Source organism: Spongiimicrobium salis (assembly GCF_043678055.1).
GTDB classification, from domain to species: Bacteria; Bacteroidota; Bacteroidia; order Flavobacteriales; family Flavobacteriaceae; genus Spongiimicrobium; species Spongiimicrobium salis.
In genome coordinates this window covers 1-57,671 of record NZ_JBHEQA010000004.1, presented here as the reverse complement: position 1 = coordinate 57,671, position 57,671 = coordinate 1, and the positions used below count along the sequence as shown (strand labels likewise).

Annotated in this window: 37 protein-coding genes (1 of these 37 running past the window's edge); 12 read left to right on the top strand and 25 right to left on the bottom strand. The window is 39.9% G+C overall.

Going from position 1 to position 57,671, the window contains the following annotated elements; genetic code table 11:
• On the top strand, positions 1 to 101 hold the final stretch of the coding sequence (gene hemL, locus ACEXOE_RS17480; RefSeq protein ID WP_394750137.1) for a glutamate-1-semialdehyde 2,1-aminomutase. Its footprint begins 1,177 nt before the window's first position; only the last 101 of its 1,278 coding nucleotides appear in the window; the start codon falls outside the window, past its left edge; it ends in the stop codon at positions 99 to 101.
• Positions 102 to 165: 64 nt separating this feature from the next.
• On the opposite strand, the gene ACEXOE_RS17475 is transcribed toward hemL, so the two are convergent.
• Complete coding sequence (locus ACEXOE_RS17475; RefSeq protein ID WP_394750136.1) at positions 166 to 3,927, bottom strand: thrombospondin type 3 repeat-containing protein; 3,762 nt, start codon at positions 3,925 to 3,927, stop codon at positions 166 to 168.
• Between the two features lie 364 nt (positions 3,928 to 4,291).
• On the opposite strand from ACEXOE_RS17475, the gene ACEXOE_RS17470 reads away from it, so the two are divergent.
• On the top strand, positions 4,292 to 6,034 hold the full coding sequence (locus tag ACEXOE_RS17470; RefSeq protein ID WP_394750135.1) for an alkaline phosphatase D family protein: 1,743 nt from the start codon (positions 4,292 to 4,294) through the stop codon (positions 6,032 to 6,034).
• A gap of 70 nt (positions 6,035 to 6,104) precedes the next feature.
• On the opposite strand, the gene ACEXOE_RS17465 is transcribed toward ACEXOE_RS17470, so the two are convergent.
• The 7 genes from ACEXOE_RS17465 to ACEXOE_RS17435 all read right to left on the bottom strand — a co-directional run bounded on the left by ACEXOE_RS17465 (position 6,105) and on the right by ACEXOE_RS17435 (position 16,603).
• Positions 6,105 to 6,473, bottom strand: coding sequence for a hypothetical protein (locus tag ACEXOE_RS17465; RefSeq protein ID WP_394750134.1), 369 nt, complete (start codon positions 6,471 to 6,473; stop codon positions 6,105 to 6,107).
• A gap of 89 nt (positions 6,474 to 6,562) precedes the next feature.
• Positions 6,563 to 7,003 (bottom strand): hypothetical protein, encoded by a 441-nt coding sequence (locus ACEXOE_RS17460; RefSeq protein WP_394750133.1) that lies wholly within the window; start codon positions 7,001 to 7,003, stop codon positions 6,563 to 6,565.
• A 107-nt stretch (positions 7,004 to 7,110) separates the two neighbouring features.
• Positions 7,111 to 7,299 (bottom strand): hypothetical protein, encoded by a 189-nt coding sequence (locus ACEXOE_RS17455; protein ID WP_394750132.1) that lies wholly within the window; start codon positions 7,297 to 7,299, stop codon positions 7,111 to 7,113.
• A 230-nt stretch (positions 7,300 to 7,529) separates the two neighbouring features.
• On the bottom strand, positions 7,530 to 10,028 hold the full coding sequence (locus ACEXOE_RS17450) for a zinc-dependent metalloprotease (protein ID WP_394750131.1): 2,499 nt from the start codon (positions 10,026 to 10,028) through the stop codon (positions 7,530 to 7,532).
• Positions 10,029 to 10,553: 525 nt separating this feature from the next.
• Positions 10,554 to 11,984 carry an SLC13 family permease gene (locus ACEXOE_RS17445; protein ID WP_394750130.1) on the bottom strand — a complete coding sequence of 477 codons (1,431 nt, stop codon included), beginning with the start codon at positions 11,982 to 11,984 and terminating at the stop codon, positions 10,554 to 10,556.
• A 123-nt stretch (positions 11,985 to 12,107) separates the two neighbouring features.
• Entirely contained in the window at positions 12,108 to 15,365 is a 3,258-nt protein-coding gene (locus tag ACEXOE_RS17440; protein ID WP_394750129.1) for a TonB-dependent receptor domain-containing protein, read from the bottom strand.
• 80 nt (positions 15,366 to 15,445) lie between these two features.
• On the bottom strand, positions 15,446 to 16,603 hold the full coding sequence (locus tag ACEXOE_RS17435; protein ID WP_394750128.1) for a FecR family protein: 1,158 nt from the start codon (positions 16,601 to 16,603) through the stop codon (positions 15,446 to 15,448).
• A 94-nt stretch (positions 16,604 to 16,697) separates the two neighbouring features.
• On the opposite strand from ACEXOE_RS17435, the gene ACEXOE_RS17430 reads away from it, so the two are divergent.
• On the top strand, positions 16,698 to 17,234 hold the full coding sequence (locus ACEXOE_RS17430) for an RNA polymerase sigma factor (RefSeq protein WP_394750126.1): 537 nt from the start codon (positions 16,698 to 16,700) through the stop codon (positions 17,232 to 17,234).
• A gap of 15 nt (positions 17,235 to 17,249) precedes the next feature.
• Here ACEXOE_RS17430 and lysS read toward each other — a convergent pair whose 3' ends face one another.
• Positions 17,250 to 18,941 carry a lysine--tRNA ligase gene (lysS, locus tag ACEXOE_RS17425; protein WP_394750125.1) on the bottom strand — a complete coding sequence of 564 codons (1,692 nt, stop codon included), beginning with the start codon at positions 18,939 to 18,941 and terminating at the stop codon, positions 17,250 to 17,252.
• Between the two features lie 160 nt (positions 18,942 to 19,101).
• On the opposite strand from lysS, the gene ACEXOE_RS17420 reads away from it, so the two are divergent.
• The 3 genes from ACEXOE_RS17420 (at position 19,102) to lipB (ending at position 20,874) form a co-directional block, all read left to right on the top strand.
• On the top strand, positions 19,102 to 19,257 hold the full coding sequence (locus ACEXOE_RS17420) for a YqaE/Pmp3 family membrane protein (RefSeq protein WP_394750124.1): 156 nt from the start codon (positions 19,102 to 19,104) through the stop codon (positions 19,255 to 19,257).
• 110 nt (positions 19,258 to 19,367) lie between these two features.
• Entirely contained in the window at positions 19,368 to 20,123 is a 756-nt protein-coding gene (locus ACEXOE_RS17415; RefSeq protein ID WP_394750123.1) for a hypothetical protein, read from the top strand.
• A gap of 31 nt (positions 20,124 to 20,154) precedes the next feature.
• Positions 20,155 to 20,874 (top strand): lipoyl(octanoyl) transferase LipB, encoded by a 720-nt coding sequence (gene lipB, locus ACEXOE_RS17410; protein ID WP_394750121.1) that lies wholly within the window; start codon positions 20,155 to 20,157, stop codon positions 20,872 to 20,874.
• Positions 20,875 to 20,925: 51 nt separating this feature from the next.
• Here the strand turns inward: lipB and ACEXOE_RS17405 are convergent, their stop codons facing one another.
• The 10 genes from ACEXOE_RS17405 to ACEXOE_RS17360 form a co-directional block, all read right to left on the bottom strand.
• On the bottom strand, positions 20,926 to 21,615 hold the full coding sequence (locus ACEXOE_RS17405; RefSeq protein ID WP_394750119.1) for a TapB family protein: 690 nt from the start codon (positions 21,613 to 21,615) through the stop codon (positions 20,926 to 20,928).
• Between the two features lie 210 nt (positions 21,616 to 21,825).
• Positions 21,826 to 23,202 (bottom strand): hypothetical protein, encoded by a 1,377-nt coding sequence (locus tag ACEXOE_RS17400; protein ID WP_394750118.1) that lies wholly within the window; start codon positions 23,200 to 23,202, stop codon positions 21,826 to 21,828.
• A gap of 10 nt (positions 23,203 to 23,212) precedes the next feature.
• Positions 23,213 to 24,649 carry a hypothetical protein gene (locus ACEXOE_RS17395; protein ID WP_394750117.1) on the bottom strand — a complete coding sequence of 479 codons (1,437 nt, stop codon included), beginning with the start codon at positions 24,647 to 24,649 and terminating at the stop codon, positions 23,213 to 23,215.
• Between the two features lie 11 nt (positions 24,650 to 24,660).
• A complete protein-coding gene (locus tag ACEXOE_RS17390; protein ID WP_394750116.1) occupies positions 24,661 to 26,631 on the bottom strand; it encodes a hypothetical protein in 1,971 nt (656 codons plus the stop codon).
• Between the two features lie 11 nt (positions 26,632 to 26,642).
• Positions 26,643 to 28,556: a hypothetical protein gene (locus ACEXOE_RS17385; RefSeq protein WP_394750115.1), complete on the bottom strand. Its 1,914-nt coding sequence runs from the start codon at positions 28,554 to 28,556 to the stop codon at positions 26,643 to 26,645.
• Between the two features lie 30 nt (positions 28,557 to 28,586).
• Complete coding sequence (locus tag ACEXOE_RS17380; protein WP_394750114.1) at positions 28,587 to 30,329, bottom strand: hypothetical protein; 1,743 nt, start codon at positions 30,327 to 30,329, stop codon at positions 28,587 to 28,589.
• 12 nt (positions 30,330 to 30,341) lie between these two features.
• Positions 30,342 to 32,114 carry a hypothetical protein gene (locus tag ACEXOE_RS17375; protein ID WP_394750113.1) on the bottom strand — a complete coding sequence of 591 codons (1,773 nt, stop codon included), beginning with the start codon at positions 32,112 to 32,114 and terminating at the stop codon, positions 30,342 to 30,344.
• Positions 32,111 to 33,256 (bottom strand): hypothetical protein, encoded by a 1,146-nt coding sequence (locus ACEXOE_RS17370; protein WP_394750112.1) that lies wholly within the window; start codon positions 33,254 to 33,256, stop codon positions 32,111 to 32,113. The genes ACEXOE_RS17375 and ACEXOE_RS17370 overlap by 4 nt, the downstream gene beginning before the upstream one ends.
• Positions 33,257 to 33,280: 24 nt before the next feature.
• Positions 33,281 to 35,218 carry an RICIN domain-containing protein gene (locus ACEXOE_RS17365; protein WP_394750111.1) on the bottom strand — a complete coding sequence of 646 codons (1,938 nt, stop codon included), beginning with the start codon at positions 35,216 to 35,218 and terminating at the stop codon, positions 33,281 to 33,283.
• A 17-nt stretch (positions 35,219 to 35,235) separates the two neighbouring features.
• Positions 35,236 to 35,805, bottom strand: coding sequence for a hypothetical protein (locus tag ACEXOE_RS17360; protein ID WP_394750110.1), 570 nt, complete (start codon positions 35,803 to 35,805; stop codon positions 35,236 to 35,238).
• 111 nt (positions 35,806 to 35,916) lie between these two features.
• On the opposite strand from ACEXOE_RS17360, the gene ACEXOE_RS17355 reads away from it, so the two are divergent.
• Entirely contained in the window at positions 35,917 to 36,489 is a 573-nt protein-coding gene (locus ACEXOE_RS17355) for an RNA polymerase sigma factor (protein ID WP_394750109.1), read from the top strand.
• Entirely contained in the window at positions 36,486 to 37,217 is a 732-nt protein-coding gene (locus ACEXOE_RS17350) for a tetratricopeptide repeat protein (RefSeq protein WP_394750108.1), read from the top strand. The genes ACEXOE_RS17355 and ACEXOE_RS17350 overlap by 4 nt, the downstream gene beginning before the upstream one ends.
• Here ACEXOE_RS17350 and ACEXOE_RS17345 read toward each other — a convergent pair.
• The 4 genes from ACEXOE_RS17345 to ACEXOE_RS17330 all read right to left on the bottom strand — a co-directional run bounded on the left by ACEXOE_RS17345 (position 37,214) and on the right by ACEXOE_RS17330 (position 43,972).
• Positions 37,214 to 39,994: a CHAT domain-containing protein gene (locus ACEXOE_RS17345; protein ID WP_394750107.1), complete on the bottom strand. Its 2,781-nt coding sequence runs from the start codon at positions 39,992 to 39,994 to the stop codon at positions 37,214 to 37,216. The genes ACEXOE_RS17350 and ACEXOE_RS17345 overlap by 4 nt on opposite strands.
• A gap of 21 nt (positions 39,995 to 40,015) precedes the next feature.
• Positions 40,016 to 40,615 carry a hypothetical protein gene (locus tag ACEXOE_RS17340; protein WP_394750106.1) on the bottom strand — a complete coding sequence of 200 codons (600 nt, stop codon included), beginning with the start codon at positions 40,613 to 40,615 and terminating at the stop codon, positions 40,016 to 40,018.
• 286 nt (positions 40,616 to 40,901) lie between these two features.
• Positions 40,902 to 43,346 (bottom strand): ribonuclease HII, encoded by a 2,445-nt coding sequence (locus ACEXOE_RS17335; RefSeq protein WP_394750105.1) that lies wholly within the window; start codon positions 43,344 to 43,346, stop codon positions 40,902 to 40,904.
• 29 nt (positions 43,347 to 43,375) lie between these two features.
• Complete coding sequence (locus tag ACEXOE_RS17330; protein ID WP_394750104.1) at positions 43,376 to 43,972, bottom strand: ribonuclease HII; 597 nt, start codon at positions 43,970 to 43,972, stop codon at positions 43,376 to 43,378.
• 233 nt (positions 43,973 to 44,205) lie between these two features.
• On the opposite strand from ACEXOE_RS17330, the gene ACEXOE_RS17325 reads away from it, so the two are divergent.
• From ACEXOE_RS17325 to ACEXOE_RS17315, 3 genes are read left to right on the top strand one after another with little or no spacing between them, the layout of a single operon-like run.
• Positions 44,206 to 47,226, top strand: coding sequence for a SusC/RagA family TonB-linked outer membrane protein (locus ACEXOE_RS17325; protein WP_394750103.1), 3,021 nt, complete (start codon positions 44,206 to 44,208; stop codon positions 47,224 to 47,226).
• Positions 47,227 to 47,266: 40 nt separating this feature from the next.
• Positions 47,267 to 48,700, top strand: a complete 1,434-nt coding sequence (locus ACEXOE_RS17320; protein ID WP_394750102.1) for a RagB/SusD family nutrient uptake outer membrane protein — start codon at positions 47,267 to 47,269, stop codon at positions 48,698 to 48,700.
• Positions 48,701 to 48,751: 51 nt separating this feature from the next.
• Positions 48,752 to 49,549 carry a DUF1735 domain-containing protein gene (locus tag ACEXOE_RS17315; protein ID WP_394750101.1) on the top strand — a complete coding sequence of 266 codons (798 nt, stop codon included), beginning with the start codon at positions 48,752 to 48,754 and terminating at the stop codon, positions 49,547 to 49,549.
• Between the two features lie 662 nt (positions 49,550 to 50,211).
• On the opposite strand, the gene ACEXOE_RS17310 is transcribed toward ACEXOE_RS17315, so the two are convergent.
• On the bottom strand, positions 50,212 to 50,931 hold the full coding sequence (locus ACEXOE_RS17310; RefSeq protein WP_394750100.1) for a hypothetical protein: 720 nt from the start codon (positions 50,929 to 50,931) through the stop codon (positions 50,212 to 50,214).
• Positions 50,928 to 55,232 (bottom strand): thrombospondin type 3 repeat-containing protein, encoded by a 4,305-nt coding sequence (locus ACEXOE_RS17305; RefSeq protein ID WP_394750099.1) that lies wholly within the window; start codon positions 55,230 to 55,232, stop codon positions 50,928 to 50,930. The genes ACEXOE_RS17310 and ACEXOE_RS17305 overlap by 4 nt, the downstream gene beginning before the upstream one ends.
• Before the next feature lie 204 nt (positions 55,233 to 55,436).
• Between ACEXOE_RS17305 and ACEXOE_RS17300 the strand changes: the two genes are divergently transcribed.
• Positions 55,437 to 57,428: a putative porin gene (locus tag ACEXOE_RS17300; protein ID WP_394750098.1), complete on the top strand. Its 1,992-nt coding sequence runs from the start codon at positions 55,437 to 55,439 to the stop codon at positions 57,426 to 57,428.
• Positions 57,429 to 57,671: the final 243 nt, after the last annotated feature.

The window sequence follows — 57,671 nt, the reverse complement described above, 5'->3', positions numbered from 1 at the left end:
TATATCTCCCTCCAAGTGCTTTTGAAAGTTACTTTTTAAACGATGCCTTGTCTTATGCCGATTTGGATGAGACCATAGCAGCTGTAGATACTATTTTTTAGTGGTGCAAAAGCAAAAAAAAGCGCTGTAGATCATCTACAGCGCTTTTTTTGTTTTTCAAAGAAATTAGTTCCGTATAACTTTATACGTATTCAATTCGGTAGAGGTCTGTACATATAGGATATAGATACCTTGGGACAAATTGGCCATATCTACGGTCACTTGGCCATTGTTTATCTCGTAAACTTTAGCTTCCACTTGAATCCCGCTCAAGGTAAATATGGATACTTGTAAAGTGGTTTCCGCACCGCCATCCAAAGTAATGACCAATTCATTACGATCTGGATTTATAGGATTAGGTGAAATTTGCATGCCGGGTTTAAGAATAAAGCTTTCTTCATAGACTTCATCACATGCTCGTCCTGTAGTTACCATTAATGTATTGAGTGCTTGGGTCAAGGGAATGCTAAAGGTATTTTCCGTGGTCGTGAATACCTCCTCATTTAAGGTAATGGTATACGAAGTATTTCCGACCAAAGACAAATTCAACATATTTTCCGAAACTTGGATATCCGTATTTACACTAAAGGGTTCTGGAGTTGCGATCACCACCTCAAAGCAAGCTTCGTAATTGGGCAATTCCGCTGCGGTAAAACATAAAGCATACGTGCCTATTTCAAGATTTTCAAAAGAAGTCGTAGTATTAAAGTTTTTAGAGGTTGAAATTCCATCCGTCGTTAGAATTACGGTATAATTTCTATTTTCCAGTGCAGAGATATTGATGGTGCCTCCATCACAGAAGGAACTACTACTGATTTCATAGTTGGTGTCGGCAATGGTGTCTTCACAACCTGCTGCATCCACGTCGGTACCCAGCGGGGTAGCAGGGCATTGGTCTTCCGTATTGGAAACACCATCCCCATCGCTATCTGAATCACAAACATCTCCTATGCCATCATTATCAAAATCGGCTTGATCGGTATTGGCGGTTAAGGGGCAATTATCAATAGCATTCGGAACAGTATCCCCATCAATATCGGTATCACAAATATCACCAATCCCATCGCCATCGGCATCTGCCTGATCAGCATTAGCAACCATGGGACAGTTATCTACGGCATTGGCAATCCCATCATTATCATCATCGTCATCACATACATCCCCAATATTATCATTATCCCGGTCCTCCTGATTTGGATTTGCTGTAGTAGGACAATTATCCGTAGCATTTGGAATCCCATCGCCATCATCGTCATTGGGATCTTCACATACATCCCCAATACCGTCATTATCGCTATCTGCCTGGTTTGTATTTGGAGTCAAAGGGCAATTGTCATTAATATCCAAAATGGTATCATTATCGTCGTCATCGTCACATACATCGCCAATACCATCATTATCGGTATCCAATTGATCTACGTTGGCAATCAAGGGGCAGTTGTCATCAACATCGAGAATAGTATCATTGTCGTCGTCCTCGTCATCGATTAAAGAACCCTCAACCACTAAGTTGTCCAATACCACACCTTCTTGGTTGATAAAGGCGTCCGAATGAAATACAAAGCGAAAAAGAATATTGTTTGCCTGTCTTAGGTCGGTCTCCGTACCCGCATTGGCCGTAAAGTCATAAGCGTATTCCGTAAGTTGCGTTTGGGTACCTGTCCATTGCCCTCCCGGACAATTTTGGCAATCGTTGGAAACCCCGGAACTGGCATTGGTTCTATTGCTGTTGTACCAATTGGGTAAACTGTTGTTGGTGCCCAAAAGATTCCAACTTTCACCTTCATTCACGGAATATTGTACATAAACAATATCAAAATTCTGTTCAAGATCATAGGCCATGCTAAATTTTAACACGGGAGAAGCGATGCTGGATAGGTCATAACAATTTGTGGTTAAATACGCCAATTGATCTACCCCGTGCTGCCCGCTGAGAACAGTACCATAAACTTGAGTCCCTGATACAGCATCATTTAATCGGGTTCCGGAAGGAACACCTCTTTCCCAGGTTGGAGTTCCTCCATTGGCATTTGTTGCAATGAGTGCGTCATCTTCACTTTCAAAGGTATTCACTGTTCCTGGAATACCGGCTCTATTGGAAAAAAAGGCTTGGGTAATGGTATTGTTGTTTGGAAGGTCATCACTGGCAATCTCTGCAATGAACTCTATACTGGAATCTCCAATACTCTGTAATGAAACCGGAGGTAGACTTACGGTAATGGTTTCATCGGGAGCTATAGTGTTTGGAAAAGACTGTGTTTGCTGCGCCTCCTGATTTAACTTATATAAAATATCAAAGCCCGAAATGGGATTAACACCTCCATTTTTAACTTGAACTGTGGCATTGAGGGTACCGCATATCAAGCTTCCGGCTTCCGGACTTGCGCTGACCAATTGAATATCGTTATCGGGTGTTTGTACGGCAAATTGGCCCGAAATAGAGAATTGACCAATAGAAGCGTAATCGGAATATCCATTGTCTACATTGCCGCTGCCTACACCTTGAATTTCTATGTAATATAATCCTGCTGTTAAGTTTGTTGAGATTTCGGCCCCTAAACCTGTTGGATTGCTCAAGGCCACTTCAATGCCATTTTCATCTAAAATACGGGCTTGAATATCCAAATTGGGATGTTCCTCATGTGGACTAAAGGTTAAGGAAGCTGGTCCTGATAGGGAGAGAAAGGAAAATACATCAATATCGTTCCGATCGGCGATAATACCCGTATTCTGTTCTGGATCGATATTACCTCCTAGATCGGCAACAATAGGAGTTGAATTGTTGATGTCATTCCCGTGTTCATCGGAAACAAAACCAAAGTTATTTCGTCCTCCACCAATGATTTGGAGATCATCTTCATCATTGGAAGCATTGGCATATTCTCCAAGGCTCCATTGTGCTACAGGTCTGGATAAACTGAAGCCCATGATCGGGGCCCAATTTCCATGCCCTTGATAATATTCTGTGCTTCCACGGCCATCGTGATTTAATCCCATGGTATGTCCCACTTCATGGGAACCGGTATCTCCAGCGTCTTTGGCATTTCGGATATTGTACACCCAACATGGATTGTCCGCATTGGAGGAAAAAGAATTTAAGAAAGCTACGCCTCCAGAATCTGGGGCTGCCGTAGTGGTAGGTGTAAAAATACACATCATTCTTTGGTTTCTGGGAGTAGCTTCATAGATGGCGCGATCCGTAACGATGTTGACATCAAAAGGGCTGAAATCTTCAGCCATAATCTCCCATGTCTCTATAATTTCCTCATCTGAAAAGCCGGCCGAAGCTGCATTGATCGTATTTCCGTTGTCCCAGTTAGACCCTGTAACTACTTCTCCGTCAAAATCCAAATAGACCACAGCAGATGCACTGGGTCTACTTTGTAATTCGGATGCATTCATACGCTGGGTTAAAGTACTGCTGCGTTTTTTGGAAGGTTGAAAAGTACCTTCATGATGCTCAAAACCAATACAAAGTACATCGTGGATATTAATTTCTTTGGCATATACCCTTTGGTCTTCAGTAGTGAAGATTTCATAGGCCTTTTGGGAGTCACGTTCAATCAGTCGGCCATTAATGGTAGTATTGGTTCGCAAGAGGCTAAAAGAAGAGTTTCTATTCCCGTTCAAAGTTCCGATATAAGAAACTCCACGTCCCTCTTGACGCTCTAAGTTTACCTCTAATGTTAGGGTTTTGGTAGCACTTAATTTAATGGACATCTTGTCTGTGCCGGTATTGTTTTTTTGGGTAGTACCCAATTGATTTATAAAGGAGGTTGCATTTTCAGCAATCACTACAGGTCTGCTGTTTTGATTTTGTGCCTGAATACGGCTTGGATTAAAAAAAAATGCGAGTAGGGCAATAGGAATGAAACGAAGAATTTTCATAGCAGTAGGTTAGGGACTTGGGTTAACACTTTTCATCAAAACGAAGTACCATCTTGTATTGTTGATTTGGGATGATGGTGCTGCAGATTGATGGATCCGAAAAACATAACGGAATTCTCATCATTTTATTGGATATGGGAACGGTATTACAACGAAAGGATAATGTTGTATTATTTGAGTTGTGCTGCAATAAAGGGAAAAAATAGCATACGCTCTAGGGAGCGGGCCGTTAAGGGCAAGATTTTTTTTCCTTTTCTTAACATAACCCTTCATGAAATCTACGATTCTTAAACCTATTGTAATATAGCACTAACGCTAAAGGTACTTGGCTTTTCTAGTTTTAAATGTTTAAAACTAAAAACCAATGGAAGAAAGAAAAATATTAACAAGAAGGTCATTTTTGGCCAAATCCGTGATTGCCTCTGGTGGTATTATCTTAAGTTCGCATATAGTGGCTTGTGTTCGTGATTTTGAGGGTGATGCAGATGCACCAGATAGCGTCCCGAGATTTTTACACGGTGTAGGGAGTTTTGACCCAACGGCAAATGCTGTAATTATATGGACCCGATTTACTCCTATAGAAACGGAAGTGAGTGAATCTATACGAATTAGATGGCAGGTAGCCGAGGATGAAGGGTTTTCGGCCATAGTAAAGGAAGGCACTGAAATTGCATCTATGATCAATGATTTTACTATTGCCAAGGATGTTACCCGATTACCTTCCAAGGGGAAGTTCTATTATAGATTCCTTCAGGAAGAATTGAATGAGACTTCTGTAGTTGGCGAGACCATTACACTACCTAATTCGGGAGATGTAGTCGATAGCGTAAAATTGGCCGTATGTTCTTGCTCAAATTATCCAGCGGGCCTTTTTAATGTATACGATGCTATGGCCAATAGCGAAGCAGATGTCATTGTGCATTTAGGAGATTATATTTACGAATATGAAGAAGGGGGATTTGGAACTAATGAAAATACAGTTCCGCTGGGACGTGTTCATGATCCGAGTACTGAAATTTTGAGTTTGGAGGATTATCGTTTGCGATATCGACAGTATCGATCGGATGAAGCACTTCAATTGGCACACCAGAAAAAACCTTTCATTGCTGTTTGGGATGATCATGAATTGACGAACGATGCTTATATAGATGGAGCGGAGAATCATGATTCTTCGGAAGGATCCTTTCAGGCAAGGAGACAGCGTGCGGTTCAGGTGTACAATGAATACATGCCTTTTCGATCAAATAGTAGTGAAATTATCTACCGAAACTTTGAATTTGGAAACTTGGTCAATCTGGTCATGTTGGATACGAGGATTATTGCCAGAGATCAGCAGTTGAGTTTTAACGACTTTTTTACTGCCGCAGGTTTTGATTTTGCGGCCTTTGAGACGGCTCTATTAAATCCTGAAAGAAATTTATTGGGACCAACACAGCTATCCTGGGCAAGAAATGCTGTTGCGGGAAGCAGTGCTCAATGGCAGGTATTGGGACAACAAGTGCTTACGGGAAGAATGTTTGTTCCTGCGGAACTGTTGATTGCGATTGGAACGGTAGCTTCAGGAAATGCAACTGCGGAAACTTTTGCACAATTACAACAGACTATTATTGAACTTTCAACCTTAAAGGCACGAAGTTTACAAGGAGATCCTACATTGACCCCTACCGAATTGGCACGTATTAATACTGTTGTACCGTATAACTTAGATGCTTGGGATGGTTATCCTATTGAACGCGAACGCCTGTTTGCTACATTAAATGGCAAAAATGTAATTACTTTAGCAGGGGATACGCATAATGCCTGGAATACAGAACTTAAAGATGCTGCCGGCAATAGAATTGGAGAAGAATTTGCCTGTCCGTCTGTTTCTTCTCCTGGTTTCGAAGGATTATTTGGAAATGATCCAGCAACTATAGCAGGAATAGAACAAGCATTTGTATTGTTAATTGATGATCTTCAATATTTTGATGCTGCAAGAAGAGGTTATGTGCTGGCAGAATTTACTTCAGGTACCGCATCTGGATCATATCGTTTTGTAGATACTTTGGCTAGCACTTCATACTCGGTTACGGAGCAACACAATGCCGTAGTATCGGTTTCTGTTTAGTATAAGGGCCGAACTAAAAATGAAAAAAAGCCATGCATCAATGCATGGCTTTTTTTATAAAACAAAGTGTTTAATGTTTATCCAAGGTTGTGGTTTTTCCTCGGTGACGTTTCAATTCCTCTTTTTGTTGTGGCGTTAATAAAGCCAGTATCTTTTGGTCCAAAGCGGTTTCCATGGCAACAATCTTATTTTGTAAACCTTCTCCTTGTGGATTCTGGATAATAGCAAAAATGCTTTTTTCGTGTTCAAGATAAAGCTGCTCAATACTACGCTTTTGTTCTTTTTGAAGGGAAACAACTTTAGAAAGTGCTGTCATCTGTTCCTTCGTAGCTTCTTTTGCCTTGATATCGGTAACTTCCTGTATAGATGTTTGTGCCTGTAGCGGAAGTGTGCAAAGGAATACGAGTGCACCAATACATATAATACCTATTTTTCTCATGATTTACTTGAACTTAATATTTTGCTGTTATAACGTAGAATTATAGATAAAAGTATATAAGGCCAGAGAGAATTGATAGGCATTGTCCATTAGCCTTTGGATCTGTATTTTCCTCGATGCTGTCCCTTTTTTCCTTTAGCATGACGGGCCTTTCGAGCTTGCATTTTTTCCCATTTTTCATATTGATCTGCGGATAGGATTTCTTTCATCGCAGCCTTATGGGCAATGGCTCTATCCAATTTTTCCTCTGCCATTTCAAAACGCTCCTCTTTAGTGGGCCTTGCTTCCTCTTTCTCTCTTCTTTCTTTGCGTTCTTCCATCTTTGATTTTCGGTACTCCGCTTGTTCCAGATATAGTTTTTGGACAGCGTTCTGTTGCACTTCGGTAAGGTCTAGGGCCAAGGTCATTTTCTTGGTCTGTAGTGTAGCAACTTGTTCGGGATTCAAGTTTCTGTGTCCTCTACTATTTCCTCGCTGCGCCATTCCGACCGTACCGATCAGAAGTATGGCAATAAACATAACTTTTCTCATGTGTCTAATTTTAAGATTATACTTTTGAGACTATGAGATGTAGGTATGGTTTAAGGGGGAATTAATTTTGTGCCTTTTTTAACAATTTGAACGTGAGGAAAATAATGTTATTCAAGTCCATCAAAGGCGTTGGCTTGTTCTATTTTTGAGGTGTTGCTCTCTGTCATTTGATAATCTGCCTCGGCTATCTCAATCGCATTCTGTTCTTGCACCGAACCATGTTCCAAAATGTAATATGCAGTTGCAGTAATCAGAAAACAAACAAGGTAAATAAGGCTTTTTAATTTATATGACATGATAATGGGGATTAGGTTACACTCTAAGGTACATCATAGACGGTCCTTAAAAGAATCATTGTTGTGAAATGACCGCTTTTGCTAGTGAAGGGATTTAGAATTGTGGTTATACCTACGAGGATTGGCAGGAAATCGTTGAAAAACCTATAAAAGAACAAAGACATTGCCCCATATAGGGCAATGTCTTTGTTGAAAAACAACTTAAATGGTAGGAGTCACCAAATAAGGGTTTATTTGGGATCCAATATCATATCAATACGCTCTATAACGTCTTGTAAATGATAACGACTCATGTTGTCATTTGTTCTCCCTAAAGCAGCTCTTACACTTCTTTTAAGGATATTGAGTTCTGCACGTGCCACGGATCTGATATCAGATTGACTAGCATTGACATTAGTTCTGGAAGAGAACCTTCGGAACGCAGCAGGCAATGGTCTTTGCTCTCCAGTCATCAAGAATTCCATACGCTCTATATAAGCACGTTGTAAATTCCTTCTATAGGTATCTATTTTGCGGCCTGAATTCAATTCGGACCAGATTCCCCTTCTAAGATCGCGCATCATGTTTACCATAGTATAGGCATCGCTTCCGTTCAAGGCTTCGTTTTCGATCATACGTGCCAAGCGTCCAAAATCTAAAATGCCATTCAAGGTACGCTCTTGCGTTCTAAGCAATCGGTTTGTATTTCCGGCATTTTCAATTCTTCCAAGAATATCATTGTCGATCATCCACTTTGGCGTGGTAAACAATTGATCTTGAATGAATTTCAAACTCTTCTTTTGGTGTGCTTTATCTACATGTGTATATACTGCACCTTCTTGATCATAGGTTTTATAATATTCGTAAACACCCCCAATATTGCTGGAAACGTGGCCCATATACCGATTAAATTGTCCCAAGACCTGCCCGTACAATGTTTCTAAATCGTCATAGTTTTTACCGTCTTCGGCAGTCCACTTGATTAGGTTAGGAATAATACGTTTTAAGTTTTTAATACCGTATTCACTTGCTTTAACAGCATCGTCTCCCAAATCTTCGGTTTGTGAACTTGGATCAATAACACCAAATTGCTGTCTTCCAAAACGGTACATAGGATCTCCAGCATGTTCCAAGATCCAACTATCTAAAACAGGTTTTTCTTCAGCTCCTTTTTTGTCCAAGATAGGTCGGTACCCCCACATGATGGAATATTTGTCATAAGGTCCAATATCTGGCATCAAGGCTACTCCTTTATCTTCTGGCTGTGCCACATAGTTAAAACGGGCATAATCCATAATGGATGGTGCTGTTCCATATTTTTTAGTAAAGGAAGCTGAACGTAGGGAATCTACGGGATAAGCAACACTACTTCCCATATTATGGGGCAATCCTAGAGTATGACCTACTTCATGGGCAGAAACAAAACGGATCAAACGTCCCATCACTTCATCTTTAAACGCCACACCTTGGGCATCAGGATTTATAGCTGAAGTCTGAACGAAGAACCAGTTGCGTAACAAGGTCATTACATTGTGGTACCAGTTGATATCCGATTCTAAAATCTCACCACTTCTAGGATCACTTACGTGAGGCCCATTGGCATTTGGAATAGGGGAAGCTAAATAACGTACTACAGAATATCGTACATCCTCAGGTGACCATTCTGGATCTTCCTCAACTGTTGGAGGGTCTTTAGCAATAATGGCGTTCTTGAAACCTGCAGCTTCAAAAGCTTTTTGCCAATCTTCAATACCTTGCTTTAAGTAAGGAACCCATTGTTTAGGAGTAGCTCTATCTACGTAGTAGACAATAGGTTTTTTAGGTTCAACAAGTTCTCCTCTTTTGAATTTTTCAACATCTTCATCTTTTACTTCCAATCTCCAACGATCCAAGTATCGCACTGTTTTACTTTCCTGAGCGTCCAAACCGTAATCTACCTGCCCACGTGCGAACCAACCCACACGTTGATCAAAATAGCGGCGCTCCATAGGTACTTCTGGCAATAGGATCATAGAGTTATTGATCTCTACCGAAATGGTTCCTAAACTTCCATTGGAAGGAGGTCTACCTGCAATATAAGTCTTAACGTGTCTTGCTTCAATATTGAGTGGATAACTCTTTAAACTTTCAATATAGCCTTTGCTTTCGTCCAAACGGGTAATTCTATATTGTGTACGTCTACCTTGGGGCATACCTAGCGCTTTCACATCTTTTTTGAAGAGATTGTCTACTTCAATGACCGTGGCAGGACTAAGGGAATCTTTTTTGAACGCCTTGATATCGAAAGCGTACAATACAGGCTCAAAGTTTGAATTTACCACCGCTTCGTGAACTGGTAAAGAATCAGCAGCCACTACATTATGGGAAACTACGCGAACAAAAACTTTCTTGTTCTTTTTTTCCCAGCGCAAGACTTGTGTATTGATCTTTCCGCCACCAAAACCAATGTTGGATGCAGTTTTTGAGATACGACTCACCATTAACATTTCTCTATTGAAAAGAGAGTCTGGAATTTCGTAAAAGTGCTTGTCGTCTACAACGTGCACATCGAACAAACCTTTGTCTGTTTTTGCCTTTTTGGTGATTACCTTATTATAAGGTAAAATAGCACCTTTTTTGGGCCTTGGTTTTGCAGGCTGCGTTGTTGTCTTTGATTTTTTCTTTTTTCTTTTTTGAGCTTCAATGGTGCCAGTGCAACAAATTGCCAAAAAGATAAAAAGAAGGGTTCTAGGGAGTAAATTTTTAACCATTTCTTAATTAAATTTTTGATTTTTTTACAATTTTTCAAAGGACTGAAAAAAAAGCCTAAAGTATTGTTAATGAAATCATAAGCTAATACCTCAGGAATTTGTCATAAAACTCGTTTAAATCACTGATAGTCAATATGTTGAATTAGTTAACAAAAAAAGACAAAATGAATCAATTTTGTTAAATAAAAATGAGAGTGTAACATTTTGTTTTTTTTCTAGTCTTATTAATAGACATCATCAGTCAATCAATCAAAAAACGAGCAAAGTCGTGTAAGTCTTTGCCTTAGAAGTATAACTGCAGAAGAATAAGGTATATGACCAAAAGGATTTCGGCTACTCTTTTTTCATAGGAGTGCATTTTGCCCATTACTTTTTTGATTGCAAGAATTTAGAAATTAGGTGTAGTGATATACAAAGAATTTGATCCTTTTGTAGGGCAAAGCGGATAAAATAACTTCATTTTATCAAATTTTTTTTAGAATTAGTCAATTCAAATCCCTTGTTGAAGAACGAGGGATTTGTTTTTTAGAAAATTAATGGGATCACGTATTGAAAAAGAAGAATCAATAAGCCCACTGCGATAAGGTTAAGAACGACACCTACTTTTGCCATTTGATGAACCTTAATGTAACCACTTGCAAATACAATGGCGTTTGGGGGAGTGGCCATAGGCAGCATGAAAGCACAACTACTGGCCATGGTGACCGGAATCAATAAATACAGTATCGGGATTTCCAACCCAATGGCTATACCTGCCACTACTGGGGCCAAGACGGCTACCAAAGCCACATTGCTCATTAATTCGGTCATGAATAGCATCAACAAAATGAGTAGGGAAGCGGTAAACAAAATGCTGATATCACTGGTAGCAATGGCATTAGCAACCAAATCAACGATACCACTTACAGACATCCCCTTGGCCAAAGCCAATCCACCACCGAACAATAATAAGATGCCCCAGGCCAATTTTTGAGTATCCTTCCATTCCAGAATAAAGTCGCCCTGCTTCATATTATAGGGTAGGGCAAACATGGCGATGGCCGCAAAAATACTAATGATGGTATCGGACAATCCTAGGCTGGGAAAAATTTCATTGATCAAAGTTCTAAAAATCCATAAAGTAACCGTAATTCCGAAAATGACGAGCACCATTTTTTCTTTGCTCGAAGTAGGTCCCAATTTTTGTAATTCCTGTGAAATAACCTCCTTTGAGGCATTAAACTGTAGGTTTTTATTGGGAAACATCCATTTAACCAAAACAAAATAGCTAATGGCGATCATAATAATTGAAAAAGGGAGGCCTATGACCATCCATTTCAAAAAACTGATTTCAATCTGGTATTCGTTTTCAAGGAGACCAATGAGAATAGAATTTGGAGGTGTTCCTATCACCGTAGCAATACCTCCGGCATTGGCCGAAAAGGCAATCCCAAGCATCACACTGAGGGCAAAGTTACGATCCCCTTTGGTAAAACCGTCGGCGTCATTGATCAACAGACCAATAACAGACATCGCTATAGGAAGCATAACTACAGTACTTGCCGTATTACTGATCCACATACTTAAAGAAGCGGTGGCGATCATGAAGCCCAGTACTACTTTATTGGGCGTGGTACCGGTTATTTTAATGATGTTGAGGGCAATGCGTTTATGGAGATTCACTTTTTCCAGGGCCAGGGCCATGACAAATCCCCCAAAGAACAAAAATACAATGGGGCTTCCGTAGTTGGCACCAACATCGGCCATGGGCATTACTTCCATTAGCGGGAAAAGAATCAAAGGGAGTAATGCGGTAACGGAAATGGAGACACTTTCCGTAATCCACCAAAGTACCATCCATAGGGCAACAGCAATAACGGCATCTCCTTTTGGGGAAATTAATTCGAAGGGAAGGTTAATAATACTGAGAAACAAGATGGGGCCCAATACTAAGCCTATTTTTCTGCTTAATTCCATAGGAAAATTTAAAATCCCCCTAAACTATGTTTTTTCTATGAGCTATAAAAATTAATGCCAGCACGGGAAACGAAAAACCTCTCCGAAGAGAGGTCCATCGACTCAAAAATTAAACATACTTGATTATAAAGAGAAATTAACTCTCGCAAATAAGAACCTACCGGTATATCCAAATTGTGATGTACGTCTGGAGTATACAAACTGATCTCCGGAGGTGCCCCCGGCTCTATTTTCATCAGGATACACATCAAATAGGTTATTGGCTCCAAGGGTTAGTCGGAAGCGGTCGCTGAAGGTTTTGGAAAAGGAGAGGTCCGTAATCACTTTTCCACCATAAATGGCATCATCACTGACTTGGGTTCCTGCCACACGGGCGTCACCATTAAAATCGTCAGGATCAGTGACTTCTCCAAAAAAGACATTTTGTAACAGCACCTCCCAATTTTTATACGATAAGGTATTGGTAAGGTTTAACTTGGTACGGGGTTGTGCCAAGGTTAAAAAAGCTTCTTCCTGACCGTCAAAAAAGGCCCCGCTTAAACCCGCATTGGCAATTAATTCAGGAACAAAAACATCTTGTACCTCGGTTTCGGTAAAAGTAGCCGCAAAATTATTGCTGAGACGCATATCTTCGGTCAATTGGGCTTTATGGGATACTACAATATCCAGCCCTCTTGATCGGGTGTCGATCGCATTTACAAAGAAACGGGCGCTTGTGGCATTTGCAGCATCAAAGATTGCCGTTAATTCGGGGTTTCCTCCGTTGCCAAAACTACCACTATAAATAATTCGGTCATCAATATTGATCTGATAGGCATCTACGGTGATAGAAAAGTTCCCAAAAGTTCCGGTTAATCCTGCACTAAGGCTATTGGAAGTTTCTTCCTTTAAAGGATCGATACCTATTAGTGCTGCTGCCCTACTATCATTGGTGAAGGTACCTTGTTCAAAAGGTTGATTGTCCACAAAAACGGTACTGGTTCTGCTAAAAAACTGTTGGTGCAGAGAGGGGGCCCTAAAACCACTACTATTGGCTGCCCTTACCGCCAAATTTTCCGACAGTTCCAATCTTGTTGCTATTTTATAGTTGAAGGTTTCCCCAAAATCCGAATAGTTCTCATAACGCCCGGCAACACTCAACAACCAATTTTCAGTAAAATCTGCCTCCAAGTCAATATAAGCGGAAATGTTATTTCTGAATTCATCCGTTGCGTTCCCGGGATCAAATCCTCGATATACCTGGGCGCCTCCACCTAGCGGTACCCCTGTGAAATTATTGCGGACCAAAAGTGCATCTGGAGTGGCACTGTTTACCACATTTCCATTGATGTCAAAACTGGCATACGAGGCTTCTTCCCCTGCGGTAATCTCATAATTCTCCACTTTATATTCTGCTCCAAAAGCCACATTGAACCCTTCAAAAATATCCTCGTAGAATTTATTGATGTCCAAGTTGGTCGTATTTTGAGTGAACCCAAATCCCCCCGCATCAAAATTTCTCGGTGTGGAAACCCCCAAGGTTCCGTTACTGGAATTTTCTACAGTGAGAAAGAAGGTATTTTGTCCATAGGTATGCGAAAAATCAATATTCCAACCCTCCATTTCACCACGAATACCGAAGGCGAAGGAACGGTCTACAATATCGGATTTGATATCGGGTAAAAAGCCATTGGGAAAAGCGGGAGTATTGGCTCTTCCATCCCCTTGTGCAGGTCTTCTATAAAAACCAGAAGCCAAACCTTGACGATAGCTGATGCCTCCAAAACTGTACAATTCTGTGGTTTCCCCAAGAGGAACCGATAAATTGGCGAAAAATTTTCCCTCTCGCAATTTGGAAGTACCTACTCTAAACCTAAAATCGCTTCTGCTAAGTCCGCGTGCGGCAAGCTCGTCTTCATCGGCATCAAAATCCAAAAGTGACCTAAGACTATCAACACCGGTAGCATTGGTTAAGTCCAAAGCGGCAATCTGATCTTTCGTTGCTTGATCAAGGTACGATATGTCTTGGGCTGCATTGGCATAATCCTGTAAGGTCATTTCGGCAACATTTCCACCATTGGCGGCAAAAATACGCTCGGCGCCATGGAATCCTCTGAAGATATCCCCGGAATAATCCCTATTTCTCAATGCAGGTTGGCGCGTAGCCAATGATCCGGTAAAATTTATAAATCCGCCCTGATCTCCTATAGGAAGGCCATAGTTGGCATCCAATTGCACTTTTTCGCCATCACTTCCTCCGTCAAACTGATTCCCGTTCTCACTAAAGTTGGCCCCTGTGGTCAAGGTAAAATCTAGTTTGCCTGTATTTTTTTTGAGAACAATATTGATGACTCCAGCAATGGCGTCCGAACCATATTGTGCGGCGGCACCATCGCGTAATACTTCTATACGTTCTATGGCTGCAGTGGGAATAGAATTTAAATCGGTTCCCACGCTACCCGCACCAACAGTACCGTTCACATTGATCAAAGAAGTAGAATGCCTTCTTTTTCCATTGATGAGAACTAAGACCTGATCTGGTCCAAGACCTCTTAGGGATGCCGGATCAATATGATCGGTTCCATCGGAAACTGTCTGTGATTGGGAGGTAAACGAAGGCGCAACGTAATTCAGTATCTGTGTAACCGATGTTTGTGGAGCCAAGGATGCTATTTCCGTAACGTCTATGACATCCACTGGAACACTACTTTCCGTTGACGTCCTATTAGGGTTTCTAGAGCCTACGAGCACGACATCGTCCAAACGGGCCGCATTTTCTTTTAAAACTACAGTGACAAAATCTTTCCCTGAAATGGATACTTCCGTGGAGGCGTACCCAATAAAAGAGATGACCAGGATATCTTGGCCATCGGGAACATCGATGGTAAAGTTGCCATCAAAATCGGTTTGGGTACCAATGGTAGTTCCTTTAACCAGAATATTGGCACCTGCCAAGGGTTCTCCATTTTCATCCTTGACCGTTCCTTTGATTTCTTTTTCCTGAGATTTAGGGTCAGTCGTGTCATTTAAAAGGTCACTCTTCTTTGTCAACACGATTTGTTTTTCGTTTATGGAAAAGGCAAAATTCCCGAGGAGTGCCAGTTTATCCAGTACCATTTTTAGTGGTTCTTGATCCGCTTTTATAGAGATTTTCTGATTGTCGTTAATCTCTTTTACATTATAAAAAAAACGATAACCCGATTGTGCTTTGATTTCCTGTAACACACTTTTAAGGGGAGTTTCACTATAATTCAAGGCTATTTTATGTTGTGAGAAAACCGTATTGGCAGAAAGCTGAAATACCAATAAAAAACATAAAAGTAGACTCAATTTCATTTTTAGATACATGCTGTTTGGACGTTCTTCATGTTGAACATCGCCCAAATGATTACTTTTTTTCATAATTTTAGGGTGTCTGATTGTTAATACTCGTTTTTAATGATCAATATTAAAGGGGAGGTGGTGCAACACTTCTCCTTTTTTTACTTTGTTATGGTAATGATGTTATTATTTATCTCATACGTAAATGGTGTACTCATGGCAATGGTATTCAGAATGACCGCTATGGATTCATTTTGAAACTCGCCATTATAGATTTCTTGATTTAAATGTTGAGCATTATTGATAATCCTAACATTATACCTTCGTTCCAATCGGGTTAGGATTTCTGAAAATTCTAGCTGATCAATGATCAATTTATTGTGCATCCAATCGATATAGATATTGGGATCGACTTTTCGTTTGTCCAAAGTTCCCTGTTCTCTTTGGTATGCAGCTTGGTCATTGGGTGAAAGCTGTAACTGATTTTCAGGATTGTTGGTTTCAAAAACATGAACAGCCCCTTCTACCAAGGTCGTTTTTATAGCCTTATCCGTTTCATAGGAAGAAACATTAAATTGCGTTCCAAGTACTTCAATTTGAAGGTCTCTAGCATGTACGAAAAAAGGTTTTTCTTCATTCTTGGTGACATCGAAAAAGGCTTCCCCTTCCAAAAATACTTCCCGCTTATTGGGGGTACCTTTAAAGTTCTGAGGGAATTTAAGCGTAGAACCTGCATTGAGCCATACCACGGTATTGTCGGAAAGCTGTATTTTGTAAGTGGTCCCATAGGGGATGCTAATTTCGTTAAGAGCAGTTGAATGTGCTGTAGAAGTATTAAGGGCTAAAATGCCTTGATTGGTATTGGCAATGATATTTCCCTCTTTATCAGTTACAATGCCGTTTGCAGCTGTGGTTATGGTCTCTGTGCTACCATCGGCCAATTTCAATACAATTTGCTCCTGTGGTAAAAAATCCTTTTCAATAACAACGGCATCTATAGCAGGATCTGTATTTGAGTTGATCAAGTAAAGGGCAAACCATCCCAGTGAACACAGGGCAATAAATATAGCGGCATAACGATAGATAGGGGTACGTACCTTCCGTTTGGCTGTTTTTTGTGAAATGCTCTTCAGGAATTTTTGGTATGCAGCGTCGGAATCCACCTTTTCCATAGCTTGTAGGTCAAAGGTCTGAATGTGTTCTTTGAAGGCTATCCGATGTTCATCGCTCTCTTCTACCCACTTTTTTAGGATTTCCCGTTCCTGATCGGATATTTCATGATTCAAGAATTTATCAATTAACACTACTGGTTTTTGCATATTGAGAAGACTATTTGTCTCTATGATGCAGATTATTTAAAAAACCCTACCTTTTTTTATTTTTTTATTAGATTTGATTTTTAGATTGGCTCAAATGTCCGAACAGGAATTACTTAAAAAACTACGAACAGGAGATGCCTTGGCTTATAAATTTTTGTTTTCTGAATATTATAATTATTTGTACAATTACATTTATAAGTTAAGCGGAAACGCCGCTATATCGGAAGATGTGGTACAGGAAGCCATGATTAAAATTTGGGAAAAAAAAGAACGAATACTTATTACGACTTCCTTAAAAAGTTATCTTTTTAAATCTTGTCACAATCAATTTTTGATGCACCTTAGAAAAGAAAAAAGAAGGCTGGATGTCTTGGATACGATACGTTGGGAGGTGTTATTTGAAATGAATAGTACCGAAAATGACGAACAAGAGTCCCGCTTACATAAATTGCACAGCTTGATCGATTCGCTTCCGCCCCGTTGTAAGGAAGTTTTTGTGAAAAGCAAATTTGAAAAAAAGAAATACAAGGAAATCGCATTGGATATGGGCATATCCATCAAAGCGGTTGAAGCTCAAATGTCCAAAGCCCTACATTTTCTAAGAGAACATGCTTCCCTCTTCATGCTATAAGTGAACCTCAGTCCTTCAATGGTCCTGAAGTTCACAAATAAGCTGTTCCCCTTCTTTGATGACTTTGGCGACCCCCAATTTAGTAAGGGCCTTAATGCCTTTGTCCCAAGCCTTATTGCTCAAGCCTGCTGCTTGTTTTAAATCGTTCAATCCAATGCGTTCTTCCTTCTTCAACAAATCAAAAATGGCTTTTTCATTGTCTTTAAGTTCCAAAGGTTTTTTCTCCGGACGCATTTGCGGGAAGAAAAGCACTTCTTGAATGGAGACATTATCTGTCATGAACATGGTAAGTCGATCAATACCAATGCCGATTCCCGAAGTTGGTGGCATTCCATATTCTAGGGCCCTAAGAAAATCATGATCAATGAACATGGCTTCGTCGTCTCCTTTTTCTGAGAGTTTTAACTGATCTTCAAAACGTTCTCTTTGGTCTATGGGGTCATTCAACTCGGAATAGGCATTCGCCAATTCTTTACCATTTACCATCAGCTCAAAACGTTCTGTAAGACCTTCTTTTGTCCTGTGTTTTTTGGTCAGCGGACTCATCTCAACAGGATAATCAATAATAAAGGTAGGTTGTATATATAAATGCTCACATTTTTCACCGAAAATCTCATCGATCATTTTCCCGATTCCCATGGTTTCATCTACTTCCAAACCAAGCGCTTTTCCTGCTTCACGAATTTCCTCTTCTGATTTCCCATATAGATCATAGCCAGTATGCTCCTTAATAGCATCTAGAATGCCTACACGTTTGTAGGGAGCTTTGTAATCAATGGATTGACCATCAAAAGACACCGTAGTGGAACCATGCAGATCAAGCGCTATTTTTTCCAGCAATTTCTCTGTGGTATCCATCATCCAGTTATAATCCTTGTAGGCCGCATACATTTCCATTACGGTAAATTCAGGATTATGGGTACGATCCATTCCTTCATTTCTAAAATCTTTTGCAAATTCATATACACCATCGAAACCACCAACGATCAGTCTTTTTAAATAGAGTTCATTGGCAATTCTAAGGTATAAAGGGATATTCAGGGCGTTGTGATGCGTAACAAAAGGACGAGCGGCGGCTCCTCCGGGAATGGATTGCAAAATGGGCGTTTCCACTTCCAAAAAGCCCATATCATTATAAAAATTACGAATGGTAGTCATAATCTTGGTACGCTTCACAAAAACATCCTTTACCTGTGGGTTCACGGCAAGATCCACATAGCGCATGCGATAACGCATTTCAGGGTCTGTGAAAGCATCATAAACTACACCATCCTTCTCTTTAGGTAGGGGTAAGGGGCGTAAGGCTTTGCTGAGTACGGAAAATTGCTTGACCATGACCGTCTTTTCACCAACTTTAGTGGTAAACAATTCTCCTTCTATACCAATGAAATCCCCATAGTCCAATAATTTCTTGAAAACATCATTGTACAAGGTTTTGTCTTCTCCCGGACAAATTTCGTCCCGGTTAAAGTACAGTTGAATTCTGCCTTCACTATCCTGTAATTCTGCAAAAGAAGCTTTTCCCTGAACCTTAACAGCCATAAGTCTACCAGCGATAATCACCTGTTTTCCTTCTTCAAAAGCTGTTTTAATAGTTTTGGAAGTAGCATTTACAGGGTATTGTTCTGCAGGATATGGATCAATGCCCAAATCCCGCAATTTGCTCAATTTTTCCCTTCGGATAACTTCTTGCTCAGAGAGTTGCATAATGGTGTTTTTTAAGGCTGCAAATATAACTACTCTAGGGTAATCTTTCAATCTCCTCTTGCGAGAATGTTCCTTTGAAAGAGATATTTTGGTATGGAGTGTAACAAAATTAACATAATGTTGTCTAATCTAGTACATCAATCAAAAATCAAAATCAACTATGAGTTTCTGGAGAGTGGTCTTGGCCATAATTTTCCCTCCCTTATCGGTTATCGGAAAGGGTTGCGGATCTATAATCATTGTTTTTCTATTGACCTTGTGCGGGTGGGTGCCCGGCGTAATAGCAGCCTTGGTCATATTGAACAATCCCAATTAAATACGATAGAAGATCATAAAGACACAATATTTTTAGCGCTTAAGGGTTATTCAAAGATATTTCTAATGCTTATTTTTGAGAAAAGAATGAACCAACTAATCACCCAAAACATGAAATTTATTAAGCTACTTGCCTGTATTGGCGTTTTGATCGCAATGTCTTCCTGTAATTTTACTGAAGAAATATATGTGGAAGAGGATGGATCTGGAAAGATTTCCCTGAAGTTTGACGGATCACAACTTTTGGAAACTATGAATGAAATGGGAGCGCCATCCTCCGATGAGTTTGAAAAACCCATAGATTCCATTATGTCTTTCAAAGAGATCTTTGATGAGAAAAGAGATAGTATTTCCAAACTACCCCAAGAAGAGCAGGATAAGCTCAAAAAACTGGAAAACTTTAAAATGCATATGGTAATGAACCCAGATGAAAAGCTTATGAAGTTTGATCTTTTCTCTGATTTTAAATCGGTCAATGATATTGGGAACGTCTTAAACGACTTTCAAAATGCAAGTGCCATAACCTCTACACAAACCGTTAATGGACAATCCAAGAGTCCTGTAAAATCCCAAAAGCCCACGTCTGAGGTAACATATTCCTTTTCCAACAATACCTTTAGCAGAAAGGTGACCATTACGGATCAGGAAGCCTTTCAGAAAAGCCTGGAGGAATCCAAGCAAACGGAAACCTTTTTAACGGGATCTATTTATACCTTCCGCTACCACTTTCCGCGCAAAGTAAAATCTACAACAGCAAAAGATGCCACTTTTACAGTAGATGGGAAGACCATGGTATATCAAGTCAGCTTTTTAGAGATGCTTAAAGATCCAGAATCCATTAGTTTTGAAGTGGAGTTGGAAGATTGAGTACTGAAATCGTCTTTGTATCTTTGCAAGGATGAACAAGGCTATTCAAATACAGGATTTAGGCAATAGGGATTACAAGGAAACTTGGGATTATCAAGAAGACCTTTTTCAATCTATCTTACAGATCAAGATTAATAATCGCAGGCAAGGGACTGCGGAGCATACCCCCAATTATTTTTTGTTTGTGGAGCATCCCCACGTATATACCTTGGGTAAAAGCGGGGATATGGGTAACCTTCTGGTTTCGGAAGAGCAGCTTAAGGCCAAAGGAGCAAGTTTTTATAAGATTAATAGAGGAGGGGATATTACCTATCATGGACCAGGTCAAATTGTAGGATACCCTATTTTGGATTTGGACAATTTCTTTACGGACATTCATAAGTACCTTCGTTTCTTAGAAGAAATGGTAATTTTAACACTGGCAGAGTACAATCTTAAAGGGGAACGATCTCCTGGAGAAACTGGTGTATGGTTGGATGTAGGAACACCTTTTGCCCGAAAAATATGCGCTATGGGAGTGCGTGCCAGTAGATGGGTGACCATGCATGGTTTTGCGCTGAATGTAAATGCAGATCTGGGGTATTTTGATCATATGATTCCCTGCGGGATTAAAGGGAAAGGAGTAACTTCTTTAAACGTGGAACTTGGACGGGGAGAAATTCCATTGGAAGAAGTGAAAGAGAAACTACTAAAACATTTTAGGGCGCTGTTTGAAGCAGAAATGATAGCTCCTAAGAAAGTCGGAAATTGATTTTCTCAGGAACTGTTTTTGTGAAAAAATAATTAGAGCTTTTATTTTAAGCTATTTGCCAAAACTACTTAGCATAGTACTTCCTATGATTTTTCCTTTTTTGTTATACGTTTCTTGCTTTACCATACCTACGCCTTCTGCAATCCAAGTTCTGGACGGATACGTTTTGTTGATGCCAAGGGTTTTAGTACGGTTGTCACTATAAATAACCAAGCACTCATACGTTCCAGCCGGGGTGGTGACCTGTTCTTTTTTCTCTACTTTTCTGTTGATCATGTCTACGGCCATATTCATGTTAATGCCACTCATTTTCACCTTTATAGCGACATTGGCATCAGTTAGTTCTTGCCCCACACTAAGTTGGTTGGGAAGCTCTATATCTGTACCGGAGACTTCCATGTCCATTCCCTCGTATTGCTGGAACATGCTACTGGGAATCAAAGATTGATAATCAATGGTAACCGTATTGTTATCACAGGAAAACCGGTATTCGGAGGCATAAATTTCTTTGTCTTTTTTGTCCTTAAGACTAATTTGCATGGTGGCGTTTGTGGAAGTACCTTCGGTATTGACCTGTGTAACTTTGTAATCTGCAACAGTTTCTTGTTTTCCCTTTTTATTATAGGAAGTATATTGGAATGTTACTCCCTCTTCCATAGGATAATAGGTGCTACAGTTTTGAGCTTGTGTCACAAAAATAGATAGTACAAAGCCCAATGCGATAAGAATGTTTTTTTTCATTTTCTTGATATTTAAAAAGGTGTGATAGGGTGTTTAAAATACTGAAAATCAAATAAATGTATTGAAATATACTAAAGTTATACTGAAAATTGTATCGTTGTGGGGAAAACCTGTGTAATTGGTTGAAAAGCAGTTTTTGATTTATGTATTCAGTCAATTATACAGTTGGAATTCAACACTTTTTATCAATATTGTGATACGACTTATGAATCAGTTGGATTGATCATAACAAGAATATACATGATCAGAATCCTCTTGTTGTTCCCTAATCCAAGTTCTGAGTCGATAGAAATTGGGGCCGTAAATATTGGATCCGCTTGCAACCGCTCTCTCAAAGAGCCATACCGAATTATAGACATTATTTTCAATTTGCTGTAACCCTTCCCGATATAGCTCATCATTTTCACGATATCGTTCTTGCCCTTGAAGCATGATTGCAATTTGCCTTAAAGGGTAGTACTCATATTCTGGTGGTGGAATGCCTCTTGCCAACCTTCTACCTTTCTCCATCTCACTCATATCAATAAACAAGGCCACACCCTCTTGATTTACGGTTTTCATGTTCCAGGCACGTTCTGGACCTATACGTTCAAAGAGGTCCAACATGCAGTTCATGCGTATTCTTGGATTTTCTCTAGGTATCCTTCGGGAAACTCGACGAGAATTTACAATACTGTTTCGTATTTGCTGGGTTCTATTGGTTTCTCCCGTAACGACATCATCAGGAAAAGTGTGGATATCTCTAGGCCTAAAACGAATAAATGCAGCATAATGCCTTTCGTCCCAAATTATGATGGCAGAAAGGCAGACACGATCTCCGTTTTGAACTCCGGCTGCTCTATATGCCCCGTGAAGATTCCTTAAATAAGGCCTTCTGTCAATGACATTTTCCGCATGATTAGGATTTGAACGATATATCATATGCCTTCGTATTTCTTCCGAGTTGGAAACTACTGCGCTTCTAAAAGTGGGATAATCTCTATTATAGGGCAAGCAAATGTCTAAGCTATCAACACTAGCAGGCCTTTCTAAACGATCCCACCATCCTGTAATACTGGTTGAACCACTGAATAGTCTAAGAAAGCCTCTTTTGGTTGCTTCCAAACCCTCTTCATTCATTTGAAAGGAACCATAATTTATAATCCGGTCATATACGTGATCGGGATCATTAATAGCGCAAGCAAAAAAGTGATCGTTCCGTACGCAATTGGTCCAGGTATCCGAAATTTCTGCCCTCAAAGGAGTCATGTCATCATATAAGATCAGTGCTATAGGTTGTGTACGGCCTGCCAACAAGCGCGCCACATTTGCCCTGAATAGGGCGTGCTCTCCTTCTCCATAATATATGGCTCGAATCAATTGTTGGGCAATCCTCATATTTGGGTTGGTACCAAATAAATCACCTTCATTAGTTATATTTATTCGAATTGGACTAGTATCCGTGTTGGGTTGGGCTACATAATACACATTCAAGCGTTCCTGTATGGTACTTTGAGGGTTTTCATTTTGTGATCTACCCTTTTGAATGGTAATCAAACAAAATAGGACTACAAGAAATAATCTATGGGTCTTGATAGTATGTTTCATGATTTTCTTATTAGAGGTTATTGGGTAAAAAAGATGCTATGATCATAGCTTCGGCCAAGGATAAACGTGTTCGTTGTCTACTGAGATTAGTAGGCATAATATTGTCGTTAACGACGATTGCATTAAGGTTAAATTCATCATTTTGAATAATGGCGGAAAATTCGGCACCACTCCTTAGTTCAGAACGTATCCCTTGGCGGATACTATTTAGGAGTTCCGTAAGTTTACTTCCAAAAGCAGCTTGCGTCCAGGCTCGTATTGCCCCTGTATTTCTGGTGTTCAACAATTCTTGCCGTTGCTCTGCAGTAAAGCCGTTACTATCAGAGAAAGCGCGCTCAAATCTTGTTAAAAACCTTCTTTTGCGAACTTCTATTTCTACAATAAAAGAGGCTAACATATGCTTCTCCTTAATATATGCAGGATTAGTGTTCTCCCTGATTAAATGCCCTTGGACGGCTGAATTGCCCTTAACCCTAATTATTTCAGACTGTATCGCTGATGGAAAGTGATTTCTATGATCATACAGAAAATCTAAGCCTGATTCCCCTCGTGAATGGGCATCTCTTCCTGCACTAACCAATCTTCGTTCTCCGCGAGCCAATGGTAATCTCAAGCCAGATTCTCGCGTTGCAATTGCTAAAATTAATGGCATATCAATTTCATCCCTAGAAAGATGTGCTGTGCCATTGTCATTTTCAAACAAACGCATAGTGCTTTGAATATGTTGTAGGATCTCCGGATTTTGAAGAGTTCTAGCCAACTCACGCAATCGGGCAAGACCAATATTGAATCGAACGGTTCGTCCTCTATTTTGAATTCTAAATCCTCTTTCCGGTAAATGAACAGTGCTTCGCGCTCGTTCTATGACATTGTTGGAAAGTGCTGCAAATGGTCTTGATCGCTGAGAACCATAGGCAAGTTCATTAAATAATTGCAGCAAATGCCCTTTGGTTTCCAATAATCCTTCTTGCGACATTTGATTTGAACCATAATGGACGATTCCAGCATATTCGTCATCGGCTTCAACCGTAACGCAAGAGGTAAATTGGCCACGTTCAATGCAATTGGTCCAGTTGGCCGATGCAATTTCAATGTCTACTGGACCCTGGTCATAGTATAGGAATAATGCAACAGGCTTGGTGTAACTGCCTAAAGCTTGTGCAACATCTTCTTGAAAACTCCCATCTTCGGCAGGCGTAAATATGTCACGGATTAAATTTTGGGCAACTTCCATTTGCGGATTGTTCCCAAAGAGATTTTCTGCCGAATTAATTTCATTGGTCTGTAATAGTCGATACTGATTGGAAGAAGGGTCTTCAACATAGTAGACCATCAAGCGATCCCTAAGAAATTGATTGGCATCTGAATCTTGTGAAAATGCAATTATGGAAAAAAATCCGATACACCAAAAACAACATAATTGTATTTTTTTTAAAAACTGTTTCATGTCTTTTGATTTTAAAATTGGCCGATATTACTGAGGTATATGGTTTCGTCCGATGCTTTCATTTTCTCTTGTACCAAAGGCGCTCTGCCCTTCATGAACCATTTTACCTCATATTGATAATCGAGTTGATCTCCCAATTGTACAATGGACACACGTTTGGAAAGGTCTTCTTTCGCAAAGTCGATCCTCACCCGTTCTATTTTCTCCTTATCTCCTTGAGTGTAGAATATCTTTACTTCTGCAAAGCGTACATTATAATCCTCAACAAGACTATTGTCCGTTTCTATATAAAGATCTTTTTTCTGGAAAGGAGGTGTCAATGCAATGGATCCCGCTTCTCGTTTTGTCCATGGGGTACTGACTTCATGGCCCCCAAAAAAGCTCCAGGTAGTTTTATACTTGTATTCTAACCATTTGGAGCGATTGTTATCACCTTTCCATCCATAAGGGTCAAATTTGAAGTTGTTTCCTTGGTTGAAATTTTTACGATCAATACGAATTTCCCGCTGGGTGATATCTCCATTTTGGTGCTTTTTCTGAACAAGGACATTGACAAAGTTGATGTATTGGCCAAAATCTGCAGTATTCATACCATCTATAAAAGCTAAAATTTCCCGCTGTTTGTATAAAGGATCGTCTAAGTTGACCATTCTAAAACAATCTTTGCATTTGATACGGCCTATGCCCTCATCAAAATTGATAACCTGGTTACGGAGTAATGATTTTTCTAAACTTAAATTGAATCGCCCTGTTTTTTTGATTTGTTTAAAGCTAAAAGAGGCGGCAATGGCAATGCTCGGAGCTTGAGGTTCCGGTGTATCGGAGGTATTGGTGCCTTCATAGGGAGGTACTTCTGAGGGTTCGTCACTTGGACTTGCACGGCGAACAGCTTCTCCTGCCCTGGGTTCTATATCAGTGTCTTCATCTTCTGAATCTTCATTCTCTGTATTGGTTGTTGTGTTTTCCACAGGGTTATTTTCCCGTACGGGAGTATTCCTTCTTGCCGCATTGGTTTCTCTTCTGTTTCGGTCTCTTTCGTAGTCTTGGCGTTGCCTATTGAGCAATGTAGAGGCTCTATCCAACATACTGGGCCTAGAGGCGCTGCTCGAATTAAATTGGGCCAAAGAGGGTGTAGAGGAGTTTTCTTGCGATTCAAACATCTCCGTTCGGACAATTTCCATTACGGTAGTCCTGATTTCATCAAAATCTTCATCTTCCCCTATTTCCGTTATTTTGATTGTATTGTTATTGATCATGTCCTCTACAGCAACCTCCACTTCTCCTGCTAGTACAGGAGTGGCAATACCTGCTTGAAAATTTTTATGCTCGTATATTTTTTCCCATTCAAAACTGATGTTTGCGGAAATAGGCGAATTATAACCTTCAATCTCCATATTGAACTTAAAAACAATGTTAGGGGTATTGGTCTTAAAGGACTCCCACAAAATTTTGGCTCCTTTTTTGGTCAGCTGAATGGAAACAGAAGCTTTTTGTCCATCCAAGACAGGAGCAGGGCCAAGGCCTAATACCTGTTGTGAGAATTCTTCGTTTTCTGCATTGAACGCAGATACCAAAGCCACAGTACCTCCTCGATACATTACAGGACCTTTTATTTTCCCCCTGGGGTTTATTCTTCGTAATTCTTGCTCCGCTTCCTGTCTCTGTTCATCGGTGACGCGTAGTTCTACCAGAGCTGTAACAATACCGCCACCAGCACCTTCAGAATCCTTATAGGACGCTTCACTATCTGTTGTACTTTCATTTTCTACCCATCTGAGAAAGGAGAATTGCGGTTTTCCATTCTTGTCTTTGGCTAAACGCACTTGATCTGATAAATAGTAGTATTCATTCTCATTATAAATGCTGGGAAATACCTTAAGATCTCCGGCCTTTACAAGTTTATCCAGAACAATAGCTTGACTTTGGAGCTTTGAAAAGGAAAAGAAGCACAAAAATACACTCGTGATTATTATATTTTTCATAACGTAATGGTTTAGTTGTTCTTAAAAATTTCCTCAAATTTATCTAGCACCTTTTCGCCAGTCTTTTTTGCGAGTTCCATACCTGTTTCCTTGGCAATTTTGAAAACCTCGGATTCTGTATTCAACATATCTTCTGGGATATTGGCGTAGATGTAATTGTCATTGATCATAGGTTCCCATTGGGGCATGACCAATTTTTTATTTCGCTTGTGATTGAAAATCAAACGATATACATACCCATTGGTGTCTTTATCCAAAAAAATCTTTTTGCTGATGAGGGGTTCCCCTTTGGTGGGAGACAATTGAATATTGGTTTCTACTTCTTTCCCAAATTGTTTATAGCGCACTTGTGCCGTTATTCGGGTAATATCGCTGCTTTGGAGTTCTTCTAAATCAGCCTCGAGTTCTATAGTTCTTGTGGTGACGGGAGGCTCTAAAGTGACACCTTCCCATGACCCTTTTGTCCAATTGGGGTTTTCTGGGAAAATATTCCCTCCCTTGAGACTCCATTGTGCTTTGTATTCGTAGGCCGAAGGGTTTTTGTCTTCTCCACGGGCATAGGTAAGGACCCCGGTAATTCCATTTTTTGCAATAAAATTTTGGTCAAAAGTCAAGCGTTCGTCATACATATTGCCGGAACTTCGCTTCTTTCTCACATTTACAGTAACGTAATTCACAGCTTCATCAAACATTTCCTTAGCTTCCAGGTCCAATACAAAACGAATGTCGCGATGCTGAAAAAAAGGATCGTTCAAGTTTACACTGTAAACACATTTGGGATTGTCTTTCACCTGATTGTACCAACTGGCCAAATTCCCTACAATCTGATAGGGCTGCTTTACGGCCAACCGCACTTCCCTAAGATCAATGACCTGTGTTTTTCGCTTGAATGACCCTTTAGACAAAGAGCTTCGAAATCTATACCCGTTACCCCTTCGAATATCTGGAACAGATAAGGTATCTGCTAAAGTAGGCGTATTTTCATCCGTATCTTTAGCCGTGGATTTTTCGGTAAAAGCGTTCAAAAAATATTGAAAAAAGGCTTCTCGGATAACATCTACACGCTCATCATTGAGACGTTCTTCCCATTCAAAGCGAATAACTTGATGCTCTCTTAGAAAATCGTAATGACTTCTAACTTCGTTGTAGCTTTTATACGTTCTGTTGCATAAGAGTCCGCAACTTCTGTCTACTTTTCGATAGGCCGCCGAAATACGATCGTATTCTCGCTCCAATTTGGCCCAATCGAATACTATTTTTCCCTTGACGGCAGGTGTTTGTAGGGTGAAATAATAATCTAAAACTATGGATAGGTCAGTGATGGATCTGGCCTTTTCAAAAGTAGATGCCAAGAGTTGGGTGCCATATTTATCCAATTGAGCCGCAGCGGCTACTTTGCCACTTTCTATTAAAGGCGCTTTTCCAGAGGTGACTACCTTGGAAGTGCGTTCGGAATTGGACAAGGTAGCCGAAAGAATGCGGAATGATTCCACTTTTTCATCGATTTGCATAGGTACGGCCCCCATGAGTTTTGCACCCTTTACTTTAGCTTTTAATTTGCCTTCCAATTCTAGTTTTTGGTTAGGGGTAAGTCCCCATTCCATTAAAAAGTGAATCAACCCTCCGCTAAGTCCGCCTTGTTCGGCTCGATCTTCCGTGGTGAATTTTGCAAATAAAAATTCTGGGGTGCCGTCTTGTTTGGTGCCTATTTTTAAGCCAGTAGGCAGCATGTAAAAGCGATTGGTTTTTTGTCCGATGATGTTGGAGCTTTGCCCGTATAAAATGACATTGGTGCCGTCATCAAGTTTTACATCTACCCTATTTTCGGAATCCAAGGCTTGGCCCGACACTAGCAGGGGCAGGAAAAATAGGGTAAGGGCCAAGAGCCTTAATCCAGTGCGTAATCTTTTATCTTTATTTCTCATGATTATTGATTTTTAGTACTTGTGATTTGATTATTTATTGGAGGGGATTTCATCTAAAAAGATGATTCCCGAACTATCTGTATTGCTTTTTGAGATGGCCTCTTTGTTTTTTCCCAGCCAGGTAAGGGTATAGCTGTACTCCCTATTGTTAAGAGGTAAGGTGATTTCAAAGAAAGATTGATGTAAATCATCCCTCGGTTGTATGATTTTCTGAAGCTTGACGGTCTTTCCGAAAAAAGGATATTCCAATTGTACGGCCACTGCCCTATAGTTTTGTTCGGAAAGTGTTGCCATGTCTCCTGAAAGTTGAATTTTGGTGCGTTCAAAAGGACTGAATAAATTGATCATAGAAGCAGAGGCTGCTTGCCATTCTGTTTCATAAACGGCCCCTCCTTGAAATTGCCAAATGGTTTTATAATCGTAATTGAGCCACTCCAAACGATCATTATCCCCTTTGGAACCATAGCTAAGGGAAAACGGCTGCGCGTTGTTTTGGTCAAATTGGGATTTATTGACCATTAAAGAGCGCAAAGTAGTTTCTTGGTTCTGGTGCTGCTTGCGGACAATGACCGTTACATTGTTCACCATTTTATCGAACTCCTGATACAATGTCCCATCTATTCCTACTTTTACCTCACGAAGTTGAAAATCTTCGTCTTCCATAGAAAAGGTCTTGAAAACCCTAGGGTCGTTTTTATATTTTTTATAGAGGTTTCCGATATTGAAGGTCACAAAATGATGCCTTTCTACAGGTAATCTGGAGTTAAAAACTACACTGCTCTTTCCGCTTTTCTTTACTTCTTTATATTGATAAGAGGCTTTAAAACCAATACCAAATGGAGAGGAACTGGGTTTGTTGTTCTCGCTGGAACTATTCATAAGCCCCGTGAGCATATCCATAATAGAGTTTTCGTTTTCTGCCGGATTTTCGGGAACCGGATCGAACAGCATGGACAACAGTTTTTCCATGACCGTGTCCATCAATTGATCCATTTGATCATCTTCTCCGTTGGTAATGAGCTTAATGCTCTGATTTTTTAGTAATTCATCAATTTCCAACCCTGCTTCAGCTCCAATAAAGAGATAACTACCCCCAACACTGGCTTCATGACGTTTTTGAATTTCGGACCAATCAATTTCCAAGGTGGCGTCGTAAGCATTGCTAAGTCCCTCAAAGGCAAGGTCAAAGACCAAAGAGATGTCCGGAGTGGCCATTTTAAAGCTTTCCAAAAGAAGTTTGGAATCTTTGGCATTCAATTCAAAGGAGAGCGCAATCTTATTGCCTTCGAGCACAGGAGCTCTACCTTTTGCCATGAGCTTGCGAGATTGTCCACCTTCTTCTGGATCTATGATCGAAGAAATCAACGCATAAGAACCCTCCTTAAAAATAATGGGACCTTTTAATTTGGCATTGTTGTTCCCAGTACTATAGGCAAGTTCTTCGCGTGCTGCCTCCAGTTGGGCTTCAGAAGTTTCATAGTGTACCAGAAAATGAAGTACGCCGCCTCCCTTTGCTTGAAGAATACTATTATTATTGTTTCCTTCAGCTTCTAAATCTACATAGCGCATAAAGGAAAACTGTGGGCTGTTATTTTTTATGCCCAGCTTGGCTTCGGAAGGAAGATAGTAGTAGTGCGAGGGATTTTCCTTGGAAGGGAAACACCAGAGTCCTTCAACACGTAAGCCTTGATCCATCAGGACTTGAGCAGAAAGGTGCCCTGTGAAATTGCTGATGAATAAAAGAATACATAGGTATGAATATGTTGTTTTCATCGTATGGGATATTTAGTTATTACTGTTTTTAGGAGGAGTGAGGTACAGATAACCCCTTTCAAGGGATTGGTGTGGCCCTTTTATCTTCGTTCCATTTTTGGAATAGAGCACGGTTCGATAGGCTACCTCCCCTTGATGATCGAAAAAGAGTGTGGCGTTCTTGTTGTTTTCTTCGCCCGAAGTACGTAGCGTCAAAGATTTCACCATCTGGGTCTTTCCTAAAAAATCAGCAGCAAAGTCAACTCCTATGGTGACAATATTTTCATCGATAAATTGCTGTTTGTCCATATCTATGGCGACTTCAATTTTCTGAAAAGGTGGGGAGATGACAATGGCCTTGTCTCTTGCCTTTATCCAGGCTTTATTGCTACCTGCAAATTCTGAGGCACCACGAAGACTCCAAGAAATCTGATATTCGTATTCCTGCCAGTCATAGGTTTTTAGCCCAAGTCTTGGGAATGAGATGGATTTATAGAGTTTTCCTGCTTTAATGTCATTTGCATTGAAATACAGCTGATGGGTAAAATCGTCTCGCTCGGAACCATATTTTTTTCTGAAGTTGACCGTCACAAAGTTGACCAGTTCTTCGAAGGATTCTACAAAATCCCCATCGAGTTGGAAAATCACTTCCTGTTTTTCAAAATCATTATCGAGCATATCAACAATCCTGAAATATTTGGGATTGTCTTGGAAATTTTCATAAAGCCCGCCAAGGTTCCCTGCAGTATAAAAGGGTACTTTGATGGTAGTGGATTCGGTAAGGTCCAGACGAAAACGTCTTGCCTTAATGTCTTTTCGCTTCTTTACAATATGTTGGATATCCGGGATAAACATGCTGGCTGGGCCAAAAGCAAAACCACTGAGAACTCCTTTTCCGGTTTTATCCTTGGTTTCTGCTGGAGTTTCTAGCTCTGGCTCGGCAGACCAGCCCGTTTCGGTATCGAACATCAAATTGATGATTTTATCCGTGACGATCTGGAGAATATTTTTTAATTCGCTCTTAACGCCCAGGCCCTTGGTTCTGTCCAGGACATCTATTTTTATGGTCCCGTTGCTGTAGAGACTGTCTATGGCATTACTTACTTCATCATGGGTGAATAAGGTTTCCGTTTTAGACACTTCGCTGAAATGTTCATACACCCTATCCATTTCTGCAGTAACTACGGCATTATATGCCTTTACAACGGCTTCATAATATCCGCTAACGGCCACTGAAACATCAGAGGCAGAACCTTTAAAGGTTTCCCATAGAAGGGTAGAGCCTTCTTGATTCAATTTGGCGGCTAAAACGGCTTTGGAGCCTGGCGTAAAAGGAGCTCTACCACTTGTTATCAGGTTTTGGGTAAATGCATTTTTGGATAAGGTATCGGTTAGAATAGAGGAAATAACCCTAAAACTGCCTAAGGCCGCTTCCCCATCTTTCATAGTTTCCATAAGGGGAACGGGACCTTTTATTGTTGCGCCCTTCACCTTGGCGCCTAACTTTTTCTCTAACTTCTGCAGGATTTTTTCTTCCATACGAAACTCAAATAAGGCATGGAAGAGTCCTCCATTGTCCTTTTTTTCTGCCCCGACATATTTCATGCAGAGAAATTCAAAATCTCCTTTCTCATTAATGGATAGTCTTGGGTGTCTAGGGATATAATAATACGTCAAGGAGTCATTGTAATCCTGTAAGAGCTGAACATTATCGATCAGGATACGACCTTTGTCATAATGTACTTGTCCCATTAAAGCGGGACCGAACGCTAGACATACTAGTATGGTGCTTATGAATTGTTTCATTGCTTTGCGTTTTTAAGGGTTGTTTCAAAGTCTTTGTGGGAACTGACATCAATGATATGGGACCAGTTTTCTTTGGTGAGCCATTGCCCTGTATGGACTTCTCCACTTTCTGTGATCTCAGTGACCCTGTAGCGAAAGGGTTTGTCCAGACGAACGGCATATTCAAACTTTAAGGCTTGGGCATAGAGATCTGGTGTATTTTTTTTGAAGTCCACTTCCGCTTTTACAGGCCCATTACCAACACCTTGGGCCTCAAATTCTACAATCTTTCCAATGAGGTCGGGGCGTATATTGTTATTGAAATCATGGCAATAAATATCGATCAGACCATATCGGGGAGATAACGTGCTGCCCAAGTCGATTTCCTTCAAAAGCGCTGGCCATTTTTTGAGATCCAGATCTAGATGAAATACCCCGGTGTGAACAAGTGTGGCCTGTAATTTGGAGGAATCTCCAGGCGTATTTCTTTTGTGCAATTGTTCAAAGAGCTCCTTATGTTCTTCTGGGGCTTGGTAGTCATATGAAATATGGTCTGTAAAATGGCCTTTGGTCCAGATACTGTAGGCAACACTAAGCAATCCTTTATTTTTTTTGAAGGCATCCCATAGCGCTTGTGAGGTGTATTTTTGTGGACGTACCGTAAAGGTTTTAGAGGACCATATGCCCTGTGATAAGCCTTTTTTTGTGTTGGCGTATCCTTGCGGAAGTATTTGGGTGCTATCCGCATCCAAATCGGTATAGATCAATGCCGCTTCCATTTTTCGTATGGGAATGGGGACAAGGTCAATACTGCATTGTGCGCAACTTCTAGCTTTTAGATTTTTCTTTAGCCGTTGCAATGTACTACGGTCAATAGCTGTTTTTTTTACCGTAAATTGAAGCACGCTGGTTTGTTTCCAATTTTCCATTCCTCGAGCGCGACTTGGAATGTAGGTCATCCTGGCAAAGGAGAAATTTGGTTTTCCATCTGCATCTTCCCCTAAGTGAATGCCCTTGGGGACATAATAGAATTTTGTTTGGGATTTTAGGTCGCCATATAGTACGGTCCCCTCCATAGTTTCTCTTGAAGACAAGTTGGGTTGCGCATCTAGGGTGTATAGCATGCCTATAAAAAAAAAGAGAGTTTGGATTGCTGTTTTCATAAGATTAGTTTTGAAAGGATTGACCTATTCCCCGCCTTCATTTTCACTTTCCGAATCTTGGGAAGTCACTTGCGGCAGCCGATTAAAATAGGGCTGTAAACTGGAGGTACTTAGAAATATTTTCAGGGTATTTCCTGCAATCCATTGGGTGCTCTCGTGCATTTCTCCGTTGGGCATGACCAAGGTTACTTTATATTCAAAATTGGGTTGTTCGCCATTCATGAGATACAGTGTGGGCGATTTTTGTTCTTCATTGTCTTGATTGATTTCCAAAGGGTCATAGGTTTCTATTTCCCGTTGTTTCCCTGGGTCCAATTGTGTTGATTTTAGACGTACCATGATAAATTGAGCTCCAGTGGATTTTAAAAGATTCACGGTACGAAATTTAACTTCCTGTTTGGTGGCTGCCGTAAGGCCTCCGGTGAGATCGTTGATGATCTTTTGTGTACAGGCATCGCAATCCCTTAGTTTGTATTCTACAAAAGCACGTAAGGGTTTTCCAGAAGCTCTTAATTGACGTGGTATCATAAAACCAGACGGTTTATGAAATGCGAGCTTATCATTGGGTTGTGCAATTTTATCTTCTAGACTAAAGGAATAGATATAGGGAATAACCCCTTCAGCACTATTCTTTGTGGTCAATACATGCACGTATTGAAGCATAATAGGGTAGGGCGTAGGGTTATCAATGGTTTGCAGCCTTTTGATGTCTACTTCGAAAATGCCATAGGACGGCTCGTCCATGATGCTGATACTAGCCGGAATATCATAAGATTGCTCCGTATCATTGTCCGATTGGAAATGCAGTAAGAATGACATTTTGTTTTGCAATTCCCCATTTTTTAAGGCATCGATATTGTCATCGGAAGTGGTGAAGCTGATTTCAATATCACGTGTAAAATTGGAAGAAGGGACTATAGTAATTTGATCTTCATTGATATCAAACCCTCCTCCTGTAAACTCAATTCTGGGACTGGTTACAGGAAGTGCTTTTAACTCTACTTTAGGATTGGGGATGCCCTGTTCGCTACGTAGCATTTCCCGAATCATATCTTCCATAAAATTAATTTCCTTAGAAGTGATTCCTGACGAAAGCGTAGCGCTTACACGAGCACTTTTGTTAGCTCTGTCCCCATTGTTTCTGCTGTAATTGATGGTCAATTGATGTTCTTTTACATCTTTGTCCCAATGCAGGTAGTAGGCGTTTGGGACGTAATAAAATACACCTGAACCCGGGACTTTATCACGAATTAAATTGGCATTGAGTCTTGAGAATTTTATAGACTCGTTATGATCAAAACGCTCAGTAAGCTCTCCGTTTAAATTGGAGAAAATGGGGAAATTTTCTTCATCAAAATTTGGCCCTCCCGGTCGTATATTGGCCTTGTTTCCTTTTTGAGCTTCGGCCACACGTCCTAAATAACTTGTAAGGACCACATTGGATAGTTGATAGTACGGAATGAGTTGGGGTATTTCCTCTAATTTCCATTTTTGGGCATCCCCTCCATTAAAAGACCACATCCATATGGGAGTTCCATTATCCGATTTCCCCCATTTGACATCCAAATAAGTGCCTTTTTTAGATTTTATATAGAAATACCCATTTGGTGCAGGAATGAATTTCCATTTGGTATTATCATTTCCCTTTCCTTCCCATAATAATGCTAAGGCTTTTGTGGCACTAGATCTATTTTGAACATGGATATACTTGCCCAAGGCAGATTTTAAATAGAAGTAGCCATTTCCGGCATCCTCTAAGGAAAATTGTTGGGCTTTTCCCTTATTGGAAGGCCATAAATGTAAAGGCGTGCCATTGGCGGTTTTTCCCCATTGTACATCCAGACATTTAGCTTCCAAAGCTGATTTTAAGTAATAACTTTTTCCTGCTTTCTGTCCTAGGAGATCAGTACTGCCCAATAGGAAAAATAGGAGTAGAATAAGATATGTGCTAAATTTTTTCATCGTTTTTGTCTTAAAAATTATCTATTGTTTTGACTGAAGCGTCTTTTGGCCTCCCCTATAGGTTTTAAATGGAGTGCTATAATTTGCGAAGGCCTCGTTGTAGGGTCATTAGGTGAAGGTTTTACTGCGGTTTCCTTTGAGGTCCAGTGTTTTTTGAACTCAAACACATGGGAAATGCCTTTGAAACGAAGTCCTCCATTCGTGAAAACAACCTCAATGAAATCGGAATCAGTAGCCTTGGACCCCGAAAAATTAAGGCGAGCCCTAATGTTTGTTGTGCCTGATCGTACCTTCTTAAAATAAGGGGGGATCTCGAGTTTTCTGGAACCCGACTTGCTCAAGGCAAATACCTTAAGATGTTTGTCTTCGTAACCATCAAGAGTGATGTCGATTTCGATCTGATGGTTTTTTTGGTTTTTAAGGACAAGTTGTTTTACATCTCCCTGAAGACCCTCCAACTGCTTGGTTTTAGTGCCTTTTCTTTTTTGACTTAATTCAGCATTATACACAAGGCTTTCGGTCTGCCCGTAGCCTTTAAAGCCATAAAAAAGGAATAGCGTGAATATCAGAAGCGTTAGTTTTTTCATTTGTATAGGTTTTGATTACGTCCTTTTATGATATAATCTTTGAAAGGTTAACATGGCCCCTAATTTTTTTTTACATTTAAGTGTTAACTAAAGCTTAGAATTGGACATTAAATGGTAAAGCATTCAGATCATATACTTTTTGGAGCGCTGAAGGAAGGGTCTGATGTGGCCTTTAAAAAAGTATATCGTGAGAATAGATCCCTGTTTTTAAATTTTGCGAAGAAATACGGATTGAATACGGAGGATGTTCTCGATATATACCAGGATGCATACATTGTTTTTTATGAAAATGTCAGCAAAGGGAAACTAAAGGAATTGAAGAGTTCTTTGAGTACATACCTCATAAGTATTGGAAAATATATGATGTTAGATCGGTTGCGGAAAAATAAAAAAGAAGCCCTGGGGAATAATTTTATGGAACAAATGCCTGAATGGGATAATGAATTGGAAGCCTTTGATGTGGTGCAGCGGGAGTTAAGTACGGAACAGCAGTTGCTTCGAAAGAACTTTGAATTGTTGGGAGAGAAATGTAGAAAGGTTTTGACCTTGTTTTATTATAGGAAATATAGCATCAAACAAATAATGACAGAAGGAAATTACAATAGTGAAAATGTCGTGAAGAGTCAAAAGTCCAGATGCCTGAAAACATTGAAAGAAGCAATTAAAAATAGCTCAGTAGGATGAAGGAGAAAGATGAATTACTGGAAAAGTATTTTTTGGAAGGCCTGAACGGGACTGAGGCAGGGGTTTTTGAAAAGTGGCTGGAAGAAGATGTCGATTTCAAAGAACAGTTTGAGTTTGAAAAAGCAGTACGACAGACGATTCAGAGCAGGGAAAGGGAAACCTTGAAATCGAAATTAAAGCACTTGGAAACAGAAATAGAAGCGGAACAAGAAGAAAAATCCTTTCCTTGGAAGTTTTTGGGAATTGCAGCGTCTATGGTTGTAGTTTTAGGTTTTGTTGCTTATTTTTTTACGGCCAACGGCAATTCAGATGCGGCCCAGCTCTATGCAACACATTATAAAACTTATCCAAATACCGTATTTGCCATAACACGGAGCAATGGGGAAGATACCCAAGAACGCCGGGCCTTTGTTGCTTATGAAGCGAATAAACATGACGAGGCGATTCGGCTTTTTGAAGCAATAAGAAAACAAGAGCCAAGAGCGTATATTGATTTTTATTTAGCGCAATCCTATCTCAGTATTGGAAATACGGACAAAGCCAAATCCCTTTTTGAAAAGCAATCTAGGAGTGGAGGCCAATTTAATGAAGAAGCACTGTGGTATTTGGGATTGGTCTATCTTGCTGAAAATGATGTGGAAAACGCAAAATCTGTATTTGAAGAGTTAATAAAAAAGAAAGGATATAAGCAACAAGAAGCTGTCGCCCTGTTGCAAAAACTACCTTAAGGTTTTCTACGAAGCCAAAAAAAGAGAATCCCTATCAAAATAATACCACCAACAGGATACCACCAGTTTGGTGATGAAGAAATTAAGGGTGCGGTATTGCCGCTAAGAATAAAACTGGACCAATAATAGGGGTGAGACAATCCATTTTCACGGTTTTCCTGTAGAAAGGACAGTTTTGCCTTTTGCAAAGCAAGGTCCTTGGCATCGCTTTGTGCTAAATTTCCATAAAAAGAACTCATTAAACGAGCAGAAGATGCATCATTAATATTCCATAAGGTACTGGCTATGCTCTGGGCGCCACTATAGAAAAAACCTTGTGCCAAACTTATAAAACCTTCCCCCCGCTTTAGCGTTCCTATTCCACTGCTACAAGCACTAAGAGTCACCAAGTTGGCCTTTAGTTCCAATTGATAAAGATCCTGTAGATAAAGCACTTCAGTAGTATCCGAAGCAGATGAAAACGCCAGATAAGAATATTCCGGAGAAGTGTCGTCTAGAATAGCATGCGTTGCTAAATGGAGGATGCTATGTTCGGAAAGAGATTTGTGAAAGTTGGTCAGCGAAGCTTCCGAATCTAAGAAGGATTTCCCTGAAAATTGTTCAAGGACTTGTTCAACTTCAAGCGTGTTATGCGGCAATGGCAATAAACTGGAAGGCGTTGCGGAAATTGGAAAAGCGCTTTCAGGAAAACTTGGGGCAAAACCAAGAATACTATTGTTTTTGATGCGCTCTGTGCTTAATTGATGCAATAAGGTAGCGGATTGCGCATAACTGATGCGAGAGCTTTCTAACAGGTATGTTGTTCCTTCAGCATTGGTATTCAAGGCCTCAAAAGGGATATAATTTAGAAATCCATCGGTTAGAACAAGAATTTGGGTAGTAGGATGGGATTCCAATAGAGGTGCTAATATTTGCTGATACACCTGATAGGTGTTTTTTGCCAATTGTGCTGCATTGGATTGCGGATTTCCCAAATCTAGCCGCACAGATTGCAACAAGGATTTTAAAACCGTATCCAAAGGAATTTTAATAAGATCTTTCCCTTTTTTGCTTAGGGCCATCCCGTAAATGTGGTCCTTCCCGTAAAAGTATGAAATCACTGTTTTTTCTGGGGTAAGATGCTGTTGTACTTCGTCAGCACTCCTGGTCTCGGTATTGTATTTAAGATTGAAATAAGTGGGGTATTGTTCTTCTAAATTATGCGAAAGGGCATTGTATTCATTCTTTAATTGGAACAATTCATCTTCTAAAAGGGCGGTTTTGGATTTTGATTTGCCCAATCGTTTTTCCACATGTGCAATCTTTGATTTTAACTGCCGTTCTTGCTCCAGAATCGCTTGAGGTATTTGAGCAAATTCTGTTGCCCTTGTGCCCAAAACACTTTCCAGAAGCAATATCGCCTTACTTTTTTCCATATAGCGCATTACTTTATCCAAATACGTATGATTACCAGTCTCGCGATACAGTTGATGAGCCGCTTCTAAACCTAGTTCAAAAAGAGGGAAGGCATCATCAATTAAAAATAGTTTATCGTTTTTGCTTCTAAAAGTAGGTCTAATACGATCTAGAATGGTAATACCTTGATCCACTGCGGACAAAACATCAATATAGGCATCGCGCGATTGTAATTGCATTAGGGCCTGAGCCTTGTTTTTGAAAAGTTTCAAGGCAATGGGACCATTTGAATTCAGTAAGAGATCTTTGCCTTTTACAAGCTGCTGTAGCCCTAGATCATAGTATTTCAATGCTTCCCTGGGATGACCAAAAATAAAATGCGACAAGCCTATTTCATGGTATATAAAAGCCACTTCTTCGTGTTTTTTTGTTTTCCATTTTTCTTGGATCAGCCTTAGGCTTTGTTCTAAATTGGCTATAGTTTGGGAATAATTTCCTTGAGCTCTGGCCAGATCGGCCTTGAGTCTATAAAACTGATAGCGAAAAGGGTGTTTTAGAGGAAGTTTTTTGGTAAGTGATGTTAAGTAATGTTGGGCACTATCCTGTTGTTCCAGATCCAAGTGATTCTGTACGATATACTTTAAAGCGGAAACCACAAAATTAGTACCTCTTTGTCCTCCTCGCTTTTCATCCAGGGATTTTATAAAAAAACCATTGGACTTTCTATAATCTCCCTCATTTCTGTACACCTCCGCAAGGAGGCCATAGTTTGTTGCAAGATTGCTAAGATCATCTGGTTTTTTATCCTCTATAAAACGGATGCTCTTTAAATAAAACAATTTGGCCTGGTCGTACTTCCCTTCGTTATTGTACATTTTGGCCATAAAGGAAAATGCGACAGATCGCAAATCTACCTGCTCTTTGTAGTACAGGGAATCTGTAATATGCTCCGTAGCGGAAAGAATTTTTGAAAAAGCGGCACGAGAGGCCTTAAAATCATCTAAATTAAAATAATAGACTCCTTGATCGTTTAAGATGGAATTGCTATAAAGTTCTTTTTCGGGTAACGTTTCCAAATACCCCTCTTGTGAAAGACATAGGGAATCTAACGTGTTTAATGTATGGCCCAGTTTTTCAAGGTCGTAGGCGTACCCGGCAACCCTACTGATACCGATTAAGGATTCTATAGCATTTTTCCAATCCTTTTCTTCTGTGGAAAGCGCTATTATTTCCTCAAAATAATAATAGGCTGAATCTTTCTGGGTATACAGGTGCTGATAGGCTTTTTCGGTCAATGCGGCAATAGCTGCTTGATACTCTTTTTCTTGGGCGATTCCGTTTATGCTTATAGAGCATAGAATTAGAACGATTAAGTATCGCATAGGGCGCTAATCTTAGGCATATTATTGGTTGACAATGGCGGCTTTCACTTCAAAATCAATTTCATTGTTTTGGAAGTCCTTACGGAATATTTTCACTCGAACATTTCCTGAACTTAATTGTTTGTCTATAAGTTGCGCCTTGAGTTGCCCTTCAGTATCGGCCACAGGAGTTGTGGTTCCTCCTACGACCGTTAATATTTCTTGCCCCTCTTCTGTAAAGATCTGAATTTTTGAAACAACAGTAGAAGCAGGAAAGAGAAGGTATCTGAAATCCTTGGGCAAACAGGTTCTGTCTTCCACTGGGCAGGGTGGTTTTGGAGGTACGATAGAGAAACTGACGAGGCCGGGAATACCTGCCAATTCGTTGTTTAAACTCGATTTTTTTTCAAGATTGGCGGCTAGGTCGGCTTCGGTCTGTGCATTGCCTTGATTGTTGTCAAGAATGCCTTGAAGTTCATCAATGGTTTCTTCAACCATAAGTATTTCGGCATTGAGGTAGGCCTGGTACAGCTCCCCCTCATAGATATAATTTGTTGTGGTTAAATTGAGGTTATGGAGCGGTTTGCAGGAATTGAGGAGAAAAAAGCAGCAAATGCATAGAAATGGAAAGTAAGTTTTCATGACAGTGGTTTTTCGATAGGTTATATACGGTCGTACAGAATTAAAGATACACTTTTTTAGGTAAATATCTTAGTATTAAGTTGTTGAGCTCTGGAAGTTTTGAAAAAGAAAAAAGGAGTGCTAAGAAGAAATAAACCAAGCGAAAGGTGTAATGATAAGATAAGGACTTTTGCCTTTGAGCTAAAGGTTTTTCTCCGAAAGTGAGCTCAAATATGAAAATATGGGAAGGGCAGACTTGGGAAACAGCTCGCCTAATACTTTTAGAAACAAAGCTGGTATGGAAGAATCAATTCATCCGGTAAACAATGACAGAATTGTCTTCATTTTTAGTGACCAACTCCAATTTTCCATCTTTATCAATGTCGGCCAAATCAATTTCAGAATTCCCATAAACAGGGAAATTTTGTAAAAGGGCAGCATTACTATCAAAGAGGTATACTTTTTGATTTTGGATATCTACAAGGCTCACATATATTTTAGTATTGAGATAAAATATTTTTGGTTTGGTGTATACTCCAAAATCCAGTGTTAATTTTTTTCCTTTAATGGAAAGAATGTTGTCATTTAAATGGACTAGCGTTTTGCTCGTGGCATCCATGCCATGATCTCTGTTGAGGTTTAACTTGGTCTGACTCATTCTTCCCCTAGAATCAATTTGTATTAAAACACCTTCATCATCGGTGACGGTAAACTTGTTCTTATATACATAGGCACTATTATTGGAGAAATTAATGTTTTCCGAAACTTTGACCCTTGTTCTTCCTACACGATCTAAAATTTTAAATTGTCCATTTTCCAATTGAAAAACAAGATAGTCCCTAGTCCCAATTCTAAAGTGCTTTGGAATATTTATGACAGGACTCTCGGCGGTGGTATAGGTAAAGCCATTTACGGTTTTCCCTCTGCGGTCGTACATCATTACTTTATTTCCTTGAGTAATCACAAAACGATAATTTCTGTTTTTATCATAGTCAAATACAGCTAACGGATTAAGACCTCCATCCTTGAAAGATTTTTTAAAACCGGAAACTTCCCTGCCATTTCTGTCCAGTACCAAAAACTGGGTTTCTGTGGTAAAAGCAAGCTGTAAACGCCCATTTTTATAAAGGTCAACCTGTGCAATTTTGCCTTGTATGCTTCCCTTTAACTTCTTTTTCCATAATACTTTGCCTTGGGCTGAAATGAGGTATAGGTTGTTCTGGACATCCTGCACCACAATTTCCTTGGTCTTATTGTTATGATTGATTACAAATTGAGGGGCTGTGGCCAACTCATCATCAATTTGAAGTGTGAAGATAGGAGAGGTGGTATTGATTTGGGATTCCTTCTCTGATTGTTTCGCCAAGAGATGGGTATGATAAAAATTCTGATCGGCAACCATTTGTGCCGCAAAAGTATAGGCATCGCTTCTTTTTTTGAGACTTTTTAGGAAAGGAGAGGAGAAGTCCGATTTCAGGGTTTCGGTAATGCCATTTTGATTTGAGATAAATAGTACCGTCGCTTCATCGGCCATGACTCCCTTTGTGGTTTCAAATAAGGGCCCTTTGTCAAAAGTTGTCCCATTCTTATAATTACTTATAATCATTCGTAACACCTCCACATCGGCAGAAAATATAAAGGCATTTTCCAGAACGGTATAATGCTCCGCTTTAAAACCTTGAATGAGCGGATTGAAATACACATTTAAAAAATCAGCATAGTTTAAGTCAATAATTTCATTTCCTTGATAAAAGCTTGAAGCCTTTTTGATGCGCTCCAAATACGTAGAGATGCGTTCGGAACCATAGGTGTTAAGGACAATGGCCTTTTTCTCTTTTACATAAATACTCCCAATTTCCTCAACGGTATTAAAGGTGGAGTCCAAAACCGTGGAATTTTCTAAATACGTCTCTTGGTTTTTTAAAAAAACATCGTATTGATCAAAAGTATAGGAAAGAACGGCATCGGCCTGTATAGGGGCAAAGGAAGGCGTGGTATTTACAAGTGGCGTGGTATTCTTAAATAATGAAGCATAACTCTTCAAAGAATCCACTGAGGTACTCACTCCGTTCAGATTGAGTTCTTTTTGGCTCAGAGAGATATCTAAGGAAATCCAATCCGAAAAAAAAGAAGGAATCCCCAATAGCTCATCTTTGGCAAGAGAAGTAATCATAGGGTTTTCCTTTTGAGGGTCTATAAAGAGGGTGCTATTTCTTTTGGATTGGGATATTGTATATAGGCGGAGTAGTTTTTCGGAAATGGGTTTTTTATTCTTAAAAATAGCTTCCTCAATAAGTGCTTTGGATGAACTTAAAACAAGAGCATTATTATGGGTAAGGCTGTAAACAGTATCTATACCTTTAATATAAGCATCGTAATTCCTGGAGTTGAACGTAATTGTTTCCTTTTTGCTTTCTGCATCTTCGTTGAAAAGATAAAGAGAATCCTGCGTGACATAAAAAAAAGCAGGAATGCTATCTGCTGTCCTTGAAAACGTGAGTAACCCTTGTGTTGAAGATTGAAAAAAGTCCAAATCTTGAATTTTCGTCAAAATCATCTCATTTAGCGTGCTGCTTTCCTGATTTTTTAAAAAATCATTGTTTTTTAAAGCATTTTGAAATGCAGCAAGGCCATGAACTTTAATCAGAACACTGTTATGCTCTGGAATATAATCTAATAAGGAGTTTGAACGGGAACGATTTTGATCACAACTAAAAAGAAGTATTAAAAAGAATAGGGAAATATACCTCATGCACAACACTTTCCGCAAAGTTATCAATTTTATATAGGAAGTTTCAATTGTTCGGGCAATTGCTTAAAACTTTTTCGGTGGTATTTCGTAAGGCCATATTGCCTAATGGCTTCTCGATGTTCTTTGGTAGGGTACCCCTTGTTTTTTTTCCAATTGTACATGGGGTATTCCTCATGTGCAGCCTCCATATAGGCATCTCTATAGGTTTTTGCCAAAACAGAAGCTCCGGCAATGCTCATGTATTTTGAATCCCCCTTGATAATGCAATGGTGAGGGATGTCCTCATAGGGTTTAAAACGATTTCCGTCTACAATAATATGTTCTGGACGTTTAGAAAGCTTTTCTATGGCAATGTGCATAGCGCGAATGGAAGCGTTGAGAATGTTGATGGAATCAATCTCTTCCGGATACACATGGGCAACTGCAAAACTTAGCGCAGATTGTTCAAGAATAGGTTTTAAGAAATTTCGCTTGTGTTCGGATATTTTTTTAGAATCGTTTAACATTTCATGTTTAAAGGCTTCGGGAAGGATTAAAGCAGCTGCGGTCACTGGACCTGCCAAACACCCCCTTCCGGCCTCGTCCGTACCCGCTTCAATACAGGATTGAAAATGAATTTTTAACATTTTTTGATGTGGTAAAAGGCTATATTTTATCGATTGTTTCGTAAATATTGCGAAATAAAATAGAAATAAACTGTTAAAAATATATTCTTATGATAATCATTTGAATGATTGATTGTAAAATTAATAAATACTTAAATTTTTTTAACATAAAATTAATGTATGCGCTACTATTTTTTGGATAATTAACTTATTATTATGACTTTTGTCTTTGACTAATTCAAAAATTTAATTAAATGAGATCGAAGTTAACTTGGATGTTAACGCCTTTATTGGTGTTATGCATGAGTTTCTCTTATGGACAAGAGAAAACTATTTCGGGTAATGTTACAGACCAAAATGGTTTGCCTTTACCTGGTGTTGCCGTATTAGTGGTAGGAACCACTAATGGAACACAAACAGATTTTGATGGTAACTATACCATTACCGCCAATGTGGGCCAAACTTTGCGCTTTAGTTATTTGAGTCAAAAGACGACAACTAGAGTAGTGGGCGCTGCAAATACAATCAACGTTCAGATGGAGGAAGATGCCGAAGTGCTGGAAGAAGTTGTAGTTGTAGGGTATGGAACTAAATCCCGTGAACTTTCGACATCTGCAGTATCTACTGTAAGTAGTGAGAAGATCGAGGCGTTTGTACCTTCTACGAGTATTGACAATATACTTCAAGGACAAGCGGCAGGGGTTCAGGTTACTGCAGCGAACGGTAGACCTGGTCAAACGGCATTCGTACAGATTAGGGGTATTGGTTCTATCAACGCGGCCAGTACACCTTTATATGTTGTGGATGGAACGCCGATCGATGCTACCGATGTAAATAACATTAACCCTAATGACATTGAGAGTCTTTCTATTCTTAAGGATGCTGCTACAGTATCCAAGTATGGTTCTCGTGGTGCGAACGGGGTTGTATTGATTACAACAAAGCAAGGTCGTTCCGGAGAAGCTAGAATCGATTTCCGCTCTTCTTACGGTCAAGGAAACAGGATTCCTGATCCTTTTGGTTTAGCGAATGCTGCTGAAAAATTAGAGTTGGAAAGACAATTTGCAGCTTTGGGTGTTCCTGCAGCAGCGAGTTTACCTGGTGCTAACGCTACACCAGAGCAGTTGGCAGCTTTGATCGCTTTGGATACAAACTGGGAAGAAGAGTTGTTGAGAACTGCTGTGATTCAGTCGAACTCACTTTCTATTTCTGGAGGTGATGATCGCCTGTCTTATTTCTTGTCTTTAGGTTATGACAAGAACACAGGTATTATCGATAGAATTGATGGTTTCGAAAGGGTTTCTGCTCGTTTGAATACTACTTATAAAGCTAAAGATTGGTTAACTGTAGGTTCCAATATCTCTTTGGCTAGAAATACTTCTGATTTACCAAGGGATAGAAACAACGTTCAAAATCCATTTAGAGCTTTATATGATTACAATCCATATGAGCCATTATTCTTAAGAGATGCAAATGGAGATATCGTTGTTGATGCAAATGGAGACAATGTATTTAACCCAACTTCTACTGGTTTCCCAATTGCAAGAGCATTGTTGACAGAGCCGGAAGATAACAGAAACTTCTTGATTATTGGAAACTTGTTTGCTGATATTAAATTAGGAAGCAAATTCTCCAACAGATTCTCTGTTGGTGCTACAAGTAACAGATTTAACAGAACTAACCGTTCATTGGCCGGAGGTGTTCTTCAAGGATTCGTTGGAGATGCCAACTTCCCTGGAACACAGACGGATAACCTTAGTATTGATTTTGAGTACAACGTAAACAATATCTTCTCGTATAACGATACTTTTGGAGAGTCGCACAACTTTGGTGCTAGTTTCCTTTTGGAGTACAACGAGAATATCTTTACAAGTCAGTTCAGTACAAGTAGAGGTTTCCCTTCTCCAGAAATTCCTTTCCAAGATGTTGCTGCTGAGGCAAGTAATGCCGGAAGTAACGAGGCAAGAAGTATCTTGTTCTCTCAAGGTTTATTCTTAGACTATGACTACGATGCTAGATATGTATTATCTGCTTCTGTAAGACGTGATGGTTCTTCACGTTTTGGACCTGATAACCAATTTGGATACTTCTACAGTGGAAGTGCTGCATGGAACATCTCCAATGAAGCATTCATGGAAGGTTCTATTTTCAATAATTTGAGATTAAGAGCTTCTTACGGTACAGCAGGTAACCAGAACATTGGTAACTTTAACTTCTTAAACTTATTAGGTTTCGGAACATTTAACGGAAGAACTACTGCAATTCCTCTTGGTGTTGGTAACCCAGCGATCAAATGGGAAGGTCAAACTACCTTGGATATAGGTGTTGAATTTGGATTATTCAACAACAGAATCAACGGGGTTGTGGATTACTTCGAAAAAACGTCTGATGACTTATTGCTTCAAAGACCACTATCTCAAACAGTTGGTGATGAAAACAATGCGGTTACTGCGAACATCGGTGAGATTCAGAACAGAGGTTTAGAGGTAACCCTTAATGGAGACGTTGTTAGAACGCAAGACTTTACATGGTCTTTAGGAGGTAACATTGTTTTCTTGGATAATGAAGTAACAAGATTGGTTGATGGTAATGATATCATTAACGGTTCTACCATCCTTAGAGAAGGTGAAGAGATCAACTCTTTCTTCTTAGTACGTTATGCAGGGGTTAACCCGGCAAACGGTGAGCCATTATACTTGGATACTGATGGAAACGTAACGAACGAGTACAGTGCAGGTTTCCAAACTATTTTGGAAGGAAAATCTCCTGCTGCTGATATTGAAGGTGGATTCTACACAAACTTTAGATACAATGGAATTGGTCTTAGAGCCGATTTCGTATACAAAGCTGGAAACTACATTCAGAACTTGCAACGTCAAGCAGGTATCTCTATTGGAAATATCGATGCTAACCAAAGATTGGAAGCATTCAACTACTGGAGACAGCCAGGTGACCAAAATGTATTGCCTAATCCATTGTTCGAAGGTACTGCAGATCAGGCGTCTGATCGTTTCTTGGAAAAAGGGGATTACATCCGTTTAAGAACCTTGACGCTATCTTATGATTTCCCAAGCAAATTCTTGGAGAAAACAGGATTAAATTCAGTGCGTATCTACGGTACAGGACAAAACATCTGGACAATCTCCGGATTTAGAGGAGATCCTGAAATTGGTATCGCTTCTGGAGAGTCTGCAGGGTTCCAAAATGGACAGGCAAACTTGTTTAGTTACCCACAGACTAGATCATATACTTTTGGTATTGATATAGGATTTTAATTAAAAAAAAAGAATAAACATGAAAAAATATTTTAAAACAATGCTAGTGTTGTTGATCTCGTCAAGCGTATTCGTGGCTTGTCAAGATGAACTAGATAGACTAGAGCCTTTTGTAAATGGTAACCCACAGACATTCTTTAACAATGTGGCTACTTTTCAAAATGGTGTAGATGGGGCATATTCTCAACTTTGGAACTACTATTCAGCTCCTGGATCTGGGATGCAGGGTATTCCTGATATCTTATCTGATAATGTAGTTTTGGTAACTACAGGGCGTCGTTCCAATGAATTGTTCTACGATTATAGATATCAAGCAAATAACGGAGGTGCAATCACACTTTGGTTTAGTGAGTGTTATGAAGCGATTAACGCTGCTAACTTGGTAATTGGTCAAATCGACAACTTACAAGATGGACCAGATAAGGATAATATCTTAGGACAGGCATTGGCCGTAAGAGCTTGGGCGCATTTTGATTTGGTTCGTACATACGGATTGATTCCTACTCAAGATCCAAACGCAAATGCTTCATTGGGTGTTACTTATATTAAAGTAGAAGACGGTGATACCGTAGATCCTTTTGCACAACCAGCAAGAGAAACTGTAGCAAGCAACTATACCGAAATCCTTGGGGATATGGAGAGAGCTTCTCAGTTGATCGCAACTTCTAACTTGGAAGGAAGATTGGATAGAAATGGAGTATTTGGATTATTATCAAGAATCTACTTGTATAATGGACAGTACCAGCAAGCAATCGATGCTGCTGATGAAGTAACGACAAGTTTGGCTTCTCCTGCCGATTTACCAGGAGTATATACCGATAGTAATAACGCCGGTATTGTAGTGGAGCTTTCTGTGAACACTGCTTCTGAGGCAAACTTTAACAACGTTGGGGTATTGTACAGTCAGTCCAACGCTAGCTCTACAATCTCTGAGTACGCAGTTGAATTTGATTTCTTCAACAGTATTGATCCTAACGATTTACGAAGAAACGTAATTCAGTTTGTAGGAACAAACCAAGGTAATGATTACAATGCCATCCGTAAGTTCTTGGGGGAAACAGGTCAGGTAAATGGACGTGTTGACATTAAAGTAATGAGAGCTGCCGAAGTATTGTTGAACAGAGCGGAGGCTGAGTTCGAATTGGGTGACGAGGCTGCTGCCTTGGCAAGTTTGAATACTTTGAGAGCACAACGTTTTGCTCCTTTTGTTGCTGGAACAGAAACTGGCGCTGCTTTGGAAGCTGCTATCCAATTCGAAAGAAGAGTTGAACTTTCTTTTGAAGGACACCGTTGGTTCGATTTAAAGCGAAGAGGAGAGCCAGTTATGCGTGGTACTAATGGAGATATCATTGATGGATCCGGTACCCCGGCAGAAATATTGATGTTGCCAGCTGGTGATACAAGATTCCAGTTGCCGATTCCTATCGCTGAAATCAATGCGAATCCTAACTTTATGCAAAACCCTGGCTACTAATTCAAAAACAAGAATATGAAAAACTTTATATATAAATTTGCAGTAATCTGCATGGGATTATTTTTTATCACTTCCTGTGATGAAGAACCAATTCCAAGATTCGATACACAAAACGGTAGAGCTATTGCCGGTTTTGGTGGGGGGAATGCAGCTCCTAGAATCGTCTTTAACCCTGCAGAAGATACACCTAGTGTAATTACAGTTGGGGTATCTACATTGTCTTCTTCGGATAGAAGTGTTGTAGTGGAATTGGATATGGATGGAACTACTTTGGATCCGGCCCTTTTCTCTATTGACAATTTAACACCTGTAATTCCAGCGGGACAGTTTACTGCTGATATTACAATTACTACTTTGGCATCTGATAACTTGCCATCGGCTACAGATGCTATTGCTTTGAATTTGGTGTCCGTGGAAGGTGCTGAGATTTTGGATGATAGTATTGAAGCATTGGCTATCACATTGGATGTACAATGCCCAAGTGTTGATTTAGCTGCGCTTCCAGGTTCTTATGACGTTACCGCTTCTACTTTTGCCAATTTCTTTGGTGAGACTGATTTTGACAGAGAAGTTGTTGCAGGTCCAGGACCTGATCAGGTTACTATTGTTGGTGGAACCTACATTACTGAAGGTGCTGAGGATTTGATTATTACTATCGATCCAGCTACAGGTTCTATAACTGCTGTAGATGAGACAAGAATTAGTTCTCAGGTGAGTTTTGGTCCTAACACCTATAGATTCCTTCCTGGTGGTAGAGTATTGACATGTGTTGGTATTATTGAAGTGAATCTTGATTTCGGAGGTTCTATTTCTGGTAACTCTCACGTATTCAATTTACTTAAGCAGTAAGATTTGTATAGTGTGATGTAAAAATCACCTTAATCATATTGAAAGGCCCTCGCATGTAATGCGAGGGTTTTTTTTATGCCTTCTATGGGTGTTTGAGTTTTAGGGATACGGATTCAAGTTGAAGTATTTATTATAGACTCTTAAGAAATCGGAGAAACACAATCCAATACTCTTTTTTACAGCCTCAGTTAATCGTGAAAATTACCTCCGTTGAGTGTTTTTCTTTTAAGAAAGATTTCTGCTCCTAAACAAGATTCAAATCAGTACAATGGAGCTGTTGGGGCTATTCAGATTCGAGGAATCTACTTAAAGGCAATTCTGGAGCACAAAATAAGCGGTATTATAGCTTTTAAGAGGAGTAGGTGTAGTATCAGATAAATTTAGGAATATGAGGTCAAGGGGATAATCAAATATAAATTGAACCTTTTAAATTGCGTAAGTGATGGTGAAAGGAATGTAGGAAGGCTTATTTTTTTAAAAGACGACGAAACTAAAGTGACTTCCAATAAGCAAATGATATTTGAAAGTAGGGCATTCATTCTTAATAAGATTAGGATGGTAATCTTAGTGGATACAGTTTAAAGAATGTTTTAAGATTGAAAAAACAAAAAAAGCCCGAGCACAAAGTGCTCGGGCTTTTTGTATAATGTGCATCCCTGAAATTAAAGTGTTCTAAACTGAAATACTTCAGATTGGGAGGTATTCCCCGCACTATCGGTAGAGATGACTCTCCAGTAATAGGTTTGCCCACCACTAATACTTGTTTCAAGAGTGGTCGCAGTGGTATCTCCAATGGAATTTGTAGGTGTACTTTCCGTTCCAAACAAAATAGTGAATCCGGTAATATCGTCATCTACATCAGTAGCAGACCACTCCAAAGCTATGGTTCCGGTACTGTTGATATTGGCTCCTCTTGCCGGGTTTATGGCCTCAGCAGGAAAAGGAGCGTAATTTTCAATGCCAGGGCCTTGATTATAGAAACGTTCCGTGGCACTGGAAGCGGTGGTGCTTACTCCAGTAGCTCTAGACACCACAAACCATTCGTAAGGCGCGCCACGATCAATAACAATGCTCGCCTCATTAACGGTGGCATTTACCCTAGAAGTGGCATCAGTAGTTAAATTTCTAAGATTTACTTCATAGGTATCCGTGTTCGCGGATGCTTCCCATCTAAAAGTAACCCTACTCTGCATTTCGTTTAAATTTTCACCTTCATTACATTCTGTGTTGTTTTCCGGGAAAACTAAAGTTGCTGCAGAAGGGGGTGTTGCTTGAGGCGGATTAGGATTGCCAGTGTCGCCACCACCATCCGAACTGCCTCCACAGGCAACCATGCCCGTAAGGGCAAGGGTGAGTACTACTATTTTAGTTATAATTTTCATCTTCTTACAATTTTATAATTCAATAATTCTTTATCTGTTCTAACATTTAATAGATAGACACCTCTGGAAAGATTGTCTACATTAAAGTTAACCGTGCCATTAGAAACTTTAAAGTCTTTTCTAAATACCGTACTGCCGCTAAAAGTATACAGTGCCAATTGTACGCTTTCTAAGCTATTGTCGTCTAGAACAACGGTAAGGTTGCCATTGGTAATCGGGTTCGGGTAAATAAAGGCTTCTGTGTTTAGGATTACCGTTTCCAAGAAAACACCTTGGCAATCCAAATCGGTTTTTACAGATATTACGTTTTCCACATCGGGAAGTGGCAAAGTAATTTCATTTTGCGAAGTAGTGTATACCACATCATTGATCGTTACTGTATAATGAGCACTTCCAGATAAACTTAGGGTAACCTCGCTTTTCAACGTACTTACTTTGGAAGTAACAGAAAGAGGTTCTGGCTCAACAATTGTGATATCAAAGCAATTTTCAAAGTCACTTTGTCCGGCAACGGTAATACATACCGTATAATTTCCTGCGGTTAAATCCTCAAAGGAAGTTGTCGTCGTAAAATCATTGCTAGACACTGCTGTGCCACCTTGGGTTAAGCTAGCGGTGTAATTTAAACTTTCCGCAGCTTCAATGGCAATACTTCCGTTATTACTGGAGATACAGGATTCTCCAGTAGTAAGGATTCTGAAGTTGTTGGCAGGAAGGGAGAACACCGCACATCCATCAACATCTACTACGGAATTTGCTGGAGTATCTGGGCAGAGGTCCAAATCATTTGGAACACCATCGTTATCTGCATCGTTGTCACAGACATCGCCAATACCATCTCCGTCAGCATCCGCTTGATTGGGATTTGGGGTTAAGGGACAATTGTCATTGACGTCCAAAATCCCATCCCCATCATCATCATCGTCACAGGCATCTCCTTCGCCATCGCTATCGGTGTCTAATTGATTGGCGTTTCCAATAAGAGGACAGTTATCATCAACATCCAAAACCCCATCATTATCATCATCGTCATCGTCTTGGAATCCGGTCACCACAAAATCATCCACTATAGCACCTTCCTGTACTGTATTTGGGTCAGATTGAAAAGCAATTCTAAAAAGCACATTGCCTTCATTGGTCAAATCGGTTTCCCCACTTGCGGCATTGGCCGTAAAGTCATAGGCATATTCGGTTAATGTGGCATTCGTACCGGTCCATTGTCCACCAGGACAATTTTGGCAATCATCTGCCGCTCCTGAACTGGCATTGGTCCTATCACTAGTATACCAATTAGGTTGACTATTAATATTTCCCAACAAGTTCCAGGTGGTTCCGTCATCTATGGAATATTCTACATATACAATATCAAAATTCTCTTCCAGATCATAAGCCATGTTGAAGGTAAGTACAGGAGCTAAAATGGAGGAAAGTTCATAGCATCCACTATAAATAAAACCTAAAGTGTTATTGGGATGGTTACCGTCCAAATTGGTACCGTACACCTGTGTGCCCGAACCAGCGGTATTCAACAAAGTCCCCGTAGGTTCTCCACGTTCCCATACGCTATCGGAAGAACGATCATTAAAACTCAACAAGGAATCATCATCAGATTCAAAAGTGATAATATCATCTCCGGTTCCAAAATCGTTAAAAATAAAATTGGTAATGGCATCATTATTATCGTCAAAAGCATCCCCGGCAATCGTGGCATTGACATTAAGTTCTACCTGCCCAAAACCAGAAAGGGCTAAAGGAGGCAGGGCAATGGTAGTGGAGGCGTTGCTGTTCAAGGTGCCATTCCATACAAAGGTCAAATCAGCACCTCCATTGATCGTATACGTAACAGTAATTTCATTCACCGTGTTTAAGCCATTATTGTTGACTTCAATTTCCGGAATGATTTCCCCACAAATCACCGTGTTGGGATTTGGAGTCAATGAAATCAACCTTAAGTCGTTCTCAGGAACCTGTACGGGGATAGGTGATTGCCAAATCCCTCGCCCAAAGGTAGAGGCCGTTATAATGGCTTCATCTAAACTAATTTCCAAATCAGAAACTCCTACATTAGGCAGATTGGTAAAGTATTCTTCCCATTCGGTTAAAGTATCGTCCAAGCGATAAACACCTAAACTTGTCCCTACATAGATTGGATTATTGGTGTCTCTCCCTTGATGTGCAATGGAAAAAAGCGCTTGGTCATCCGGTAAATTAAAAGTAAGATCATCCCTAACCGTACCGGAATCTGTTACGGTTAATCGAAACACGCCTTTATTCGGTTGCACAATTTGCGGGATACCGTTTCCTCTAAGATTGGATAAGGTGACGTATACAATCCTATCATCACTGCTGTGCGGTGCTATGCTAGAAACATCCGCATCAAAATTTCCAAGTAAAACAAAAGTAATTCCTCCGTTGGTACTTCTAAAAACAGAATTCCCTTCCGCTACATATAGAACTTGAGGATTGCTTGGTGCTACTTCAAGGTCATCAATATTGCTGGAGCTGAAGGATTGGGAGACTTGTTCCCATGCATTTCCTACAAGGCGATATACAGCATCATAACCGGCATATACTTCACTATCGCTACCAATAGCTAAAGGTGTAATCCAATTTCCACTTATTCTAGCGTCACCTGCTGCATTAATGGGAGGGAAAACGGAACTTACCGTTTCTCCTGTATTGGAGGAGATAAATAACACGTTTCCGTTTTGGATAAATCCATAAATCAAATCCTGATTATTGGGATCTATTTCATAATCCATACCATCAGCGATGGTAAAGTTATTCCAAACACCATTGCTATATACTAAACCAGAGTTGTCTTGGGTGCCTCCAACAATTTGAGAAGAATTTCCATTGGCCACCGAAATACGATAGAACTGGGTAATGGCCATACCAAAAGTACGATTGGTAAAGCTATCTCCACTATCACCAGAGACAAATAAGCCACCATCACTACCACAAAATAGACTGCCGTTAAAGAATTTTAAGGTGTGAATATCCACATGGGTATAATTCGCGGCTAAAGTGTCATCATTACTATTTAAACGTACAAAGATATCTCCTCCATCGGTACTTCTCCAGATATTGATAGCACCAATGAACAGGTCATCCTCATCTGTAGGGGATACTTCTATTGCTAAATCATACCAGGCCTGGTTACGCTCAAAAATATCCACAGTATTCAGAGTCTGTGTAAAGGTTTCGCCACTGTCGGTAGATCTATATAGGCCTTGAAAAGCAAAATCATTAGCGGGTATATCCGCACTTACAATGTAGACCACCTCTGGATTTGCAGGAGTGACCCCGATGGCTAATCTTCCAGAAGCTCCGGGAAGAATGTCCGTAATTCTTGTAAAAGTTGCACCTCCATCAGTTGACTTGGAGTAGGAAGTGTTAGAAACGACGTATACTGTGTTTGGATCCCCCGGCTTTAGTTTAAAATCCCTTGCTTCTTCTGGGTTTACATTGTCCCAAGTGTCCCCACCGTTTATGGTCTTAAACAATCCTTGACTTGTACCCACCCATACAATATCGGAATTGGTGGGATCAATAGTGATCTCATTCATCGATCCTCCGATAGGTACATTGGTAGGATTTAAACCGGTTTCATTCCAAGTTTGTCCACCATTGAGTGATTTATAAACCCCAATACTGTAGGAGTCAAAAGCATCGTCATCTCCTGTAGCAATATAGATGATGTTGGAATCGTTAGGGTCTATGGCAATACCAGAAACTCCTATCTGTAAAAACTCATCAAACAAACTCGTCCATGTATTTCCGCCATCAATAGATCGCCAAATGCCTCCAGCTGGTGCTCCGGCATACCAAGTATTTGGATTGTTGGGGTCTACGGCAATGGCATTCACCCTTCCATGACCGGGCAAAGGCCTTTGCGGAAATGGTGCGATAAGACCATCAAATGCATCAGGTGTAAATGGTCCTATGGACTCCCAGCTGCTTACAGGGTTGGTTTCTGCAAATAAATTGTTTTTCTTTTGATAAGAGCCCCATATCTCTTGTGGTGAAGGAAAAAAACCATCGGCATCTACCATATGCTTCCAATAATTTTCCCAGCGCTTGAATGGTTTATAGCCACTTCCTTTGGCAGTGTGATCCCTATCTTTCCAGTAGTTGTTAAAGGCCTCGGAAATCTCAAAGAGAGAGTATTGTTCCTGACCGTTTTTTAAGGTAGGGGATTTCTTTTTTTCTAATTCTGCCATCCAAGGCGTACTCTTATGATACTGTGCATGAGAATACATACCTATAAATAGGCAGACGAAAAGTAATTTTCTGATCATACTAATAATTTTTCCGTAAATATGATGATAATAATAAAGAATATCAATTATTTTGGGCTAAATACTACTTTTTGTGATATATCGAAGTTTTTTCTGTCAAAAAAATGTTAATTCTTCTATTTGTCTAAGTCTCTTAATATTGTAAAAACTTTCACATTTTTGTACCAACAAAAAAAATTAACTTTGTTCGCGTAAGTAGATCGAATGAAATATACACTGCTCTTGCTTTTTGTTTTTGCAACCCATGCACTTTTTGCCCAAGAAGAAGAACCTCCGGTTCCTCCAAAACAAGGACAAGATTCTATTCTTAAGAAGGCACAACCTTTGGGAAAAAGGAAGGCCAAAGCCAAAGATGACATCACCATCAAAGATTATAAAATTATTTCTTACGAAAGGGATACGGTAGCTTTGGATACCAGTATTAGCATACAAAAGGAATATAAATTTAATTTCTTACGGAAAGATGACTTTGAATGGCAATCCTTCTCTAATATTGGGCAGGCTTATAATCGCTTGGGTGCCAATTTTGAACGACGCAATATTTATCCAATTCTCGGGGCGAAAGCAAAACATTTTAATTATCAGGAAATAGAAGATGTTAAATACTATAATGTCGCAACCCCATTGTCTGACTTAATGTTTAAGACTACCTTGGAAGAAGGGCAATTGTTAGATGCCTTATTAACGTTCAATACCTCTGAGCGGCTGAATTTTTCCATTGGTTTTAAAGGTTTCCGCTCCTTGGGTAAGTTTCAGGATAACCAGGCGGAATCCGGAAACTTCAAAACCACCGTGAACTATGTAACTAAAGATGCCCGTTACAATATCAGGGCCCATATAGCTGCCCAGAATACGGAAAGTGAAGAAAATGGAGGCTTGGCCAATAGAGAACAGTTTGAATCGGGAGACGAGGACTTTAGAGATCGGGCAAGAATCGATTTGGTTTTTGATGATGCGAATAACCGAGTGCTGGGCAAACGCTATTTTTTAGACCATAATTATAAGTTGCTGCGAAAAGAACGGGATTCCGGTGTGGCTAGGCAAACAGAAATTACCTTAGGGCATCAATTTAATTATGAAACCAAGTTTTATCAGTTCCGCCAGGAGCAGCAAAACGATTTTTTTGGGGAGAGTTTTTTGAATGCTATCGATGATAAGGCTACCTTGAAAACCGCTTATAATCAAGTGAACGCTGAGTTTTTTAATACTACTTTGGGGCGGTTAAAAGGAAGTGTGGCCCTATATAACTATGATTATTTCTTTAATAGTATCTTAATAACGGACTCCCAACAGATAGACAATCAATTACGAGGAGAGGAGATTGTTGTGGGAGGAGAGTATCAAAAGAAAATCGGTGGCTTCCAATTGGAGGGCGGTATACAATATAATGTGTCTGGTAATCTTACCGGGAACCTTATTGATGCAGCGGCGAGTTATCGTATTAACGACAAGCATCAACTGCGTTTCGGAATTCATTCTTCTTCCCGTACCCCTGATTTTAATTTCTTGCTGTATCAAAGCGATTATGAAAACTACAATTGGCAGAATACCGAGGTTTTTGAGAATGAACGGATCAATAGTTTGGAATTTGATCTGCTTTCTAAGCGCTGGGGGAATTTGGCAATCAAGTATAGCACTTTGGATAATCACACCTATTTTACTCCAGATAGCAATGTAGCAACGCAGGAACAGATCGATTCGGGCTTGGAGAATGCCTTTGTACGGCCTTTTCAAGAGACTAATAGTGTTAATTATCTAAAGGTGAAGTATGAAAAAGAATTTAAAGTAGGAAAGTTTGCCTTGAACAATACGATATTGTATCAAAATGTTTCGCAGACCAATCAAGTATTAAACCTTCCGGATTTGGTTACGCGAAACACCTTGTATTTTTCATCCGATATATTTAAGAAGGCAATGTTCATTCAAACCGGGGTTACCTTTAAGTATTTTACCTCTTACAATGCAGATGGGTATAATCCTTTGTTGGGGGAATTCTTTACGCAGAATACAGAAGAAATAGGGGGCTTTCCCTTACTCGATTTCTTTATTAATGCAAGGGTGAGGCAGACGCGCATATTTTTAAAGGCAGAACATTTTAATTCTCCCTTTTCCAATAATAACTTCTATGCGTCACCAAACTATCCTTATCGTGATTTTGTCATCCGATTTGGATTGGTGTGGAATTTCTTTTCATAATAGTTCAATGATTTCCTTAGGAGTAGATGCCTGGATGTCCTTACTATACATAATGTATTGGTGTAAGGATGTTGGAGGGCTTTTGTTTGGGGTAAAAAGAACCAAAGTTTAAAGACAAAATTCATTAAAGTTTTGGTGCTGATTTTCATAGGTTTAGCGGATATCAAAAAAACTTTTAAAAAAAAGTATGATTTCTTTTTGCGGTGTTGGATAAAGGGTGTTATATTTGCACCCGCTTAGGCG

What these genes read in the sequence shown, in the direction of transcription:
- ACEXOE_RS17475 (WP_394750136.1), bottom strand. Translation starts at nt 3,927, where the DNA reads ATGAAAATTCTTCGTTTCATTCCTATTGCCCTACTCGCATTTTTTTTT.
- ACEXOE_RS17470 (WP_394750135.1), top strand. Translation starts at nt 4,292, where the DNA reads ATGGAAGAAAGAAAAATATTAACAAGAAGGTCATTTTTGGCCAAATCC.
- ACEXOE_RS17465 (WP_394750134.1), bottom strand. Translation starts at nt 6,473, where the DNA reads ATGAGAAAAATAGGTATTATATGTATTGGTGCACTCGTATTCCTTTGC.
- ACEXOE_RS17460 (WP_394750133.1), bottom strand. Translation starts at nt 7,003, where the DNA reads ATGAGAAAAGTTATGTTTATTGCCATACTTCTGATCGGTACGGTCGGA.
- ACEXOE_RS17455 (WP_394750132.1), bottom strand. Translation starts at nt 7,299, where the DNA reads ATGTCATATAAATTAAAAAGCCTTATTTACCTTGTTTGTTTTCTGATT.
- ACEXOE_RS17450 (WP_394750131.1), bottom strand. Translation starts at nt 10,028, where the DNA reads ATGGTTAAAAATTTACTCCCTAGAACCCTTCTTTTTATCTTTTTGGCA.
- ACEXOE_RS17445 (WP_394750130.1), bottom strand. Translation starts at nt 11,984, where the DNA reads ATGGAATTAAGCAGAAAAATAGGCTTAGTATTGGGCCCCATCTTGTTT.
- ACEXOE_RS17440 (WP_394750129.1), bottom strand. Translation starts at nt 15,365, where the DNA reads ATGAAAAAAAGTAATCATTTGGGCGATGTTCAACATGAAGAACGTCCA.
- ACEXOE_RS17435 (WP_394750128.1), bottom strand. Translation starts at nt 16,603, where the DNA reads ATGCAAAAACCAGTAGTGTTAATTGATAAATTCTTGAATCATGAAATA.
- ACEXOE_RS17430 (WP_394750126.1), top strand. Translation starts at nt 16,698, where the DNA reads ATGTCCGAACAGGAATTACTTAAAAAACTACGAACAGGAGATGCCTTG.
- lysS (WP_394750125.1), bottom strand. Translation starts at nt 18,941, where the DNA reads ATGCAACTCTCTGAGCAAGAAGTTATCCGAAGGGAAAAATTGAGCAAA.
- ACEXOE_RS17420 (WP_394750124.1), top strand. Translation starts at nt 19,102, where the DNA reads ATGAGTTTCTGGAGAGTGGTCTTGGCCATAATTTTCCCTCCCTTATCG.
- ACEXOE_RS17415 (WP_394750123.1), top strand. Translation starts at nt 19,368, where the DNA reads ATGAAATTTATTAAGCTACTTGCCTGTATTGGCGTTTTGATCGCAATG.
- lipB (WP_394750121.1), top strand. Translation starts at nt 20,155, where the DNA reads ATGAACAAGGCTATTCAAATACAGGATTTAGGCAATAGGGATTACAAG.
- ACEXOE_RS17405 (WP_394750119.1), bottom strand. Translation starts at nt 21,615, where the DNA reads ATGAAAAAAAACATTCTTATCGCATTGGGCTTTGTACTATCTATTTTT.
- ACEXOE_RS17400 (WP_394750118.1), bottom strand. Translation starts at nt 23,202, where the DNA reads ATGAAACATACTATCAAGACCCATAGATTATTTCTTGTAGTCCTATTT.
- ACEXOE_RS17395 (WP_394750117.1), bottom strand. Translation starts at nt 24,649, where the DNA reads ATGAAACAGTTTTTAAAAAAAATACAATTATGTTGTTTTTGGTGTATC.
- ACEXOE_RS17390 (WP_394750116.1), bottom strand. Translation starts at nt 26,631, where the DNA reads ATGAAAAATATAATAATCACGAGTGTATTTTTGTGCTTCTTTTCCTTT.
- ACEXOE_RS17385 (WP_394750115.1), bottom strand. Translation starts at nt 28,556, where the DNA reads ATGAGAAATAAAGATAAAAGATTACGCACTGGATTAAGGCTCTTGGCC.
- ACEXOE_RS17380 (WP_394750114.1), bottom strand. Translation starts at nt 30,329, where the DNA reads ATGAAAACAACATATTCATACCTATGTATTCTTTTATTCATCAGCAAT.
- ACEXOE_RS17375 (WP_394750113.1), bottom strand. Translation starts at nt 32,114, where the DNA reads ATGAAACAATTCATAAGCACCATACTAGTATGTCTAGCGTTCGGTCCC.
- ACEXOE_RS17370 (WP_394750112.1), bottom strand. Translation starts at nt 33,256, where the DNA reads ATGAAAACAGCAATCCAAACTCTCTTTTTTTTTATAGGCATGCTATAC.
- ACEXOE_RS17365 (WP_394750111.1), bottom strand. Translation starts at nt 35,218, where the DNA reads ATGAAAAAATTTAGCACATATCTTATTCTACTCCTATTTTTCCTATTG.
- ACEXOE_RS17360 (WP_394750110.1), bottom strand. Translation starts at nt 35,805, where the DNA reads ATGAAAAAACTAACGCTTCTGATATTCACGCTATTCCTTTTTTATGGC.
- ACEXOE_RS17355 (WP_394750109.1), top strand. Translation starts at nt 35,917, where the DNA reads ATGGTAAAGCATTCAGATCATATACTTTTTGGAGCGCTGAAGGAAGGG.
- ACEXOE_RS17350 (WP_394750108.1), top strand. Translation starts at nt 36,486, where the DNA reads ATGAAGGAGAAAGATGAATTACTGGAAAAGTATTTTTTGGAAGGCCTG.
- ACEXOE_RS17345 (WP_394750107.1), bottom strand. Translation starts at nt 39,994, where the DNA reads ATGCGATACTTAATCGTTCTAATTCTATGCTCTATAAGCATAAACGGA.
- ACEXOE_RS17340 (WP_394750106.1), bottom strand. Translation starts at nt 40,615, where the DNA reads ATGAAAACTTACTTTCCATTTCTATGCATTTGCTGCTTTTTTCTCCTC.
- ACEXOE_RS17335 (WP_394750105.1), bottom strand. Translation starts at nt 43,346, where the DNA reads ATGAGGTATATTTCCCTATTCTTTTTAATACTTCTTTTTAGTTGTGAT.
- ACEXOE_RS17330 (WP_394750104.1), bottom strand. Translation starts at nt 43,972, where the DNA reads ATGTTAAAAATTCATTTTCAATCCTGTATTGAAGCGGGTACGGACGAG.
- ACEXOE_RS17325 (WP_394750103.1), top strand. Translation starts at nt 44,206, where the DNA reads ATGAGATCGAAGTTAACTTGGATGTTAACGCCTTTATTGGTGTTATGC.
- ACEXOE_RS17320 (WP_394750102.1), top strand. Translation starts at nt 47,267, where the DNA reads ATGCTAGTGTTGTTGATCTCGTCAAGCGTATTCGTGGCTTGTCAAGAT.
- ACEXOE_RS17315 (WP_394750101.1), top strand. Translation starts at nt 48,752, where the DNA reads ATGGGATTATTTTTTATCACTTCCTGTGATGAAGAACCAATTCCAAGA.
- ACEXOE_RS17310 (WP_394750100.1), bottom strand. Translation starts at nt 50,931, where the DNA reads ATGAAAATTATAACTAAAATAGTAGTACTCACCCTTGCCCTTACGGGC.
- ACEXOE_RS17305 (WP_394750099.1), bottom strand. Translation starts at nt 55,232, where the DNA reads ATGATCAGAAAATTACTTTTCGTCTGCCTATTTATAGGTATGTATTCT.
- ACEXOE_RS17300 (WP_394750098.1), top strand. Translation starts at nt 55,437, where the DNA reads ATGAAATATACACTGCTCTTGCTTTTTGTTTTTGCAACCCATGCACTT.